General features: G+C 71.9%; 47 protein-coding genes and 1 tRNA gene. 31 read left to right on the forward strand and 17 right to left on the reverse strand.

The genetic code is table 11. From position 1 onward, the window contains the following. The first annotated feature begins 180 nt into the window (after positions 1-180). The 3 genes from hrpA (at position 181) to ABD205_RS16070 (ending at position 6,360) form a co-directional block, all read left to right on the forward strand. Positions 181-4,083, forward strand: a complete 3,903-nt coding sequence (gene hrpA, locus ABD205_RS16060; RefSeq protein ID WP_344046458.1) for an ATP-dependent RNA helicase HrpA — start codon at positions 181-183, stop codon at positions 4,081-4,083. A 141-nt stretch (positions 4,084-4,224) separates the two neighbouring features. Then, a complete protein-coding gene (locus ABD205_RS16065) occupies positions 4,225-4,815 on the forward strand; it encodes a hypothetical protein (RefSeq protein WP_344046460.1) in 591 nt (196 codons plus the stop codon). Positions 4,816-4,992: 177 nt separating this feature from the next. After that, positions 4,993-6,360, forward strand: coding sequence for an extracellular solute-binding protein (locus tag ABD205_RS16070; protein ID WP_344046462.1), 1,368 nt, complete (start codon positions 4,993-4,995; stop codon positions 6,358-6,360). Positions 6,361-6,511: 151 nt separating this feature from the next. On the opposite strand, the gene ABD205_RS16075 is transcribed toward ABD205_RS16070, so the two are convergent. Then, the gene (locus ABD205_RS16075) at positions 6,512-7,810 is read right to left on the reverse strand and encodes a ribonuclease D (protein WP_344046464.1); all 1,299 of its coding nucleotides are present in this window, start codon (positions 7,808-7,810) and stop codon (positions 6,512-6,514) included. After that, positions 7,807-8,442 carry a DUF3000 domain-containing protein gene (locus tag ABD205_RS16080; protein ID WP_344046466.1) on the reverse strand — a complete coding sequence of 212 codons (636 nt, stop codon included), beginning with the start codon at positions 8,440-8,442 and terminating at the stop codon, positions 7,807-7,809. The genes ABD205_RS16075 and ABD205_RS16080 overlap by 4 nt, the downstream gene beginning before the upstream one ends. A gap of 70 nt (positions 8,443-8,512) precedes the next feature. Here ABD205_RS16080 and hemE point away from each other — a divergent pair, with 70 nt between their 5' ends. Next, positions 8,513-9,571 (forward strand): uroporphyrinogen decarboxylase, encoded by a 1,059-nt coding sequence (gene hemE / locus ABD205_RS16085; protein WP_344046468.1) that lies wholly within the window; start codon positions 8,513-8,515, stop codon positions 9,569-9,571. Between the two features lie 19 nt (positions 9,572-9,590). Here hemE and ABD205_RS16090 read toward each other — a convergent pair whose 3' ends face one another. Beyond that, the gene (locus ABD205_RS16090; RefSeq protein WP_344046470.1) at positions 9,591-10,526 is read right to left on the reverse strand and encodes a DUF4349 domain-containing protein; all 936 of its coding nucleotides are present in this window, start codon (positions 10,524-10,526) and stop codon (positions 9,591-9,593) included. 89 nt (positions 10,527-10,615) lie between these two features. On the opposite strand from ABD205_RS16090, the gene ABD205_RS16095 reads away from it, so the two are divergent. The 8 genes from ABD205_RS16095 (at position 10,616) to hemQ (ending at position 18,534) form a co-directional block, all read left to right on the forward strand. Further along, positions 10,616-11,755 carry an LLM class flavin-dependent oxidoreductase gene (locus ABD205_RS16095; RefSeq protein WP_344046472.1) on the forward strand — a complete coding sequence of 380 codons (1,140 nt, stop codon included), beginning with the start codon at positions 10,616-10,618 and terminating at the stop codon, positions 11,753-11,755. After that, positions 11,752-12,258, forward strand: coding sequence for an NADPH-dependent FMN reductase (locus ABD205_RS16100; RefSeq protein ID WP_344046475.1), 507 nt, complete (start codon positions 11,752-11,754; stop codon positions 12,256-12,258). Before ABD205_RS16095 ends, ABD205_RS16100 begins: the two co-directional genes overlap by 4 nt. Further along, entirely contained in the window at positions 12,255-12,755 is a 501-nt protein-coding gene (locus ABD205_RS16105; protein WP_344046477.1) for a flavin reductase family protein, read from the forward strand. Before ABD205_RS16100 ends, ABD205_RS16105 begins: the two co-directional genes overlap by 4 nt. A gap of 79 nt (positions 12,756-12,834) precedes the next feature. Then, positions 12,835-14,181 carry a protoporphyrinogen oxidase gene (gene hemG, locus ABD205_RS16110; protein WP_344046479.1) on the forward strand — a complete coding sequence of 449 codons (1,347 nt, stop codon included), beginning with the start codon at positions 12,835-12,837 and terminating at the stop codon, positions 14,179-14,181. 117 nt (positions 14,182-14,298) lie between these two features. Continuing rightward, positions 14,299-15,012, forward strand: coding sequence for a hypothetical protein (locus ABD205_RS16115; RefSeq protein ID WP_344046481.1), 714 nt, complete (start codon positions 14,299-14,301; stop codon positions 15,010-15,012). 59 nt (positions 15,013-15,071) lie between these two features. Then, positions 15,072-17,138: a sensor histidine kinase gene (locus ABD205_RS16120; RefSeq protein WP_344046483.1), complete on the forward strand. Its 2,067-nt coding sequence runs from the start codon at positions 15,072-15,074 to the stop codon at positions 17,136-17,138. After that, entirely contained in the window at positions 17,135-17,785 is a 651-nt protein-coding gene (locus tag ABD205_RS16125) for a response regulator transcription factor (RefSeq protein ID WP_344046485.1), read from the forward strand. The genes ABD205_RS16120 and ABD205_RS16125 overlap by 4 nt, the downstream gene beginning before the upstream one ends. Positions 17,786-17,805: 20 nt before the next feature. Beyond that, positions 17,806-18,534, forward strand: a complete 729-nt coding sequence (hemQ, locus tag ABD205_RS16130; protein WP_344046487.1) for a hydrogen peroxide-dependent heme synthase — start codon at positions 17,806-17,808, stop codon at positions 18,532-18,534. A 131-nt stretch (positions 18,535-18,665) separates the two neighbouring features. On the opposite strand, the gene msrB is transcribed toward hemQ, so the two are convergent. Continuing rightward, positions 18,666-19,070 carry a peptide-methionine (R)-S-oxide reductase MsrB gene (gene msrB, locus ABD205_RS16135; protein ID WP_344046489.1) on the reverse strand — a complete coding sequence of 135 codons (405 nt, stop codon included), beginning with the start codon at positions 19,068-19,070 and terminating at the stop codon, positions 18,666-18,668. 81 nt (positions 19,071-19,151) lie between these two features. On the opposite strand from msrB, the gene ABD205_RS16140 reads away from it, so the two are divergent. After that, a complete protein-coding gene (locus ABD205_RS16140) occupies positions 19,152-20,225 on the forward strand; it encodes a DNA polymerase domain-containing protein (protein WP_344046491.1) in 1,074 nt (357 codons plus the stop codon). A 343-nt stretch (positions 20,226-20,568) separates the two neighbouring features. Here the strand turns inward: ABD205_RS16140 and ABD205_RS16145 are convergent, their stop codons facing one another. After that, a complete protein-coding gene (locus ABD205_RS16145; protein WP_344046493.1) occupies positions 20,569-21,102 on the reverse strand; it encodes a hypothetical protein in 534 nt (177 codons plus the stop codon). 42 nt (positions 21,103-21,144) lie between these two features. Next, complete coding sequence (locus ABD205_RS16150) at positions 21,145-22,224, reverse strand: ATP-dependent DNA ligase (RefSeq protein WP_344046495.1); 1,080 nt, start codon at positions 22,222-22,224, stop codon at positions 21,145-21,147. A 106-nt stretch (positions 22,225-22,330) separates the two neighbouring features. On the opposite strand from ABD205_RS16150, the gene ABD205_RS16155 reads away from it, so the two are divergent. The 7 genes from ABD205_RS16155 to ABD205_RS16185 all read left to right on the forward strand — a co-directional run bounded on the left by ABD205_RS16155 (position 22,331) and on the right by ABD205_RS16185 (position 28,176). After that, positions 22,331-22,762, forward strand: a complete 432-nt coding sequence (locus tag ABD205_RS16155; protein WP_344046497.1) for an FAD synthase family protein — start codon at positions 22,331-22,333, stop codon at positions 22,760-22,762. Positions 22,763-22,769: 7 nt separating this feature from the next. Further along, a complete protein-coding gene (locus ABD205_RS16160; protein WP_344046499.1) occupies positions 22,770-24,407 on the forward strand; it encodes a class I SAM-dependent methyltransferase in 1,638 nt (545 codons plus the stop codon). After that, positions 24,407-24,661: a DUF6752 domain-containing protein gene (locus ABD205_RS16165; protein ID WP_344046501.1), complete on the forward strand. Its 255-nt coding sequence runs from the start codon at positions 24,407-24,409 to the stop codon at positions 24,659-24,661. Before ABD205_RS16160 ends, ABD205_RS16165 begins: the two co-directional genes overlap by 1 nt. A gap of 14 nt (positions 24,662-24,675) precedes the next feature. Continuing rightward, the gene (locus ABD205_RS16170; protein ID WP_344046503.1) at positions 24,676-26,226 is read left to right on the forward strand and encodes a class I SAM-dependent methyltransferase; all 1,551 of its coding nucleotides are present in this window, start codon (positions 24,676-24,678) and stop codon (positions 26,224-26,226) included. After that, positions 26,226-26,411 (forward strand): DUF6752 domain-containing protein, encoded by a 186-nt coding sequence (locus ABD205_RS16175; protein ID WP_344046505.1) that lies wholly within the window; start codon positions 26,226-26,228, stop codon positions 26,409-26,411. Before ABD205_RS16170 ends, ABD205_RS16175 begins: the two co-directional genes overlap by 1 nt. After that, complete coding sequence (locus tag ABD205_RS16180; RefSeq protein ID WP_344046507.1) at positions 26,398-27,951, forward strand: class I SAM-dependent methyltransferase; 1,554 nt, start codon at positions 26,398-26,400, stop codon at positions 27,949-27,951. Before ABD205_RS16175 ends, ABD205_RS16180 begins: the two co-directional genes overlap by 14 nt. A gap of 146 nt (positions 27,952-28,097) precedes the next feature. Further along, positions 28,098-28,176, forward strand: a tRNA-Gln gene (locus ABD205_RS16185). Between the two features lie 65 nt (positions 28,177-28,241). On the opposite strand, the gene ABD205_RS16190 is transcribed toward ABD205_RS16185, so the two are convergent. Next, on the reverse strand, positions 28,242-28,526 hold the full coding sequence (locus tag ABD205_RS16190; RefSeq protein WP_344046509.1) for a GlsB/YeaQ/YmgE family stress response membrane protein: 285 nt from the start codon (positions 28,524-28,526) through the stop codon (positions 28,242-28,244). A 179-nt stretch (positions 28,527-28,705) separates the two neighbouring features. Between ABD205_RS16190 and ABD205_RS16195 the strand changes: the two genes are divergently transcribed. Both ABD205_RS16195 and ABD205_RS16200 read left to right on the forward strand, forming a co-directional pair. Continuing rightward, the gene (locus ABD205_RS16195; RefSeq protein WP_344046511.1) at positions 28,706-29,116 is read left to right on the forward strand and encodes a YkvA family protein; all 411 of its coding nucleotides are present in this window, start codon (positions 28,706-28,708) and stop codon (positions 29,114-29,116) included. Between the two features lie 33 nt (positions 29,117-29,149). After that, positions 29,150-29,941, forward strand: coding sequence for an LLM class flavin-dependent oxidoreductase (locus ABD205_RS16200; RefSeq protein ID WP_344046513.1), 792 nt, complete (start codon positions 29,150-29,152; stop codon positions 29,939-29,941). Between the two features lie 8 nt (positions 29,942-29,949). Here the strand turns inward: ABD205_RS16200 and ABD205_RS16205 are convergent, their stop codons facing one another. Beyond that, positions 29,950-30,102: a hypothetical protein gene (locus ABD205_RS16205; protein WP_344046515.1), complete on the reverse strand. Its 153-nt coding sequence runs from the start codon at positions 30,100-30,102 to the stop codon at positions 29,950-29,952. 127 nt (positions 30,103-30,229) lie between these two features. Between ABD205_RS16205 and ABD205_RS16210 the strand changes: the two genes are divergently transcribed. The 5 genes from ABD205_RS16210 to pth all read left to right on the forward strand — a co-directional run bounded on the left by ABD205_RS16210 (position 30,230) and on the right by pth (position 34,866). Beyond that, the gene (locus ABD205_RS16210; RefSeq protein ID WP_344046517.1) at positions 30,230-30,619 is read left to right on the forward strand and encodes a DUF2237 family protein; all 390 of its coding nucleotides are present in this window, start codon (positions 30,230-30,232) and stop codon (positions 30,617-30,619) included. Positions 30,620-30,636: 17 nt separating this feature from the next. Next, on the forward strand, positions 30,637-32,142 hold the full coding sequence (gene glmU / locus ABD205_RS16215) for a bifunctional UDP-N-acetylglucosamine diphosphorylase/glucosamine-1-phosphate N-acetyltransferase GlmU (RefSeq protein WP_344046518.1): 1,506 nt from the start codon (positions 30,637-30,639) through the stop codon (positions 32,140-32,142). A 48-nt stretch (positions 32,143-32,190) separates the two neighbouring features. Next, entirely contained in the window at positions 32,191-33,162 is a 972-nt protein-coding gene (locus ABD205_RS16220; RefSeq protein WP_344047533.1) for a ribose-phosphate diphosphokinase, read from the forward strand. A 437-nt stretch (positions 33,163-33,599) separates the two neighbouring features. Continuing rightward, positions 33,600-34,274 carry a 50S ribosomal protein L25/general stress protein Ctc gene (locus tag ABD205_RS16225; RefSeq protein ID WP_344046519.1) on the forward strand — a complete coding sequence of 225 codons (675 nt, stop codon included), beginning with the start codon at positions 33,600-33,602 and terminating at the stop codon, positions 34,272-34,274. Positions 34,275-34,281: 7 nt separating this feature from the next. Next, on the forward strand, positions 34,282-34,866 hold the full coding sequence (gene pth / locus ABD205_RS16230) for an aminoacyl-tRNA hydrolase (protein WP_344046520.1): 585 nt from the start codon (positions 34,282-34,284) through the stop codon (positions 34,864-34,866). A 21-nt stretch (positions 34,867-34,887) separates the two neighbouring features. Here the strand turns inward: pth and ABD205_RS16235 are convergent, their stop codons facing one another. The 3 genes from ABD205_RS16235 to ABD205_RS16245 all read right to left on the reverse strand — a co-directional run bounded on the left by ABD205_RS16235 (position 34,888) and on the right by ABD205_RS16245 (position 38,491). Next, positions 34,888-36,246 carry an exopolysaccharide biosynthesis polyprenyl glycosylphosphotransferase gene (locus ABD205_RS16235; protein WP_344046522.1) on the reverse strand — a complete coding sequence of 453 codons (1,359 nt, stop codon included), beginning with the start codon at positions 36,244-36,246 and terminating at the stop codon, positions 34,888-34,890. Positions 36,247-36,345: 99 nt separating this feature from the next. Beyond that, positions 36,346-37,062 (reverse strand): response regulator, encoded by a 717-nt coding sequence (locus ABD205_RS16240; RefSeq protein WP_344046524.1) that lies wholly within the window; start codon positions 37,060-37,062, stop codon positions 36,346-36,348. Next, positions 37,013-38,491, reverse strand: a complete 1,479-nt coding sequence (locus tag ABD205_RS16245) for a sensor histidine kinase (protein ID WP_344046526.1) — start codon at positions 38,489-38,491, stop codon at positions 37,013-37,015. The genes ABD205_RS16240 and ABD205_RS16245 overlap by 50 nt, the downstream gene beginning before the upstream one ends. A gap of 553 nt (positions 38,492-39,044) precedes the next feature. On the opposite strand from ABD205_RS16245, the gene ABD205_RS16250 reads away from it, so the two are divergent. Further along, on the forward strand, positions 39,045-39,857 hold the full coding sequence (locus ABD205_RS16250; RefSeq protein WP_344046528.1) for a helix-turn-helix transcriptional regulator: 813 nt from the start codon (positions 39,045-39,047) through the stop codon (positions 39,855-39,857). Positions 39,858-39,896: 39 nt separating this feature from the next. Here the strand turns inward: ABD205_RS16250 and ABD205_RS16255 are convergent, their stop codons facing one another. Then, positions 39,897-40,607, reverse strand: coding sequence for a response regulator (locus ABD205_RS16255; RefSeq protein WP_344046530.1), 711 nt, complete (start codon positions 40,605-40,607; stop codon positions 39,897-39,899). A 379-nt stretch (positions 40,608-40,986) separates the two neighbouring features. Here ABD205_RS16255 and ABD205_RS16260 point away from each other — a divergent pair, with 379 nt between their 5' ends. Then, complete coding sequence (locus ABD205_RS16260; protein ID WP_344046532.1) at positions 40,987-41,724, forward strand: helix-turn-helix transcriptional regulator; 738 nt, start codon at positions 40,987-40,989, stop codon at positions 41,722-41,724. Positions 41,725-41,775: 51 nt separating this feature from the next. On the opposite strand, the gene ABD205_RS16265 is transcribed toward ABD205_RS16260, so the two are convergent. The 5 genes from ABD205_RS16265 to ABD205_RS16285 all read right to left on the reverse strand — a co-directional run bounded on the left by ABD205_RS16265 (position 41,776) and on the right by ABD205_RS16285 (position 46,619). Then, positions 41,776-42,312 (reverse strand): acyltransferase, encoded by a 537-nt coding sequence (locus tag ABD205_RS16265; RefSeq protein WP_344046534.1) that lies wholly within the window; start codon positions 42,310-42,312, stop codon positions 41,776-41,778. Between the two features lie 16 nt (positions 42,313-42,328). Next, positions 42,329-43,345, reverse strand: a complete 1,017-nt coding sequence (locus ABD205_RS16270; protein ID WP_344046536.1) for a TolB-like translocation protein — start codon at positions 43,343-43,345, stop codon at positions 42,329-42,331. Continuing rightward, the gene (locus ABD205_RS16275; protein WP_344046538.1) at positions 43,342-44,583 is read right to left on the reverse strand and encodes an MFS transporter; all 1,242 of its coding nucleotides are present in this window, start codon (positions 44,581-44,583) and stop codon (positions 43,342-43,344) included. Before ABD205_RS16275 ends, ABD205_RS16270 begins: the two co-directional genes overlap by 4 nt. Next, the gene (locus tag ABD205_RS16280; RefSeq protein ID WP_344046540.1) at positions 44,583-45,293 is read right to left on the reverse strand and encodes a hypothetical protein; all 711 of its coding nucleotides are present in this window, start codon (positions 45,291-45,293) and stop codon (positions 44,583-44,585) included. The genes ABD205_RS16275 and ABD205_RS16280 overlap by 1 nt, the downstream gene beginning before the upstream one ends. Before the next feature lie 129 nt (positions 45,294-45,422). Next, positions 45,423-46,619, reverse strand: coding sequence for an LCP family protein (locus ABD205_RS16285; RefSeq protein ID WP_344046542.1), 1,197 nt, complete (start codon positions 46,617-46,619; stop codon positions 45,423-45,425). 120 nt (positions 46,620-46,739) lie between these two features. Here ABD205_RS16285 and ABD205_RS16290 point away from each other — a divergent pair, with 120 nt between their 5' ends. Then, positions 46,740-47,591, forward strand: a complete 852-nt coding sequence (locus ABD205_RS16290) for a glycosyltransferase family 2 protein (protein ID WP_344046544.1) — start codon at positions 46,740-46,742, stop codon at positions 47,589-47,591. 20 nt (positions 47,592-47,611) lie between these two features. Further along, positions 47,612-48,479 (forward strand): N,N-dimethylformamidase beta subunit family domain-containing protein (locus tag ABD205_RS16295; RefSeq protein WP_344046546.1); only part of this gene is annotated, 868 nt, incomplete at its 3' end.

The raw sequence follows: 48,479 nt of genomic DNA on the forward strand, positions 1-48,479 counted from the left end.
GCGCTCGCGTGCGAGGATCCGCCGACTCGGCCTTGCTCGCGTGCGAGGTTGCGCCGACTCGGCCTTGCTGGCGTGCGAGGTTGCGCCGACTCGGCCCTGCTCGCGTGCGAGGTTGCGCCGACTCGGCCCTGCTGGCGTGCGAGGACGCGCCGACTCGGCGTAGGGGAGAATGACCGGGTTATGCCTCACTCCCTGATCCCGCAGCTGGCCATCACCTACCCGGAGCAGCTGCCGGTCACCCAGCGGCGCGAGGACATCGCCGCGGCGATCCGCGACCACCAGGTCGTGATCGTGGCCGGCGAGACCGGGTCCGGGAAGACCACGCAGCTGCCCAAGATCTGCCTCGAGCTCGGGCGGCAGATGATCGGCCACACGCAGCCGCGCCGGATCGCCGCGCGCTCGGTCGCCGAGCGGATCGCCGAGGAGCTGGGGACCGAGCTCGGTGACCTGGTCGGCTACCAGGTGCGGTTCACGGACCGGACCTCGAAGGCCAGCCGCATCAAGCTGATGACCGACGGCATCCTGCTGGCCGAGCTGCAGCGGGACCGCGACCTACGGCGCTACGACACGATCATCATCGACGAGGCCCACGAGCGGTCGCTCAACATCGACTTCCTGCTCGGCTACCTGCGCCGGCTGCTGCCGCGCCGCCCCGACCTCAAGGTCATCATCACCAGCGCCACGATCGACCCGGAGCGGTTCGCGGAGCACTTCGCGCTTCGTGAGGACGGGCAGAGCGCGTCCGCCGACGGCGAGCCCGCTCCCATCATCGAGGTCAGCGGGCGGACCTACCCCGTCGAGATCCGCTACCGGCCGCTCATGGAGCTCGCCGGGGGCACGTCGGAGGCGGACGACGAGGGCGAGCCCGTCGTACGCGACCAGACCGAGGCCGTCGTCGACGCCGTCAAGGAGCTCTCCGCCGAGGGGCCCGGCGACATCCTCGTCTTCCTGCCCGGCGAGCGCGAGATCCGCGACACCGCCGACGCGCTCAACTCGGCGCTCGGCCTCGACCGCGGAAGGAGCACCGGTCTCGTCGAGATCGTCCCGCTCTACTCGCGCCTCTCCGCCGCCGAGCAGCACCGCGTCTTCTCCTCGCACACCGGCCGCCGCATCGTGCTGGCGACCAACGTCGCCGAGACGTCGCTGACCGTGCCCGGCATCAGGTACGTCGTCGACACCGGCGTCGCCCGCATCAGCCGCTACTCCGCCCGGACCAAGGTGCAGCGGCTGCCGATCGAGCCGATCAGCCAGGCGAGCGCCAGCCAGCGCTCCGGCCGCTGCGGCCGCGTCGAGGCCGGCATCGCCGTCCGGCTCTACTCCGAGGAGGACTTCGAGGGCCGCCCCGAGTTCACCGACCCGGAGATCCTGCGCACCAACCTGGCCAGCGTCATCCTGCAGATGGCCTCGCTCGGGCTCGGCGACATCGAGCGGTTCCCGTTCGTCGAGGCGCCCGACCGACGCAACATCGCGGCGGGCGTCCAGCTCCTCGAGGAGCTCGGCGCGATCTCCGTCGGTCGGGTGGCGAGCGCCGGCGAGCGTATCGAGACCACCGGACGGGGCCTCGATACGCCCACTCGACCGACGAGTGGTCCGCAGCTGACCAAGCTCGGCCGCCGGCTGGCCCGGCTCCCCGTCGACCCGAGGCTGGCGCGGATGGTGCTCGAGGCGGACCGGCTGGGCGTCGTACGCGAGGTGATCGTCATCGCCGCGGCACTCAGCCTGCAGGACCCGCGCGAGCGCCCCGGCCCGGACCGTCCGAAGGAGCAGGCGCACGCCGACCAGCTGCACGCCCGCTTCAAGCACGAGTCCAGCGACTTCCTCACCTGGCTCAACCTGTGGCGCTACCTGCGCGAGCAGCAGCGCGAGCTGTCGTCGAGCGCGTTCCGGCGGATGTGCGTGCGTGAGCACCTGCACTACCTGCGCGTGCGCGAGTGGCAGGAGTTCGAGTCGCAGCTGCGCCAGGTCTGCAAGGAGATGGGCGTGGGCGCGGGCCAGCCAGCAGACACACCGGACGAGGACGGCATCCACCGGGCGCTGCTGTCCGGTCTGCTCTCGCAGATCGGCCTGCTCGAGGAGCGCGACAAGCGCGAGAAGCAGCGCGGTCCGCGCGAGTATCTCGGCGCCCGCAACACGCGGTTCGCGATCTTCCCCGGCAGCGTGCTGAGCCGGAAGAACCCGGCGTTCGTCATGGCCGGCGAGCTCGTCGAGACCGGCCGGCTGTGGGCCCGCCAGGTCGCGGCGGTCAAGCCGGAGTGGGCCGAGCAGCTGGCCGGTGACCTGGTCAAGCGCAGCTACTCCGAGCCGCACTGGAGCCGGCGGCGCGCCTCGGTGATGGCGCACGAGAAGGTCACCCTGTACGGCGTACCGCTGGTCGCCGACCGCCTCGTCCCCTACGGCCGGGTCGATCGCGAGGTCGCCCGCGAGCTCTTCATCCGGCACGCGCTCGTGCAGGGGGAGTGGTCCACCAACCACCGCTTCCTGCGTGACAACGCCCGGCTGCTGGAGGAGGCGCGGGAGATCGAGCACAAGGCGCGCCGGCGCGACATCGTCGTCGACGAGCACAGCCTGTTCGACTTCTACGACGGCCGCATCGCTCCCCAGGTCGTCAGCGGAGCGCACTTCGACCGCTGGTGGAAGGACAAGCGCCGGGAGGACCCGGGCTTCCTCACCTTCGACCCGGAGATGCTGGCGCGCGAGGTCGACGTCTCGGACTACCCGGAGGAGTGGCTGGCCGGCGACGCGACCAGCCCGCTGACGTTCAAGGTGAGCTACCACTTCGAGCCCGGAGCGGCCGACGACGGCCTCACCATCGACGTCCCGGTCGGCACGCTCAACCGGGTCGACGGCGAGGACTTCTCCTGGAACGTCCCCGGCCTGCGCGAGGAGCTCGTCACCTCCCTCATCCGCAGCCTGCCCAAGCAGCTGCGGGTGCACTTCGTGCCGGCGCCCGACAAGGCGCGCGACTTCCTCGCCACGGTGCCGCCGGGCGAGGAGGGGCTGCTCGACGCCCTCGAGCGGTGGGCGCGGAGCACGGCCGGCGTGGTCGTGGCGCGCGAGGACTGGGACTGGGCGAAGGTGCCGGAGCACCTGCGGCCGACCTACCGCGTCGTCGACGAGCGCGGGCGCGAGCAGGCGCGCGGCAAGGACCTGGAGGCGCTCAAGGCTCCGCTCGCGGGCGAGTTCGAGAGGGCGATCGCCGAGGTCGCCGGTGACGCGGGACTCACCGCGACGGGGCAGCGGACGTGGACCTTCGGCACACTGCGTCGCACCGTCACCGAGAAGCGTGCCGGCCACGAGGTCACCGTGCACCCCTGCCTGGTCGACGAGGGGTCGAGCGTGGGGCTCACGGTCGTCGGCACGGAGGAGGAGGCCGAGGCGCGCCACCGGCTGGGCGTCGTACGGCTGCTCCTGATCGGCACGCCGTCGCCCACCAAGCGCATCCTCGACTCGCTCACGACGACCGAGAAGCTCGGGTTGGTGGCGGCGCCGTATCCCTCCGCCGGCGATGTGATCGAGGACTGCCGCGCCGCCGTCGTGCGCGCGTTGGTCGACGCGCGACCACCCGCCCGCAGCGAGGAGGAGTACGCCGCACTGCTCACCGCCGTCGGCCCGCCGGCCGAGCACGAGGCGGCCGTGCGTGCGGTCCTCGCCGATGCCCTCCGCGCGCTGGCGGCGCACCGCGAGGCCGACAAGGCGCTCTCGGGGCGGGTGGACATGTTCCAGCTGCCCGCCGTCACGGACATGAGGGCGCAGCTCGACCGACTCACCCCGGCCGGGTTCGTGGCCGAGGCCGGCCCGACGTGGCTGCGGCGCTACCCGACGTACTTCCAGGCGATGGTGATCCGCCGGCGGCGGCTCGACGAGAGCCTGCGCGCCGACGCCGACCTGATGGCGCGGTTCAGCGACCTGCAGGGGCTCTACCTCCACCAGCTCGCTGCGTTGGCCGACGGGCGCCCGCCGGGGGAGCGACTGCGGGAGGTGCGGTGGCTGCTGGAGGAGTACCGCGTGTCCCTCTGGGCCCAGCAGCTCGGCACCGCGGTGAGCGTGAGCGACGCGCGCATCCGCAAGCTCCTCGGCACCTGACCCCGCGGGTCGGGTCCGTCGGGTTTCGCCCGGAGCGACATCGGGCACCATCCCTGCTGGATCGGCCCGAGCGACGGAGGCGTACGGGGGTCTCCGTCGATCCCGGGGCCCCGCCCGGCTTCTCGACGTAGGGTCGTGGCCATGCGCCAGCACCATCGTCCGATGCAGCCGGGGGACCGCTTCTTCGACGCGATCGAGAGCGGCGCCGACCCGGCGCGCGTGCGTGAGGCGGCGGATCAGGCGGCGACGCTGCTGGTCCGCGGGGCTCGCGACGCCGACGATCCCGAGGTGGCCGACCGGCTGTTGCACCTCGCGGACAGCGAGGGCATCGAGACGATCGCCGAGGTCTGGTCGGGGGCTCCCGCCGACACGCTCTCGGGCTGCCTGTGGCGGCTGTTCCTGCTGCGCTCGTGGGTCCACGCCGCGCCGGTCGCCGTGGCGCGCGAGTTCGAGGCAGGTCGTGCCTCGGCCTCCGTGGCGCGGGTGGTCGCCGGGGTCGCCGACCCGCCGGGGCCCGAGCAGCTGCGCGCGATGGTCGACGAGGTGCTGCGGGGCATCGCCGGGAGTGACTTCGCCGACGTGCTCTTCCGCGCGGCGGCGTTCGCCAGGGTCGTCGCCGCCGGCCGGGCGGTCCTCCACGACGCACCCGACGAGGACGTACGCCGGATGCTGGCGCTCTCGGAGCAACTCGAGGAGGCCGGTCACACGGAACTGGAACAAGGACTGGTCTGACACGGTTACAGTGGTCGTGCACGCCGGGCCGCGGCAGCCCCGGGTCCCAATATCAGCCGCTACGAGCGGCCACGCGCCGTGAGGCGCTCCCGGTCCGGCGTGCACCTGGTCCTCGGCGCGTTTGCCGACTCGGTAGGGTGGGCGGGTTGCCCGAACCCCTGAGGAGGACCTGCGTCGATGACACTGCGCACCGCCGTCACCCGCGCAGCCATCCTCGTCGCCGCGCTGTCGCTGGGCCTGTCGGCCTGCAGCGGCGACGCACAGCCGACGACCACGCCCACGGCGTCGCCGCCGACGACGACCACGCCCGTCAACAACCCGGCGAAGCTGACGTTCGGCGTGTGGGGCAGCCCCACGGAGGTCGAGGCCTACCAACAGGTCGTCAGTGACTACAACAGCAGCACCGACCTGGCCGACGTCACCCTGAAGTCGTGGCGCGACGACGCCTCGATGATGCAGTCGATCTCGTCGGGCCAGCCCGTGCCCGACGTCTTCCTCGTCTCGCGCGGCGACCTGCAGCAGGTGGAGGACGGCAAGCAGATCGAGCCGGTCGACTCCTACCTCGACGCCCGCGCCGTCGACATCGGCGACGAATACTCCCGCGACGCGCTCGAGGCCTTCTCCGCGAACCACCACCTGCAGTGCATGCCGTACGCCGTCTCGCCGCGGGTCATCTACTACAACACCGACCTCGTCGACTTCGCGCGGATGAAGGCGACCGGGATCCAGGTGCCCGGCTCGGAGAACAAGAGCTGGTCCCTGTCGGACTTCGAGACCGCGGCGACGTTCGCCACCACCGGCCGCAAGGGTGTGCGGGGCTTCGACATCGACCCGACCGTGTCCGGCCTGGCGCCGTTCATCTACTCCGGCGGCGGCAAGGTCGTCAACGACCAGCAGACCTCGCTCGCCTTCTCCGACAGCAGCACCAAGGCGGCGCTCCAGAAGGTCCTGGGGACGCTCAGCAACCCCCAGCTGACGCTCACGGACCAGCAGCGTGCCAGGCAGCCCGCGCTGAAGTGGTTCGAGCAGGGCCGCCTCGCCATGATCGCGGGCGACCGCAGCCTGGTGCCGCAGCTGCGCGGGGTCAAGGACCTGCACTGGGACGTGATGCCGATGCCCACGGTCGACCATGCCGCGACCGTCGGTGACTTCACGGGCCTGTGCCTGTCCAAGTCCTCCAAGCGGATCGAGGACGCGGCCGACCTGCTCGTCGCGCTCTCGTCCGAGGCGATGGTGAAGACCGTCGCCCAGACCGGCTACATGGTGCCGGTCAACCAGCAGGTCGCACTGTCGGAGGACTTCCGGCAGCCGCTGCTGCAGCCGCTGCACGCCGCGGTCTTTGTCAACAGCGTGCGCAACATGCAGATCCTGCCGCTCACCCAGCAGTGGGCGGCGATGGAGCAGGCGGTGTCCACGCCGGTGAAGGAGCTGCTCGAAGGCGGCCCGACCGTCGACCTCGACACCCTCACCGCGCAGATCGATTCGCTCTCCCAGCCGGTGCTGGCGCCGCTCTCCGCGTCGCCGACTGCGACGCCCTCGGACTGACCGCCGAGACGTCAATCCCCGCGGCGCGAGACGTCAATCCCCACGGCGCGAGACGTCAATCAATGCGCACCGGCAGTCACTGCGTGACCCGATTGACGTCTCGGACCGTATGGATTGACGTCTCGGACCGGACGGATTGACGTCTCGGGCCCTACGGATCGACCTCTCGGGCCGTGGGGATTGACGTCTCGGCGTCGAGGATCGCCGTGGTGAGCAGCGGAGCGGTCAACGCGATCTGCCAGCCGCGCGCGCCGTACGCCGACAGCTGGGCCGTGACGCTGTCGATGAGGTCGCCCGGATCGCGGGTCGACGGCGGCGTCCAGAGGGTGCGCCGCAGGAAGTCGGGGGTGAGCAGGTTCTCGACCGGCACGCTCAGCCGCTCGCTGAGCTCGGCCATCGCGTCCTTGGCCAGCGCGAGACGGCGCGCGGCGACGGGGTCGCGGTCGGCCCAGGCGCGTGGAGTCGGGGGACCGTCGCCACGGGGCGCCCGGGCCGGGAGCTCGTCCTCGGGCAGCTCGGCGGCGCGGTTGAGGGCGGCGAGCCAGCGGCTGGCGTACCGCTCCGCGCCGCGGCCGTGGAAGCCCTTCGTCGCCAGGAGCGAGCTGCGGTCGGTGGGCAGCTCGGTCGCGGCCGCCACCAGGGCGGAGTCGGGCAGGATCCGTCCGGGCGTGACATCGCGCTGTTGCGCGATCGCGTCGCGCGCCTCCCACAGCTCGCGCACGGCCGCCAGCCCGCGACGACCGCGGACCTTGTGCGTCCCGGACGTCCGGCGCCATGCCTCGACCCTGGCCGTCGGCTCGAACGAGCGCAGGAACTCGAACTCCTGGCGTGCCCACTCGGCCTTGCCCGCGGCCTCGAGCTCGCCCGCGAGCGCGTCACGCAGCTCGACGAGGACCTCGACGTCGAGGGCGGCGTACTCGAGCCAGGACTCCGGCAGCGGCCGTGTCGACCAGTCCGCGGCGGAGTGCTCCTTGAGCATCGAGTAGCCGAGGACGGTCTCGACCAGGGTGGCGAGGCCGACACGCGGGTAGCCCAGCAGTCGGCCGGCGAGCTCGGTGTCGAAGAGCGCGGCCGTGGGGCGCAGCCCGATGTCAGCGAGGCAGGGCAGGTCCTGGGTGGCGGCGTGCAGGATCCAGTCGTTGCCGTCGAGGGCCTGCTGGAGCGGCACGAGCGTCGTCAGCCCGATGGGGTCGATGAGCCACGTGCCGGAGCCCTCGCGGCGCAGCTGGATGAGGTAGGCGCGGTTGGAGTAGCGGTAGCCGGAGGCGCGCTCGGCGTCGATGCCGATCGGTCCGGTGCCGGCCGCGATGGCCGCGCACGCCGAACGGAGGCCCTCGTCGGTGTCGGTCACCCGCGGCAGTCCGTCACGCAGCGTCAGCAACGGCGCCGGAGGTGCCTCGGGCTCGACCGCGACGTCGGCGGGCTCGTCGGGAGCGTCGTCGGAGCTCATCGGCCGCGCTGGCCACGACGGCTCGGCATGACGGCCACGCCATCGGGGACCGGAGGCAGGCCGACGGCGGTGCAGAGCAGCTCGCCCCAGGCCTCGACGTGCGCACCGACATCGAGTACGCCGTCCTCGCCCGCGTCCGGCGTCCACGACGCTCGGATCTCGAGCTGGGCGGTGCCGCCCTCGTCCGCCATGCCGCCGAAGCTCTCCGTCGCGACCCGCGTGACGGTGCCGGAGGCGGCGATGTAGGAGGCGTCATGGGCGGCCAGCGCCTCGAGCAGCCAGGACCAGCCGACCTCGCCGAGCATCTGGTCGGTGATGAGCTCGACGTCGATCTCGGCACGGGCGTAGGCCACGCACCGGAACGTGCCGCCGCCCCACGCGTCGTTGCCCGCGGGGTCGTGCAGCAGGATCAGCCGGCCCGTGCCCATCTCGGTGTCGTCGACGGTCACGTCGGCGCTCAGCGCCGACGCGTACGGCGCGATCCGCTGCGGCGCCGGCATCTCCTCGCAGAAGATCTCCGGGCGCAGCGTCGCCGACTGCATGGCGAGGACGGCCGCCCGGAACTCCGACGGCACCTCGCTGCTCCCTGAGGACGCACCCGTGCCCGGGGGCGTCTCCTGACGCACCACCATGCCCCCACCCTAGGTCGGCATGACTCGTACGGATGTGCGAACACGCCGGAGCGAGTGCGACGATCGCACCGTGACAGCAGCACAGGGCCTCGCCGACTCCGCTTTCCTCAAGGCCGCGCGCGGTGAGGCTGTGCCGCACACGCCCGTCTGGTTCATGCGACAGGCGGGGCGCTCGCTGCCCGAGTACCTCAAGGTGCGCGAGGGGGTCGGCATGCTCGAGTCCTGCCTCGACGCCGACCTGACCACGGAGATCACGCTGCAGCCGGTCCGGCGGTACGGCGTGGACGCGGCCATCTTCTTCTCCGACATCGTGCTGCCGCTCAAGGCCGTCGGTGTCGACCTGGACATCAAGCCCGGCGTCGGGCCCGTCGTCGCCCGTCCCGTGCGCACGCTCGCCGACGTCGAGGCGATCCCCGACCTGACGCCCGACGCCGTCCCGACGATCACCCGGGCGGTCCGGCAGCTGGTCGCCGAGCTCGCCGGCATCAACGGGGGCACCCCGTTGATCGGCTTCGCAGGGGCGCCGTTCACCGTGGCGTCGTACCTCGTCGAGGGCGGGCCGTCCAAGGAGCACGCGCTCACCAAGGCGATGATGTTCGGCGCGCCCGACGTGTGGGACGCGCTGATGCGCAAGATCGCCGGCATCTCGGCGGCCTTCCTCGAGGTGCAGGTCGCGGCCGGGGCGTCGGCCGTCCAGCTGTTCGACTCCTGGGCCGGCGCGCTCACGCCCGGCGACTACGCCACCCACGTGATGCCGCACTCGGCCGACGTGCTCGCGCGCGTGGGCACGCTCGGCGTGCCGCGGATCCACTTCGGGGTCGGCACCACCAACCTGCTGACGCTCATGGGCGAGGCGGGCGCGGACGTCGTCGGCATCGACTGGCGCACGCCTCTCGCCGACGGCATCGCCCGCGTCGGCGGTCCCGAGGGCCACTGCGTCCAGGGCAACCTCGACCCCACGCTCGTCTTCGCGCCGACCGAGGTGATGCTCGCCCGTGCCGGCGAGATCATCGAGGCCGGCCGCTCCGCGCGGGGCCACATCTTCAACCTCGGCCACGGCGTCATCCCCTCGACCGACCCCGACCAGCTCAAGCGCCTCACCGAGTTCGTCCAGGCCTACCCCGTCTAGCCGCGACGGGTCCCGCGGGTCAGGCGGGCTCGGCAGGAGGCGACGTACGCCGGCTCCGGCGGACGGCCAGCCAGATCGGGATGCCGATCAGGAGGGCGACCGGCACCCAGGGGAGGACCGCGCCGGCGACGGTCGCGACGCCGATCGCGAAGCCGCTCAGGGCGTGCCACCCGGCGCTGAGCCCGGCGACGAAGCCCGCCTTGTCGGCCGTCTTCGCGGTGTGGTGGACGACGGTCGGGCGGTCGATGGTGACCGAGATCGTCGACAGCGCCGTCTGGTCGGCGAGGTGAGCCTGCTGGCGCAGGAGCGAGTTGAGGTCGGCCTCGCGCTGGGACAGCTGCGCCTCGATCGCCATGATGTCGCCGATCTTCTCGGCACGGCTGAGCAGCGTGGTGATCCGGTCGATGCTCGCCCGAGCGGACTTGACCCGCTCGTCGACGTCGATGACCTGGGTCGACACGTCCTCGCTGGTGGTGTTGGAGTCGACCAGCTCGGCGACCTGCTCGAGGTCGGCCATCGCGTCGTCGAACGACCGGGCCGGGATGCGCAGCACCAGCCTCGCGTAGCCCATCTTCTTGTCGTCCGCGGTCGTCGTCTCCTGGTCGGTGACCTGGCCGCCGTACTTGTCGGCCACGTGCTGCGCGTCCGCGCGGGCCTTGGCGACGTCCTTCGCGTGCAGGGAGACGCTGCCGGTGGAGATGATCGAGGGCTGCTCGACCGTGGGCGCGGCCTCCGCGCCTGATGCGCCGGCGGCGGCCCCCGGAGCAGCGGCAGGTCCGGCCGCCATGTCGGCCGCCTGGCGGCCGGCTGACGACGCGGTGCTGTGCGACGCGGAGCCGGAGGAGCTCGAGGACTCGGAGGTGCCGCCGGAGGAGCCCGACGAGCACCCGGCGACGAGGAGGAGCGGGACGGCGAGCGCGGCCGTGGCGCGGGCGACTGTGGTCAGCATGTCCATGGGACGAGCGTGCGCGGGATCCGGTTCCAGGACTGCTACGCTCCATTAAGTCAAGAAAGATAATCGACAATGGGGTGAAGGAGAGTGGCGTGAAGTTCCACTGGTTCCTCCCGACCAACGGCGGCGACGGCCGGGCCGTCGTGGGCGGTGGCCACGGTGCCACGGTGGTGGGCGGAGGCCGGCCGGCCTCGGTGCCCTACCTGGGTCAGATCGCGCGCAGCGCCGAGCAGCTCGGCTTCGAGGCGGCGCTCACGCCGACGGGCGCCTGGTGCGAGGACGCGTGGATCACGACCGCGATGATCAGCAGCCTCTCGGAGCGGCTGAAGTTCCTCGTCGCATTCCGGCCGGGCGCCGTGTCGCCGTACCTCGCCGCGCAGATGGCCGCCTCGTTCCAGAACCTCTCCGGCGGCCGGCTGCTGCTCAACGTCGTCACCGGCGGCGAGGACGCCGAGCAGCGGATGTTCGGCGACTTCCTCGACAAGGACGCCCGCTACGAGCGTTGCGGGGAGTTCCTCCACATCGTCCGCTCCCTGTGGGCCGGCGACCGCGTCACGTTCCGCGGCGAGCACCTCGCGGTCGAGGACGCCGTGCTCCAGCTCATCCCCGACCCGTTGCCCGAGATCTACTTCGGCGGCTCGTCACCGGCGGCGATCGAGGTCGCGGCGAAGCACGCCGACGTCTACCTCACCTGGGGCGAGCCGCCCGCCGCCGTCGCGGAGAAGATCGGGCGGGTCCGCGCACGCGCCGCCGCACACGGTCGCGAGATCAGGTTCGGGATCCGGCTGCACACGATCGCCCGCGACACCTCCGCGGAAGCCTGGGCCGAGGCCGAGCGGCTGCTGAGCCAGTTCTCCGAGGAGCAGATCCGCCTCGTCCAGGACAACCTGCGACGCAGCCAGTCCGAAGGGCAGCGCCGCATGCTCGAGCTCAACGGCGGCACCTTGGACGGCCTCGAGATCCACCCCCACCTGTGGGCCGGCATCGGCCTCGTGCGCGGGGGAGCCGGGACCGCGATGGTCGGCAGCCACGCCGAGATCGCCGACCTGATCGAGCAGTACGCCGCCATCGGGATCGAGGAGTTCGTGCTCTCCGGCTACCCGCACCTGGAGGAGGCGTACCGGTTCGGCGAGGGCGTCCTGCCCGAGCTCGTCCGCCGCGGCCTGTGGGAGGGCCCGGTCGCCCGGCACACCGCGACCGTCCCGTTCGCGGGGAAGGCGGCAGCATCGTGAGCGCCCCGGTCACGGCCGTCGTCGTCGGCAACCCGAAGCCGGCCAGCCGCACGCTCGCCGCCGCGACGTACGTCGCCCGCTCGCTCGCGTCGGCCGAGCCCGACCTCGTCGTCGACCTGGCCACCCTCGGTCCCGCGATCCTCGACTGGTCCGACGACACCGTCGCCGGGCTGGTGAAGGAGGTGGGCGCGGCCGACCTCGTCGTCGTCGCGAGCCCGACCTACAAGGGCGCCTACACGGGGCTGCTCAAGCTGTTCCTCGACCGCTTCGCCGGTGGCACCGGCCTCGGCGGCCTGGCCGTCCCGCTCATGCTCGGCGGCAGCCCCGCCCACGCGCTCGCCCCCGAGCTCACCCTGCGGCCCGTGCTCACCGAGATCGGCGGGACCGTCCCCGGTCGCGGCCTGTACGTCGTCGACTCCCAGCACGACGACCCCGCGGCGTACGCCGACTGGCTGGCCGCGACCTCGCCTGTCGTCACCGCGTTCCTAGGAGCCCCCGCATGAGCCTGCAGACCAACCAGGACCTCGACCCCAGCCGGCTGCGGCGCGCGTTCGGGATCTTCCCGAGCGGCGTCGTCGCGGTGGCCGCCGAGGTCGACGGCCGGCTGCTCGGGCTGGCCGCGAGCTCGTTCACCTCGGTGAGCCTCGAGCCGCCGCTCGTCTCCTTCTCCGTCGCCAACACCTCCAAGACGTGGCCCGACCTGCGGCGCACCGCCCATCTCGGCGTCACGATCCTCGCCGACCACCACGGCGAGGTGTGCCGGCAGCTCGCCGGGCCGGTCGACGAGCGGTTCGACGGGATCGCCGTCAGCGCCACCGACGACGGTGCGGTCACGCTCGACGAGGGGCTGGCCCGGTTCGACTGCACGATCTACGACGAGGTCGAGGCCGGCGACCACCTCATCGTGCTGCTCCGGCTGCACGCCGTGGAGCACCCGGAGACCGGCAGCCCGCTGATCTTCCACCGCTCGGGCTTCGGCCGGCTGGCCGAGTCCGCGTGACCCCCTGACCCCTCGCGCGGCGGCGGCGACTGCACCCCGTCGCTGCCGCGCGAGGCTCCCTTCTGGGACACTGACGCACGTGGTGGTCGTCGTCGTGGGTGCTGGCATCGCCGGGCTGGCGGCCGGGCGCTTCCTGGCGGACGGCGGCCACGAGGTCGTCGTACTCGAAGCAGGGGAGCAGGTCGGCGGCAAGCTCCGGCGTGCCTCCGTCGCGGACGTGACGGTCGACGTCGGGGCCGAGGCGATGCTCGCCCGGCGTGCCGAGGGCACGGACCTCGCACGTGACCTCGGACTGCCGGTCGTGCACCCGACGAAGGCGACCTCGAAGCTCTGGGTCGACGGCGCCCTGCGCCCGCTGCCTCCGACGCTCATGGGCGCTCCCATGGACCTCGACGCGCTCGAGGCGTCGGGCGTGCTCAGCCCCGACGGGATGGCGCGAGCCCGTGCGGAGGCCGACCTCGGACCGGCCGACCCGCTCGGCGACGGCGACACGAGCGTCGGCTCGATCATCGACGCACGGTTCGGGCGCGAGGTCACCGACCGCCTGGTCGAGCCGCTGCTCGGGGGCGTGTACGCCGGCCGTGCCCGCGAGATCTCCGTCAAGGCCGCCGTCCCGAAGCTCGCGGCGCTCCATGACCGCGGACCGCTCACCCCTCAGCTCGCCGTGCTGTATCGACCAGGGGGACAACGAGGGAGCGACCTGCCGGTCTTCGCCGGCATCGACGGCGGCATGGGACTGCTGCCCGAGGCACTCGCCGCCGGGCTGGAGGTCCGCACCGGCCGACCGGTCCGCAGGATCGTGCGCACGGCGGGCCGACTCACCGTCGAGACGCTCGACGGCTCCGAGGCCGCGGACGCGGTGGTGCTCGCCACGCCCGCGCACGCGACCGCCCACCTGCTCGACGGGGCGGCGGCCGACCTCGCGCTCGTCGACCATGCGTCGGTGGCCGTCATCACGCACGCGTTCCGGATCGAGGACTGGCCGCTCGGCCACGACACCAGCGGCTTCCTCGTCCCGCCCGACCAGCGCCGGCGGATCAAGGCCTCGACGTTCTCGTTCGCCAAGTGGGACTGGGTCCGTCGGGCCGGCGAGGCCCGCGGTGTCCTGCACGTCCGGACGAGCATCGGCCGCGCCCGCGAGGCGCACACGCTCGACCACACCGACAACGAGCTGGTCGCGCAGTCGCTGGCCGACCTCGCCGAGGCGACCGGGCTGCGGGCGGCGCCGGTCGACACCCACGTCCAGCGCTGGCCGCTCGGCCTCCCGCAGTACGCCGTGTCCCACACGGCCAGGGTCGCCGCGATGCGCCGCGCGGTGTCGGACGTGCCCGGCCTGGCGATCGCCGGGGCGGCGTACGACGGTGTCGGCATCCCCGCCGTCATCGCCTCGGCCCGCCGCGCGGCGGACGAGATCATGTCCCGCTGACGCGGCGGCAGAGGCGGGCGAACCTTGCCCCGTTGTCCCTGGGCCCCGGGACAACCGGCCCGCGAGGGTCTTCTCAGATCGGCAACGACGCCGAGCACGACATCTGAGGAGAGCACCATGAGCACCCACGTCACCACCCGACACCCGGCCCGCGACGACGTCACGTTCGGTGGCGGGACCGTACGCCCGACCCGGTCGCGGCGCTGGTCGATCGCCGGCATCGGCGCCGGCCTGAGCGGTCTCGGCATCCTGGCCACGACCACGATGGTCAACGGCGTCTACGACCAGGACCTGGCCGGACATCCCCAGGCGATCGCGGACAAGATCGCGGGCCAGACCGGCGCGATGTTCGCCTTCCACTCGATCGCGGTCGTCGGCGCGCTTCTGCTGGTCGTCTTCGGCGTCGGGCTCTTCCACCGTCTGCGGGCCGTGGCCGCCGACTCGGCCGCCCCGCTGATCGCGCTCGCCGGTCTGCTCGGCACGGCCGTCGTGGTCGTCCTCGGCTCGGGCCTGGACACCGAGTTCATGATGAGCCTGAGCTTCGACGACAGCTCCGTCGACGTCTACAACACCGCGCTCTACAACCACTGGATCGGCACGATCCCGTGGGTGTGGGTCCTGTCGGGTCTCGCCGGCCTGGCCACCTTCTCGGTCTCCCGCCTGGGCGGCGTGCCGCGCTGGATCGGTCGCGTCGGCCTCGTCCTGGGCGGGCTGACGTTGCTCCTCGGCATCTCGCCGCTGGAGTACATGGCCGGCCTCACCGGCGCGCTCATGGTTCTGGTGACCGCGGTCGGCTTCACGTTCGGCGACAAGCAGTTCCGCCACCAGTGAGCCCGACCGAATCCGCCGGTCCGGCCCCGGCGGGGCCGGACCGGCATCACAATGGCCCAGTGCACCCGTCCGGCGCCCGACGCCCGGTCGCCCTGTGGGCGGCCGGGTCGGTCGTGCTGGTCACGCTGGCGGCGTTCGTCGCCACGGTGCTGCTCGACCTGCACACCGACACGGCCGGACCGGGCGCGCAGCTGGTCCAGGGCTGGGGCTGGAGCTACGCCCTGCTCGGCCTGCTGCTCGCGGTCCTCGCTGCGCTCGTCCTCGTCAGGTCACCGGGCCAGGGAATCGGGTGGGGACTGGCGCTGGCCGGGCTCTTCTGGTCCGTCGACGCTCTGAGCCAGTCCTACGCGCGTTTCGCCGTCCGGGCCGACGACGCGCTGCCGCTGGCCAACCTGGCGCTCTGGTCCTTCAACCGTCTCGGCGCCTTCCTGCCGCTCGCCGGTGCGCTCCTCCTGCTGCTCTTCCCGACAGGGCGGTTCCTCCCGGGCCGCTGGCGCATCGCCGGCTGGGTGACCACCATCGCGATGGGCCTCGCCGCGCTGCTCGTCGTCCTCGCCCCGGCCGAGGGCGTGCTGCCCGACGTGGCGCTGCCCCCCGAGGTCGACGTCGACTGGGGCGCGCTCCCGCTGCCGACCGGCCTCTCGCACGGCGCCGTCTCGGCCAGCATCGCGGTCCAGGTCGCCGGCCTGCTCTCGGCGATGCTCGCCGTCGTCGTCCGCTACCGACGCGCTCGCGGCCTGGACCGGGACCGGATGCGGTGGCTGCTGTGGAGCGTCGTCGCGATCGCCCTCGTCCTGGTGGTCTCGGTGGGCCTGGAGGTCCGCGGGCTGGGCGACGCCGCGATCTTCGTCATCATGCTGCTGCCGGCCGTCGCCATGACGATCGGCGTCGTCGACCCGCAGCTGGTGGCGATCGACGACCTCCTGGCGCGCACGCTCGTGTATGCCGCGCTGGCCGCCGCCATCCTGCTCGCCGACCTGGTCGTCCTCACCGCACTGACGGCGGTGCTCGACGACTCGCTGACCGAGCGTCAGCTGGTCCTCGTCGTGCTGTTCGTCTCGGTGCTCCTCTACGCGCCGCTGCGCAGCCGGCTGGCGCGGTGGGTCCAGACGCTCCTGCTCGGCAAGCGCTCCGACCCCTACGACGTCGTCGCGAGCCTGGCGTCCACGCTCGAGTCGGTCGACGAGGGCCCCCAGCAGCTCGCCGCGGTCGCGCGTGCGGTGGCGACCGCGTTCCGGGTGAGGTACGTCGCCGTCGAGGTCGACCGCGGCGACGGGGAGCGACTGGTCGCCACCCACGGCGCCCGCCCGACGCAGGTGCGCAGCACGCCCATCCTCTTCCGAGGCGACGAGGTCGGCCGGCTGGTGCTGCCGGCCCGCGGCCCGCGCAGCCGCCTCTCGCGCCGCGACGAGCAGCTGCTCCGCGACCTCGTGCGCCAGGCGGCGACGGCGGCCCGCACCAGCGGCCTCGCCGAGGAGGTGCAGCGCAGCCGCGAGCGACTCGTCAGCGCCCGCGAGGAGGAGCGCCGCCGGATCCGCCGGGACCTCCACGACGGTCTCGGGCCGGTCTTGAGCGGGGTCGTCTTCCAGCTGGAGAGTGCCCGGCTCCTGGTCGAGAAGGACCCCGCCACCGCGGGCGTCCGCCTGCGGGAGGCCAGCCGGACGGTGCAGGAGGTCGTGGCCGACGTACGGCGCCTGGTGCACGACCTGCGCCCGCCCGCGCTCGACGACCTCGGCCTCGTGGGCGCCCTCCGGCAGCTCGCCGGCCAGCTCGAGCGCGGCGGCCCCGAGATCGCCGTGAGCGATGGCGGCATCGGGCCGCTGCCGGCCGCGGTGGAGGTGGCGGCGTACCGGATCGTCGCCGAGGCGCTGACCAACACCGTCCGGCACGCCCGGGCGGAGCGGGCCGACGTACGCCTGTGTGCGACCGACGGCGCCCTGCGGCTCGAGGTCGCCGACGACGGCAGCGGCCTCGGCGCTGACGTGCAGGCAGGCGTCGGGCTGCGGTCGATGCGCGAGCGCGCCCTCGAGCTCGGCGGGCGCGTGGAGGTCGCCTGCCCGCCGTCCGGGGGCACGGTCGTGACGGCGACGCTCCCGATCGCAGGAACCGCAGGAGGAGAGAGATGACCGACATCCGCGTGCTCGTCGCCGACGACCACCAGATCGTGCGCGACGGGCTGAACGCCCTGCTCGGTGCCCTCGACGGCGTCGAGGTCGTCGGCCTGGCCGCCGACGGCGTGGACGCGCTGCACCTCGTGGACGAGACGACTCCCGACGTCGTCGTCATGGACATCCAGATGCCGCGCCTCGACGGGCTCGAGGCGACCCGCCGGATCACCGCACGCCACCCGGGGGTGAGGGTGGTGATGCTGACGATGAACGAGGACGACGAGACCGTGCTCGCGGCCATCCGCAACGGCGCGAGCGGCTACCTGCTCAAGGGCTCCGGCGCGGACGAGGTCCAGCACGCGATCCGCGCCGCGGCCGCGGGTGGGATGGTCTTCGGCGCGTCACTGGCGGCCAAGGTGGCGTCGTACTTCTCCGGCGCTGTCCGGGCCGAGGCGTCCGAGCCCTTCCCCGACCTGACCGAGCGCGAGCGGCAGGTGCTGCGGCTGCTCGCCGCGGGGCGCTCCAACGACCAGATCGCGGGGGAGCTGTACGTCTCCTCGAAGACGGTGCGCAACGCCGTCTCGGGCATCTACGCCAAGCTGCACGCGGCCGGGCGGGCCGAGGCGATCGTCAAGGCACGGGAGGCCGGCTACGGGCGCGACTGAGCGCGTCGAATAATGGTGGCATGACCGAGACCGACCCCCAGGCACACATCCAGTCGAACGCCGCGCGGATCAACGAGCTGAACGAGACGCTCCGCTACACGATGTGGTCGGTCTTCCGTCTCGAGGACCGCTTCGGCGAGGACGCCGACCGCAAGCGGGAGACGGTGGAGGTCGAGGAGCTGCTCGCCGAGCTGGCCGCCGAGGACGTCGTGGTGCGAGGGGTGTACGACGTCGCCGGCCTGCGTGCGGACGCCGACGTGATGGTCTGGTGGCACGCGAGCTCGTCCGACCAGCTGCAGGCGGCGTACCACCGGCTGCGTCGCACCCGCTTCGGCACGCGCCTGGTGCCGGTCTGGTCGCAGATGGCGCTGCACCGCCCGGCCGAGTTCAACCGCAGCCACCTCCCGGCGTTCCTCGCCGAGGAGCGCGCGCACTCCTACGTCGCGGTCTACCCGTTCATCCGGTCCTACGAGTGGTATCTCCTCGAGGACACCGAGCGTCGCCGGCTGCTCGCCGAGCACGGCCAGATGGCCCGCGACTACCCGGACGTGCGCGCCAACACGGTGCCGTCGTTCGCGCTCGGCGACTACGAGTGGATCCTCGCGTTCGAGGCCGACGACCTCTCGCGCATCGTCGACCTGATGCGGCACCTGCGCGGCTCCGAGACGCGCCGCCACGTGCGCGAGGAGGTGCCCTTCTACACCGGCCGCCGCGTCGACGTCGCGGAGCTGCTCGACCAGCTCCCCTGACTGAAGACGCCGAGAGGTCAATCCAAACGGCTCGAGACGTCAATCCGTAGGGAAGACCGCCGGTACTCCCGGCGGTCTTCCCTACGGATTGACGTCTCGAGCCGTTTGGATTGACCTCTCGGCGGGTGGGGTCAGGCGTTGTCGGCGGGCTCGAGCGAGATGCTGATCGAGTTGATGCAGTAGCGGTCGCCGGTCGGGGTGCCGTACCCGTCGGGGAAGACGTGGCCGAGGTGTGATCCGCAGTTGGCGCAGCGCACCTCCACCCGCTTCATGCCGTGGGAGTCGTCCTCGAGGTACTCGACCGTGTCGGTCAGCGGCTGGTAGAACGACGGCCACCCGCAGCCGGAGTGGAACTTGGTGTCGGACTCGAAGAGCTTCGCCTGGCACGCCTTGCAGCGGTAGACGCCCTTCGTCTCGGTGTCGGTGTACTCACCCGTGAACGCCCGTTCGGTGCCTGCTTCTCGCAGCACCTGGAACTCCTCGGGGCTGAGCTGCTCACGCCACTCGGCGTCACTCTTGTCGACGTTGTAGGCCACGGCTCGAGTCTACGCGGAGCGTCATACGCCCCGGCTGCTGACACTGCCACCTCGTACGACGTCCCCGATAGGTTGAGGGCCATGGCGAAGACACCCTCCGCGGAGGTGCAGGCGGGCGGCCGCGCGGTGCGCATCTCGAGCCCCGACCGGGTGGTCTACGAGGCCACCGACCGGACGCCGGAGGTCACCAAGCTGATGGTCGCGCAGTTCTTCGCGGACGTGGGCGACCGGCTGATGCGCGCGATCGGGGAGCGGCCGGTCGCGCTCGAGCGCTGGCCCGATGGGTGGCGGGAGGGGATGCGGCTCGCCACCGGTCCGACCGACCGCGAAGGCGACGGCTTCTACCAGAAGCGCGCCCCGAAGGGCGCCCCCGACTACCTCGAGACGGTCCAGGTCGCCTTCCCGAGCGGTCGCAGGGCCGACGAGATCTGCCCGACGGAGCCCGCCGTGCCGGTGTGGTGCGCCCAGATGGGCGCCCTCACCTTCCACCCCTGGCCGGTACGACGTCCCGACGTCGACCACCCCGACGAGCTGCGCATCGACCTCGACCCGCAGCCGGGCACCACGTTCGCCGACGCCGTCCGCGTCGCAGGCGTCGCGAAGGAGCTGCTCGACGAGCTCGGCATCGCCGGCTACCCGAAGACCAGCGGCAACCGCGGTGTCCACATCTACGTCCGGATCAAGCCGGAGCGGCCGTTCGAGGACGTCCGGCACGCCGCGATCGGCTTCGGCCAGGAGCTCGCACGGCGCGACGAGGGGGTCACGGTCAACTGGTGGAAGGAGGAGCGTGGCGAGAGGATCTTCGTCGACTTCAACCAGAACAACCGCGACCGCACGATCGCGTCCGCGTACTCCCTGCGACCGCGCCCGGGCGCGCCCGTCTCCACCCCGCTCACGTGGGCGGAGCTGGCCGAGCTGAAGGACCCGCGCGAGCTCAACCTCTTCACCGTGCCGGACCGGATGACGGACGCGGACCCGTGGGCGGGCATCGACGACCGGGCGCACGACCTCGACCCGCTGATCGCCCTGTGGGACGGCGTCGAGCAGAGCTTCCCGCCGGACTACCCCAAGATGCCGGGGGAGCCGCCGCGGGTGCAGCCGAGCAAGAAGGTCGCGGCCCACTGGGACGAGGACGGCAACCGCGTCGAGGGCTGAGGTCCAGGGCTGAGGTCGAGGGCTGAAATAGTCGAGAGCCCGCCGGCCATCCCCCGATTGCCAGCGGGCCCTCCACGAGGCACCGCGCCGTCCGCGCCCCTGACGCGGTTGCCGCTTCAGGAGCGGACCCCCTGGTGCTTCGACGGCTCTGCCGCGCATCCTCCGTGGAGGCGACGGCGACTCGGCCGTGTCGGGCAGTCCCCCCGGACACTCCCGACACGCCAAGAGTAAAGAGCGGCCTGCCAAGTCAGGTCCACGCAGCCGCCAGCGATCGGTAACAGATCGACAACCGCGGCTCGACGACCTGGGCGACGACCTGGGCGATGACCTGCGCGTACGCCGCTCAGAGGCCGGTGATGCCTTCGCCCTCGCCGGCCTGCTCGTCGAAGGTCTCGTGCTCCAGCAGGTGCAGCACGGGGACGCCGATCTTGCGCCGCGCCTGCGACGACCAGTCGACGTGGAAGAACTCCGCGACGACGTGCGGGCGGGTGAGGATGATCGCCTCGCGGCCGTCGACCTCCGCGACCTTGGCCTTGAGCGCCTCGATGGGGGAGGCGTCCACGACCTGGCCCTCGGCGGTCGCCCCGGCGGTGCGCAGCGCGCCGAGCGTGTCGGAGAGCTCCGCGGTGGCACGGTCGAGGCAGTCCTTGCGTACGGCGTCGAGATCGACCTCGTTGACGAGCAGCGACGGCGTCCCCAGGATCTCCCCGCCGTTCAGCGTGCCGAGCGAGGCCTCGATCCTCGCGGCTGCGTCCTCCATCGGGAGGATCACGTGATAGGCCACGGGCTCGTCGAGACCCTCGTGCAGCGACCGCACCTGAACGGCGTCCGCTGAGGAGAGCGCCTGCTCGACGAGAAGCACGACGTCGTAACTCATGTCTGCAAGGCTAGCCGTTCCCGCGGTCGCGGAGACCACTGACTAGCCGTTCAGCACTTCTCCGAGGTCGTAGGACACGGGCTCCTCGAGCTGGTCGTAGCCGCACGACTCCGGGTCGCGGTCGGGGCGCCAGCGCTTGAACTGGGCGGTGTGCCGCAGCCGCCGTCCCTCCATGTGGTCGTAGCCGACCTCGAGGACGCGCTCGGGCCGCAGCGGGACGAAGGAGAGGTCCTTGCCCTGGGACCAGCGCGACTGGGTGCCGGGCACCCGGTCGGGGTTCGCGGTCAGGAACTCGGCCCACCGCCCCCACGGATGCTCCTCCAGCGGCACCTCGAGGGGTCGCAGCTCCTCGACGAGCTCGGCGCGCCGCTTCGCGGTGAAGGAGGCCGAGACCCCGATGTGCTGGAGCTGCCCGTCCTGGTAGAGCCCGAGCAGCAGGCTGCCGAGCAGCGGCTGGTCGTCGGTGGAGTTCTTGTGCAGCCGGTAGCCGGCGACGACCACGTCGGCGGTACGCGCGTGCTTGATCTTGAGCATGGTGCGCTGGTTCGGCGCGTACGCCGCGGCCAGCGGCTTGGCGACCACCCCGTCGAGCCCGGCACCCTCGAACTGGCGGAACCACTGCTCCGCCTCCGCGGGATCGGTCGTGGTCCGGGTCAGGTGGCACGGTCCGGCGGCCGGGAGGTCCGCCAGCGCCGCCTCGAGGGCTGCGCGCCGCTCGCTGAACGGGCGGTCGACGTACGACTCGTCGCCGAGCGCGAGCAGGTCGAAGGCGACGTACGACGCGGGCGTGCTCTCGGCGAGCAGCTTGATGCGCGAGGCGGCCGGGTGGATGCGCTCCTGGAGCACCTCGAACTCGAGCCGGTCGCCCGACGCCACGAACAGCTCGCCGTCGAGGACGCACCGCTCGGGCAGCTGCTCCTTGACGGCGGCGACGACCTCGGGGAAGTAGCGCGTCAGCGGCTTGGTGTTGCGCGACGCGAGCTCGACCTCGTCCCCGTCGCGGAAGACCAGGCACCTGAAGCCGTCCCACTTCGGCTCGAAGCTGTGTCCGCCGGTCGTCGGGACCGACGCGACCGACTTGGCTAGCATCGGCAGGACCGGGGGCATGACCGGAAGATCCACGGCCCGAGCCTAGTTGAGCGGCGCGCGCGACGGCGGCGGGTGATTCGGCCGCCGCAGGTGACCTCACCTAGGCTGGCAGGCAAACGCAGGAAGACAGGAACGTTGCATGAGCGAGATCGTCGGGTACGTCCCGGGCGTCTTCGACCTCTTCCACGTCGGGCACCTCAACATGCTCCGGCAGGCTCGCAGCAGGTGTGACGTGCTCGTCGCCGGCGTCGTCTCCGACGAGATGTGCGAGCTCGGCAAGGGCATCCGGCCGACCGTCCCGCTCGAGGAGCGTGTCGCCATCGTCGACGCGATCGGCATCGTCGACGCGACGTACGTCGAGGTGACCCTGGACAAGCGCGACTCCTGGCGCGACGTCGGCTTCCACCGCCTGTTCAAGGGCGACGACTGGAAGGGCATGCCGAAGGGCGACCGCCTCGAGAAGCAGATGGCCGAGGTCGGCGTCGAGGTCGTGTACTTCCCGTACTCCATCCAGACCTCCAGCACCGCGCTGCGCAAGCACCTCGCCCGCGGCGGGGAAGCCGCGTCGTGACGGCGGCATGAGCGGGCCGGCTGTGCCGACGCGCGCGACGGTCGGCCGGGTGGCCATCAACGACGCCGGGCTCTTCGTCAAGGGCTTGGGCGCCGACAGCCCCGCCGTCCTGGTCCACTTCGACGACCAGCACATCTGGTCGTTCACACCGGGCGCCGACGGGGTGCAGCGCAACGGCGGCACCTCGATCGCCTGGCCGGACGTCCTGCGGCCCTTCCTCGACGGCTCGACGCGGGTGCGTCTGGCCAACCTCGACGGCTCCGAGGTGTACGGCGACGAGGAGCACCGGTTCGGGTCCGGGCAGGAGCGGGTCCGCTTCGTCGACCGGGCCGGCCACCCGTACGCCGTCGACAAGATGGGCCACCTCACCCGCTCCTTCGAGTCGACCTCCGACGAGGTCAAGCGGGAGATCCTCGAGGGCACGCAGGTCGTCATCCGCGAGCTGGCCGAACGCTGCGGCGTCGAGGCCTACCTGGGGTACGGCGCCCTGCTCGGCGCCGTTCGCGAGGGCGGCATGATCGCGCACGACTCCGACACCGACGTCTGCTACTTCAGCCGCCACACCGTCCCGGCCGACATCATCCTCGAGACCTTCCGCATCGAGCGCGAGCTGAAGGGGCTGGGCTGGGACGTCCTGCGGATGTCCGGGGGCGACCTCAAGGTCATCTGGCCGCTGAGCGACGGCCGCCGCGTCCACATCGACATCTTCTCGTCGTTCGTCGTCGACGACGTCTTCTACGTGCTGGGCAACCGCAGCGGGCGCCTCGACCTCGACGCCCTCCTGCCGCTCGGGAGCGTGACGCTCGACGGCTACGACTTCCCGGCGCCGCGCGACCCTGAGGCGCTCCTCGTCTACTGGTACGGCGAGACCTGGCGCGTCCCCGACCCGGCCTTCAACCCGGTCGAGGACCGCCACGCGATGGTCCGGCTCGACGGCTGGCTGCGCGGCTTCCGCCAGGGCATGAGCGGCTGGACGCCGCTGCTGCGCGGCTCGGCGAAGGCCACCTCGAAGGTGCCCACCGACGGCTCCGACTTCGCGGCGTGGGTGCACGAGCGGATCGGCCCCGACGAGGCGGTCCTCGACCTGGGCGCCGGCAACGGGCGCGACAGCGTCTGGCTCGCCGCCCAGGGGCACCCCGTCCGCTCCTCCGACTACTCGCGCCGGTCAGCGGTCGAGGTGCAGGCCCTCATGAAGCGCCTGGGCGTGACGAACGTGTCGCCGCGCCAGGTCATCCTCAACGAGACCCGGCACGTCTTCCACCTCATCGCGCTGCTCTCCCGCGAGCCGCACCACATCTACGCGCGGCAGCTGGTGGGGTGCCTCGACGACGCCGCGCGGGAGAACCTCTTCCGCGTCGGCGCCTCCGTGCTGCGCGGCGGCCGGTCGATGTGGCTGGAGTTCGCCGTGCCGCACCCCGGAGCGTCCGACCCGCAGCCACGCGGGCTGGTCCGCCGGGTCGACCCGGGCGTACTCACGGCGGAGATCGAGCGCAGCGGTGGGCGTGTCGCACACCTCGAGGTCGCCCCGGGCGTCGACATGTTCGATAATCCAGACCCGGCCGTGGCCCGGATGCGCGTCACCTGGCCCGCCGGGCCCCGCGCGGACAAGGCCGACACGTCGGCCGACGAGAAGGAGAGTGTCTGATGGCGAGCGCCAAGGGCGAGAAGGCCAAGGACGTCGCACGCAAGGTGCGCGACCGCGTGCGCGCGTCGGGCGTGTTCGACCGCAGCCTCCGCGGCCGCGTGCAGCGCCTCGAGCAGGAGCTCGAGGCCGACCGCCAGCTGCACCGCAAGATCGCCGAGCTCTCCGACGTCGTCGCCGAGCTGCTCGTGCCGATCCAGGACCGTGACGAGGAGCGGGTCGCCGAGGTGCTCTCCCAGTACCGGAAGACGATCTGACCGAGGATCCGTCGGTGACATCGACAGAGATCACGGCCGAGATCACGGCGGAGGGCATCTGGCTCGCCGAGCCGCCGTCCGAGCCGGTGATGGTCCACTTCGACGGCCGCTACCTGTGGTCGTTCACGCCCGCGCGCGACGGGCAGCCCCGGGCGGACGGCAGCTTCGTGCCGTGGCCGGGCAACCTCGTGCGCTTCCTCGACGGCGTCGTGCGGATCCGCCTGCAGGACGTCGACGGCGAGCACGTCTGGTGGGACGCCGAGCATCAGTTCGGCACGTCGACCGAGCGCGTCGCCGTCGTCGACAAGGAGGGCGTCCCGCTGTCGGTCGACAAGGTCGGCCACCTCGGCCGCTCCTTCCTGGAGACGCCGGAGGAGGTCAAGCAGGAGCTGCTCCAGGCGACCCTGGAGGTGCTGACCGTGCTGCGCGAGCAGTGCGACGCCGACGCCTACCTCTGCTACGGCGCCCTGCTCGGCGCCGTGCGGAACGGCAAGATGATCGGGCACGACTCCGACGTCGACGTCTGCTACTACAGCCACCGGACGACGCCGGTCGACATCATCCTCGAGAGCTACCGCATCGAGCGGATCGTCCGGGCCCAGGGCTGGACCGTGACGCGGATGTCCGGCGCCGACATCAAGGTCGTCCGGAAGCTCTCCAACGGCGCCAAGTGCCACATCGACATCTTCGGCGCCTTCACGATCGGCGGCACGTTCTACCAGCTCGGCAACCGCAGCGGCGACTTCGACGCCGCGGCCCACCTCCTGCCGCTCGGCACGGTCATGTTGGAAGGCGTCGAGTTCCCGGCGCCGAAGCACCCCGAGGCGATGCTGTCCTTCGTCTACGGGCCGCACTGGCGCGTGCCCGACCCGTCGTTCGTGCACCGCGACAACCCGTTCGGCGTCATCCGGCTCAACGGGTGGCTGCGCGGGTTCCGCGACGACCTGCCGCTCTGGAACGACGTCTACGACCAACGCGCCGGTCAGGTCCAGCGGGAGCCTTCGGACTTCGCCCGGTGGGTGGGGGAGCAGCTCGCCCCCGGCGACAAGGTCGCCGACCTGGGCGCCGGCACCGGCCGTGACACGCGCTGGTTCGCCGAGCAGGGACACGACGTACGGGCCGTCGACTTCTCGCGTCGCTCCTTCGCGCGCACCCGCCGGATCGACGGCGTCCGCTCCGACCAGACCATGTTCAACGAGCTGCGCCGCGTGCTGATCCTCGGCACGCGGCTCGCCCGGGACCCGCACCACCTGTACGCGCGCGAGCTGCTCGGCTGCCTCGACGAGGCCGCCCGCGCCAACCTGTTCAAGCTCGGGTCGATGTCGCTGCGCCGGGGCGGTTCGATGTTCCTGGAGTTCTCGGCGACGCTCGCCGGAGCGCTGCCGCCGGACCCCGGCCACCTCGTCGCCCGGCTCGACCCTGACAGGGTGGCCGCGGAGGTCGCCGCCAGCGGCGGCAGGATCGACTACCGTGAGACCGCCGAGGGCGTCGACATGTTCGACGCACCCGACCCGGCCGTGTGTCGTATGCGGATCACCTGGCCACACCCGAAGGAGAACCACTGATGGCCGGCATCGAGACCCTGGGCGAGCGCGTGGCGCGGCTGGAGCAGGAGGTCGCCGCCAACCGCATCCTCCGGCGGAGGGTCGAGGAGCTCACCGAGCAGCTGGCGCAGGTCCTGGTCGCGGTCCAGGACAAGGACCACGCCAGGGTCGAGGAGCTCCTGGCGGCGTTGCGTGGCTCGATCTGAGATCAGCGAGCAGGGGCTCGTCCTCGTCGAGGCGCCGGCCGTCCCCCTGCTGGTCCACTTCGACACCCAGTACGTCTGGTCCTTCACGCCCGGACGCGACGGCACGACCGACGGCGACGTCTTCCGCATCCCGTGGCCGCACGCGATGCGGCCGTTCCTGTCCGGGACGACGCGCGTGCGGGTCGCGACGTACGACGACGACCTGGTCCTCCACGACGACGAGGTCACCTTCGGCGCCGGTGGGGGACGCGTCGCGTTCGTCGACGAGCAGGGTGCGCCGTACTCGATCGACAAGGTCGGCCACCTGACCCATGCCTTCGAGGAGACCGCTGACGACGTCAAGCGTGAGCTGCTCGAGGCGACGCACACCGTGCTGCGCGAGCTGCGGGAGCGGTGCGGACTCGACGCCTACCTCTGCTACGGCGCGCTGCTCGGGGCCGTCCGCCAGGGCACGATGCTCGGGCACGACTCCGACATCGACCTCTGCTACTACACCGGCCACACCGCGCCGGCGGACATCATCGCCGAGAGCTACCGGATCCAGCGGGCGCTGCGCTCGCTCGACTGGCGCGTGCTGCGGATGTCGGGCGGCGACATCAAGGTCTTCTGGCCGCTCTCGGACGGGCGTGAGGCCCACATCGACATCTTCTCGGCGTTCACGATCGACGGCACTTTCTACCAGTTCGGCAACCGCAACGGGCGCTTCGACGCCGGCGAGCACCTCCTGCCTCTCGGGACGGTCACGCTCGAGGGCGAGGAGTTCCCCGCGCCGAAGCATCCCGAGGAGATGCTCTCGTTCATCTACGGCCCCAACTGGCGCGTGCCGGACCCGGGCTTCCGCTACCAGGACGACCCGCGCGGCACCCGTCGGCTCGACGGCTGGTTCCGCGGCTTCCGGACCGAGGTGCCGGCCTGGTCGAACGTCTTCAAGGCGCCGATGCTCGACCGCGTGCCGACCGGGCCGTCCTCGTTCGCGCGGTGGGTCGAGCCGCAGCTCGGCGAGGGCGCGAAGGTGGTCGACGTCGGCGCCGGCACCGGTCGCGACGCGTTCTGGCTCGCCGCCCAGGGGCACCCCGTGCTGGCGACCGACTTCTCGCTGACCGCGCTCAGCCACATCCGCCAGCTCCGCGACGCGAGGGACGAGGGTCGGGTCAGCATCGAGATGCTCGTCCTCAACGAGACGCGCCGGGTGATGTCACTCGTCGCGCCGCTGGCCCGGGACCCGCACCACCTCTACGCGCGTGGGCTGGTCGGCTCCCTGGACGAGCAGGCGCGGGACAACCTGCTGCGTTTGGCCGGTGCGGTGCTGCGGCGCGGCCAGTCGCTGTTCCTGGAGTTCTCGGCGACGGTGCCGGGCATCGACCTGCCGCTGCCGGAGCCGACCGGCCTCACCCGCCGCTTCGACCCCGACTGGCTCCGCAAGGAGATCGAGCGGCACGGCGGTGTGGTCGAGTTTGTCGAGATCGGCCCGGGGACCGATATGTTCGACCAGCCGGACCCGGCCGTGGCACGCATGCGGGCGGTCTGGCCCCATCCGTGAGGGTGGGCGGCACGCCGCCGCCGCGCTTGTCACGATCCCCGGTTGGTCTGCCGGACTGTGAACCAGTCCCGCAGGCGGGCCGGTAAGCAATCCCCGGTTGGTCTGCCGGACTGTGAACCCAGTCCCGCAGGCGGGCCGGTAAGCAATCCCCGGTTGGTCTGCCGGCAGGGCCCGCCTGACTTTGAATCAGGACTAGCGACGTAGGTTCGACTCCTACCCGGGGAGCAGGTTGACGCAGCACCGGCGCCGCCCGTGGTGTACGGGCGACGCCGGTGCGGTGGAGCTGTGGGTCAGAGGCGTCGGCCGACCCGGCTGCCGGAGTTGCGACCGGTGACGGTGGAGGCGATGACCACGAGCACCGCGGCGCAGATGATGGCCACGATCCAGCGGGTCCAGTCGATGCCCGCGCTGCCGTTGCCGCCGAAGGCGCTGTAGATGAACCAGCCGATGATCACGCCGCCGATGCCGCACAGGATCGTCAGCCAGAGCGGCGTGTTGTCCTTGTCTCCCGGTGCGACGAACTTGCCGAGCAGGCCGATGATGATGCCCGCGATGATGACGCCGATGATTTCCATGAGACCTCACTTCTGTCCAAGACATTGCTGTCCAGGCTGACATCAGGTCGTCAGCCCTCCCTGGACACGAGGTACCCAACCGCACCACTGTTCGATCATCGCGCGACGACGAGCCCTCCGATCACGGCCCCGGTCGCTGCCATCGGGGTCGTCTCGGACCGGGCTGGCACGATGGCAGGGTGAACCCCTGGTTGCAGGTCGCGGTCACCGTGCTCGCCGGTCTGCTGTGCGTGTGGCTCGCCCTGGTCGCGGTGCTGTACGTCGCCGGGCGCCGGTACGACGACCCGCCGCGGGTGCGCGAGATCCTCCGGCTCATCCCCGACGTGGTCCGGCTGCTGCACCGGCTGGTCAAGGACCGCAGCCTTCCCCGGGGCGTGCGACTGCGCGTGTTCGCGCTGATCGGCTACCTCGCGATGCCGATCGACCTCGTGCCCGACTTCATCCCGGTCGTCGGCTACGCGGACGACGTCGTCATCGTGGCGCTGACTCTCCGCTCGATCAGCCGGGTCGCCGGCGTCGACGCGCTCGACCGGCACTGGCCCGGCACCCCCGAGGGGCTCACCGCCCTGAAGCGGCTCGCCGGACTCTGACGCGCGCGGGGTCTGTCTGCGACGATGGGTCGCATGGAGCCGACGATCGGTCTCACCTTCCGGCCGCAGCTGCCGCCGGAGGAGCTGCAGGCAGTCGTGGGAGCCGCCGACGCGGCTGCTGTCGACGAGCTCTGGCTGTGGGAGGACTGCTTCCTCGAGGGCGGGCTGACCTCCGCGGTCGCTGCGCTGGCCTGGTCGACCAGGCTGAGGGTCGCCGTCGGCGTGCTGCCGGTCCCGTTGCGCAACCCGGCGCTCGCCGCCATGGAGGCGGCGACGCTGGCCCGGCTCTTCCCCGGGCGGTTCGTGCTCGGGCTCGGTCACGGCGTGCAGGACTGGATGCGCCAGGTCGGCGCCGGTGTCGACTCGCCGATGACGCTGCTGCGCGAGCACGCGACCGCGGTCCGTGACCTGCTCGCCGGGCGGACGGTCGACGTCGACGGTCGCTACGTCCGGCTCGCCGGGGTCACGCTCGACTGGCCGCCGCCCGAGCAGCCGGAGCTGCTGCTCGCCGGCCGGGGACCGAAGACGGTGCGGTTGGCCGGCGAGATCGCCGACGGGGTGATCCTGGACGGCGAGGGGACGCTGGACGACGTACGCCGCGCGCGCGACCTCGTCGACGAGGCCCGCGCGGCGGCTGGCCGTCCCGGCCGCGCCCGCGTGGTCGCGTACACGCCGGTCGACACGCGCCCGAGTGACCTCGCGAACCGGATCGCCGAGCTCGTCGCGGTGGTCGCCGCGGCAGGGGCCGACACGGTCGTGCTCGAGGCGCCCGAGGACGCGCCCGACCCGGGCCCGATCATCGAGGCGCTGGGCGACCTGCGCTGAATCGGGTGTCAGGCCGCGAGCGAGGCGCCGCCCGGAAGGCTCGTCGGCTCGCAGGCGCAGGTGTCGCTGCAGGCGAGGTAGGTGTGCACGGCGTGGCCGCAGCGCGGGCACGGCAGGTCGTGCGACAGGTGCGTCTCGTTGGTCTGGACGGTGTCCCACATGGCGGTGCCTCCTGTTCGGTGCTGCTCGGTTACACGCCCGCGTTCTCTCATTGAGGACCACGAACAGGGCCCTCTGGATACGACATCGCACCGACCGGAACGAGAAACTTTCTGACAGGCTGGAGCCATGTCCGACCTCAACGTGCTCGGCGGGCCGCTCGAGCCGTGCGGCACCGATCCGATGACCGGCTTCCACCGCGACGGCGACTGCTCGTGCGGGCCCGAGGACGTCGGGCTGCACGCCGTCTGCGCGGTGATGACGCGGGAGTTCCTGGACCACCAGGCGGCGGTGGGCAACGACCTGTCGACGCCCCGACCCGAGTTCTCCTTCCCGGGTCTGCGACCCGGGGACCGGTGGTGCGTGGTGGCGGCGCGGTGGCTCCAGGCGTACGCCGACGGGGTCGTCGCCCCCGTCGTCCTCGCCTCGACGAACCAGCGGGCGCTGGAGGTGGTCCCGCGCGAGGCGCTCGGCGCGGCGGGGGTCGACGTCCCCGACGACCCCGGCTCCCTTGTGTGAGTCCTAGGCTCGGCACCGTGACAGAGCTGACTGTTGTCGTCCTCGCCGCCGGCGGCGGCACCCGGATGAAGTCGAAGACGCCCAAGGTCCTCCACGAGGTCGCGGGCCGGAGCATGGTCGGGCACGTCCTGGCCGCCGTGCGCGCTCTCGGCCCGACACGCGTCGTCACCGTCGTCGGCCACCAGCGCGAGCTGGTCGAGCCGCACGTCAGCGGGCTGCTGCCCGACGGACTGCTCGCCGTGCAGGCGGAGCAGCTCGGCACGGCGCACGCCGTACGGATGGCGGTGGAGGCCGTCGGCGAGGTGACCGGCACGGTCCTGGTGGCGTACGGCGACACGCCGCTGCTGCGCGCGGAGAGCCTGCGCGCCCTGCTGGACGACCACGCGGCCGCGGGCAACGCCGTCACCATCCTGAGCGGCGTCGTGTCCGACCCGTTCGGCTACGGCCGGATCGTCCGTGGCGGCGACGGGGGAGTGGAGGCCATCGTCGAGGAGAAGGACGCCACCGACGAGCAGCGGTCGATCACCGAGATCAACTCGGGGATCCTCGCCTTCGACGCGACCTTCCTCGCCGACGCCCTCGGCAGGATCGGCAACGACAACGCCAAGGGCGAGTTCTACCTGACCGACGCGATCGCCCTGGCACGCGCGGGCGGCCGGCACGTCGGCGCCCGCCCGGTCGAGGACCCGTTCGAGATCGAGGGCGCCAACGACCGCGCCCAGCTCGCGGCGCTCGGCAAGGAGCTCAACCGACGCATCGTGACGGGCTGGATGCGCGACGGCGTCACCGTCGTAGATCCCGCGACCACGTGGATCGACGCCGACGCCGAGCTCGCCGCCGACGTGACGCTGCTGCCGGGCGTGCAGCTGCTGGGCGCGACGAAGGTCGACGAGGACGCGGTGGTGGGTCCCGACTCGACGCTGAAGGACTGCGAGGTGGGCGCCGGCGCCCACGTCGTACGCACCCACGCCGAGCTGGCCGTCATCGGCGCCGGCGCCGAGGTCGGCCCGTTCTCCTACCTGCGGCCGGGGACGGTCCTCGGCGCCGGAGGCAAGATCGGCGGCTTCGTCGAGACCAAGAACGCGCGGATCGGCGACGGGGCGAAGGTGCCGCACCTGTCCTACGTCGGCGACGCCGAGATCGGCGAGGGCACCAACATCGGGGCGGGGACGATCTTTGCCAACTACGACGGGGTCGCCAAGCACCGCACGCGGGTCGGCAAGCACGCGAAGACCGGCTCCAACAACACGTTCGTCGCGCCCGTGACGATCGGCGACGGCGCCTCGACGGGCGGTGGCACCGTCGTACGCGGGGACGTCCCGCCGGGCGCGCTCGCCGTCAGCGCCGGTCCGCTCCGCCTCATCGAGGGGTGGGCCCAGCGGCGGCGAGCCGGCACGAAGCAGGCGGCGGCCGCGGAGGCGGCGAGCGGTGCTGTCGGCGCGAGAACGCCGGGTGAACATGAGGCGTCTCACAACGACTCCCCGGAAGTTGGGGAGTCGGCTGCCGGTGCGTCAGAATCCTGAAGGATGCCCGATATCGGCGCCTCGAGGTAGGAGCGGCTTGTGACCGGAATGAAGAAGACCACCGAGAAGCACCTGATGGTCTTCAGCGGTCGGGCCCATCCCGCGCTCGCGGCGGAGGTCTCCGACCTGCTCGGGACCGACCTCGTCCCGACCAGCGCCTACGAGTTCGCGAACTCCGAGATCTACGTGCGCTACGAGGAGTCGGTGCGCGGCTCGGACGCCTTCGTGATCCAGAGCCACACCGCTCCGATCAACGAGTGGATCATGGAGCACCTGATCATGGTCGATGCGCTCAAGCGCGCCTCGGCCAAGCGGATCACCGTCGTGATGCCGTTCTGGGGCTACAGCCGCCAGGACAAGAAGCACCGCGGCCGCGAGCCGATCTCGGCCCGCCTCGTCGCCGATCTCTTCAAGACCGCCGGCGCCGACCGGATCATCAGCGTCGACCTGCACGCCGACCAGCTGCAGGGCTACTTCGACGGTCCGGTCGACCACCTGATGGCGCTGCCGATCCTCGCCGACTACATCAAGGACAAGTACGGCGACCAGGAGCTCGCCGTCGTCTCGCCCGACGCCGGCCGGATCAAGGTCGCCGAGCGCTGGTCGGCCCGGCTGGGCGGCGTACCGCTGGCGTTCATCCACAAGACGCGGGACATCAACCGGCCCAACGAGACCGTCGCCAACCGCGTCGTCGGTGACGTCAGCGGCAAGATCTGCGTGCTGACCGACGACATCATCGACACCGGCGGCACGATCGTGAAGGCCGCCGAGGCGATCATGTCCCACGGCGCCGCGGGCGTCATCCTCGCCGCGACCCACGCGATCCTCTCCGACCCGGCCGTCGACCGGCTCAAGAACAGCCCTGCCGTCGAGGTGATCGTCACCAACACGCTGCCGGTGGGCCAGGAGAAGCAGTTCGACAAGCTGACCACGCTGTCGATCGCCCCGATGCTGGCCCGTGCGATCCGCGAGGTCTTCGAGGACGGCTCCGTCACCAGCATGTTCGACGGGCACGCCTGATCCTCACGCCGAGTCGGCGCCTGACGGTGGGGCCGTCTTCGGGCCGGCGATCCAAACTGTTACGGTGATAGTTGGGGCCGGGCGACCAAACTGTCACGGTGATAGTTGGGGCGTTCGGTGATAGTTGCTAGGTGTCACCGCTGCCTCGAAGTGTCACGGTGATAGTTCGGGCCGCCGACCCAACTGTCACGGTGATAGTTGGGGCGGGCAAGGGGCAGCCAGCGCCGACTCGGCGTGAGGATTTCGGTGCGGGCCGGGGCCGGTCCTAGACTCGTCCAGTTGCCTCGGCGAGGGAGCCCCACTGACACAGGGACTCCGTGATCGACAGGGCTGGCTCACGCCGCGTGCCCTGACGGGTCGCGGCGTTCTGTGTTTGTCGGAGTCTCTCGGCCGGGTGTGGCCGACCTGAACATGTTCGATCAACTGAGGAGCACACCATGACCAGCGAGAAGATCACCGCCGAGACCCGCACCGAGTTCGGCAAGGGCGCCGCCCGTCGCATCCGTCGCGAGAGCAAGATCCCCGCCGTCATCTACGGCCACGGCTCCGACGCGACCCACGTGACCCTGCCGGGCCACGAGACCATGATGGCGCTCAAGCACCACGGCCAGAACGCCCTCCTCGAGCTCACCATCGACGGCAAGACCCAGCTCGCCCTGACCAAGCAGGTCCAGGTCGACCACATCCACCGCGTCATCGAGCACATCGACTTCGTGGCCGTGAAGGTCGGCGAGAAGGTCACCGTCGACGTCCCGGTCGTCACCGTGGGCGACGCCGCCCCCGACACGCTCGTGACCCTCGAGAACTCGGACCTGACGGTCGAGGCCGAGGCCACCCACGTGCCCGAGTCGATCGAGGTCTCGGTCGAGGGCGTCGAGGCCGGCACGATCATCACCGCCGGCGAGATCACCCTCCCGGAGGGCGTCACCCTGGTCGCCGACCCGGAGTCGCAGGTCGTCAACGTGGCCGCCGCGCAGACCGCCGCCCAGCTCGAGGCCGAGCTCGAGGCCGCCGAGGCCGAGGCCGGCATCGTCCACGAGGAGTCCGACGCGGCGATCGCCGAGGCCGCTGAGGAGGCCGCGGCCGAGGCCGAGGCCACCGAGGCCGAGTGAACCAGTAGTGACATCTGACGAGGTCTGGCTGGTCGTCGGCCTGGGCAACCCCGGGCCGGCGTACGCCGGGCACCGTCACAACATCGGGTACCTCGTCAACGACGAGCTCGCCCGGCGGCTGGGTGGGACCTGGAAGTCCCACAAGACCGGCCGCGCCGACGTCGTCGAGGGCCGCCTGCGGATGGGCGGCCCTCGGCTCGTCCTCGGCCGCCCGCGGACGTACATGAACGAGACCGGCGGCCCGGTCAAGGCGCTCGCGACCTTCTACAAGGTGCAGCCCGACCACATCGTCGTCATCCACGACGAGCTCGACATCCCCTTCGACACGATGCGGGTGAAGCTCGGGGGAGGCGACAACGGCCACAACGGCCTGAAGTCGCTGCGCGCGAGCTTCGGCACCGGCGACTTCTACCGGGTCAGGGTCGGCATCGGCCGCCCACCGGGGCGGCAGGACGTCGCCGACTTCGTGCTGACCAACTACACCGCCGCCGAGCGCAAGGTGCTGCAGTTCGGCGTCGACGCCGCTGCCGACGCCGTCGAGTCGCTGGTCGAGGACGGTCTCGAGAAGACCCAGCAGCGCTTCAACAGCTGAGCGCGGCGCCCGTCGCAGGGGTCAGTACGCCCCGCGGTGCCCCAGCACGGCCTGCAGCGTGCGCCCGACGATCGAGAGGTCGCGCGGCAGGGACCAGTTGTCGACGTAGTCGAGGTCGAGCCGGACCGACTCCCTCCAGGACAGGTCGGAGCGGCCGGAGACCTGCCACAGCCCCGTCAGGCCGGGGCGGACGGCGAGTCGGCGCAGCGGGTCGTGCTCGTACGCCGCCACCTCGGCCGGCAGCGCCGGGCGGGGGCCGACCAGCGACATGTCGCCGCGCACGACGTTGAGCAGCTGCGGCAGCTCGTCGAGCGAGTAGCGCCGCAGCAGGCGGCCGATCCGGGTCACCCGCGGGTCCTGACGCACCTTGAAGAGCACCTGGTCGACCTCGGAGGCGAGCTCGTCGCGCACCGCCTCCGCGTCGGTCCGCATCGTGCGCAGCTTGAGCATCGTGAAGTGCCGGCCGTCGCGCCCGACCCGGGTCTGCCGGAAGAGCGCGGGCCCCGGCGAGTCGAGCCTGATCAGCATCGCCAGACCCATCAGCAGCGGGGCGAGGAACGCGAGCGCGAACGCCGCCGCCGCGCGCTCCCACACGATCTTCGCCGCCCCGGACGGGCCGGTCTGCCGCGCCGTCACCACCTGGGTGACACCGAGGCCGCCGAGGTTCAGCGTCTTCGCGCGGCGGGTGGAGACGTCCTCCAGGCCGCTCATCAGCAGCAGCGGCAGCTCGCGGCCGTCGGGACCGCGCTCGAGCTGCCAGGCCAGCCGCTGCAGCGCCCGGCCGGACAGCTGGGTGCTCGGGATGGCGACGACGACCTCAGGCCGGACCTGGTCGACGGTCATGGCCAGCTCGTCCGGCGTGCATCCGCCGATGACGTCGACCTCGCGCCCCGCGGTGACTGCCACGTGCGACATCACGACCCGCAGGTCGGGGAGGTCGCCGACGACCAGGGCCCGGGGGCGTACGCCGGCCCGTCGCCCCGCCATCTCCGTGAGCGCGGTGCCGACGAGCGTGATGGCGGCGAGCGCCGCGACGGTGACCAGGAGGGCGGTCGCGTCGACCTCGACCCACGGTCCCGTCACCCAGTGGGCGACCGCGACGACGACGAACGCGCGGGTCAGCGCGTGCCGGTGGTGACGTCCGAGAGGCCCGGCCGCCGGCGCCTTCCCGGTCAAGGTCACGAGCAGGAGCGGCCAGGCGACGATCGCGCCGAGGACCGTCCCGGTCAGCCAGCCGAGGCTGAGGGCCAGGACCGCGATCCCGGCCGCGGCGGTCGCGCCGGCCAGGGGGAGCAGAGCCGCCGCGTGCCGCGTCCGCGCGATCCGCCGCGGTCGCGCGACGGATCGGGTCGACGACAAAGCGGTCGGAACGGTGACCACTGGAACCCCCTCCGCGGCCGGTCGGTGGATCGGCCATGACCAACCTAAGAACAGGCTGAGGGGGCGGGCATGCCGCAAATGCGGGAAGAACCTGACACGTCACAGGGACGGGGAGCGCCAGCCGATCTGGTGCGCCAGCCCGACCGCGGCCAGCTGGGAGGAGACGTGCAGCTTGGCGAGGATCGCCTTGACCTGGGTGCGGACCGTGGCCTCCGAGACCACGCTCGCCACGGCGATGTCGTGGACCGTGTGTCCGAGCATCAGGTGGCCGAGCACCTGTGCCTCGCGTGAGGTGAGCTGCGTGAACCGCTCCTGGATGCCCTGGGTCTCCTTGCGCTGCTCGTGCCAGACCTTGAGCAGCTCCTCGCGCTGCTCGTGGGTCATCACGGGCAGGCCGGCGTTGATCCGGCGGACCGTCGCCAGGATGTCGTTGAGCGGCTGCGACTTGGACAGCGTCGCGCGGGCGCCGTGGCGCAGCGCCTCGCCCCAGCGACCGCGGTCGGCCGAGGCGGTCACGACGACCACGTTGGCGCCGGCCTTGGCCAGCGGCGCGATGAGGCGGGCGCCGTCGCCGAAGCCGCCCAGGTCCAGGTCGAGCAGCACGATCCGCGGCCGCAACCGCAGCAGCGTGGTCAGCAGGGCGCCGGTCGACGCGCCGTCGTCGGGCACGTCGACCCGGCGGACGTCGTACCCCTCGACCGAGAGCGCCAGGTCCAGCGACTCCGCGAAGAGGACGTGGTCCTCGACGATCAGGATGCGGACCTGGCTACGTGAGGTCGGTTGCGAGTGCTGGTGGTTCATCGTCGTCGTCGCCATCTTGTGGCTCCTGGTCGTTGTCGCGGCCGATGGGAAGGCCCATCACGAAGGTGGCCCCGCCGTCCCCGCCGTCGCGGATCTCGAGGTAGCCACCCTGCCGGGTCATCAGCTCGTGGGCGATGTGCAGGCCGATTCCCTGCCCGTTGGAGCGTGGGCCGCGCGTACCCCAGTCGAAGAGCCGCCGCCGCAGCGACTCCTCGACCCCCGGCCCGTCGTCGTGCACGGAGATCTCGGCCGTGTCGCCGATCTGCGTCACCGTCACCTCGGCCGCCGAGCGGCCGTGCTTGGCCGCGTTGTCGAGAAGGATGTTGACGACCTCGGCCACGGCGTCCGGCTGGGCGTTGACCTTCAGCCCGGACGGCTCCCAGCGGACCCGGTTGCCGCGTGCCTCCTGCGAGACGACCAGCGTGCCGATCGCCTCGTCCAGGTCCATCAGCCGAGGTGCGGACGCGTCGGCAGGCCGGGCCATCAGCCGCTCGAGGCGGCTGAGCTCGGCGAAGATCATGTCCTCCAGGAGGACGCGACGCTGCTCGCTGATACCTCGGGCGGAGCGGAGCAGCCGGCTCGCCGACGTGATGCCCGCGATCGTCGAGTTGATCTCGTGGAACTGGGCGCGGTGCACCCGGATCCCGCGCTGCGCGCGCTCGAGCTCGTCGTTGAGGTGGCTGCGGTTGCGCTCGTCGACCTCCACCTCGATGAAGAACAGCGAGAGCGAGGTGGTCACCAGGGCGGTCGCGCCGAGCGTCTCGCCGACGATGGCGGACAGCTGTGCGGCCGGGCTCTCACTGAGGTAGAGCGCCAGGTGCGCGCCGCCGATCAGCAGGATGGTCAGCGCCATCCGCTGCCGCGCCCACGCCGGCATCGACGTGACCCGCAACAGGAACGCTGCCGCGGTGAGGAACGCGGCGACGGAGACGGTCGCCACCAGCGCCTCGGGGAGGTCGTGGCCGAGCTGAGGGCTGTCCCTGAGCCAGAGCAGGCGCAGCACGGCGATGACCGAGCCCAGCGCGAAGCCGGCGGCCGCAGGGTCGGGACGGAAGTTCACCAGGTGCCCGACGGTGACCGAGAACAGCACGACCAGGGCGATGGTGAGGTCGGCGGCGAGCACCCACAGGCCCTCCACGGGCCGGGGGAAGCGGATGAGCTGCACGGCCGCGAGCGTGAGCCCCTGGCAGCCGAGCAGCGTGACCGCGAAGGCTGTCCACGCCAGCCCGGGGCGGGGGTTGACCCGCCACGCGGCGTAGCAGGCGATCGCCGAGACGAGCGCCGCCGGCGAGACGATCACCCCGTCGAAGCGGGCCGTCCCGGCGAGCCGGTCGCCCTCAGACGTGAACAGGCTGAGCGCGAGCACCGGCATCAGGACGACGCCCAGGACCAAGCACGTACGGCGCCAGGTCCAGCTCCCCCCTGGTATGCGTGCTGACGTCATGCAGAGCCCCCAGCCCCCTGTGGGGGGAAGACCGACGACTCGCTCCCCATCGAGTCGTCAGCTCGCGGCCGAGACCGCTGAACCCCCAGGTCAGTCAATCCTCCAGAAATCCGCTCGAAGGTATTGCGGCCCCAAGAATCCCGCCCTCCTGGTCCAGGACGCTATACCACAATTTGGGGAGCGGGCCCGTGAATGGCGAAGGTGAGGAGTTTCCGGGACCCCAGTGGGTCCGCACGGAGATTCACCAGCCGCCCGGTGGTTGCCGGCGTCGCCGTGGGGGAGATGACGCTGATGCGAGACCCGTTCGACTTCCCGTTGGGGGACGAAAGTGGAAAGCCGCTGCAACAAGCCTCTCGCACGCTTGGCTCCCTCCCGAGCGGCTGGTGGCGTGACCAGCATCCCTCCGGTCGGCCGGACGGGCATCCCCAAATCTAGGGGACAGACTCGGTGGCCGGCGCGATGTGGTTGCGCTCCCGCCACCATGGCCAAGGACGGAGGGGGCCGTCGCAAGGCGGGCCGCGCGGCCCGCTCACAGACGATGCGGGGAGAGCCCATGGCAACGCCGCCGGCACCGGAACGCCTGCGGGTCCTGGTCGCCTCAGACCAGGCCCTGATCGCAGACGCGGTCCGCGCCGCGCTCGCCAGCCGCGGACACGAGGCGCTCGTCGTCCGCTGGCCCGGCGACACCCGCGTGCAGGGCGTGCGGCGCAAGTCTCCGCAGGTGCCGTTGACGGAGGTCGGACTGCTGCTCAGCGACCTCGACCGGTGGTCACGCATCCGGGCCGCGACGCTCGTGGTGGAGCAGATCCGTGTGCCCTGGGTGGCTCTCACCACCTCGCCGCGCGGTCCGGCCTGGGGCGGCGTGCTCTCCGCCGGCGCGCGGGTCGTCCTGCCCGGCACGACCCGGCTGGACAACATCAGCGAGCTGCTGCTGTCGGTGGTCCAGAACCAGATCAGCACCCCCGCCGACGAGCGGGCGGAGCTCGAGGCCGCCTGGAGCGAGATGCGGGCTCGGCACGACGAGGTGGCGGAGCGCGTCGCCCGGCTCACGCCGCGTGAGCGCGAGGTGCTGCGGCTCATGTACGGCGGCTCGTCCGTCGCCACCATCGCAGAGATGCTCGAGGTCGCACCCGCGACGGTGCGCAGCCAGGTCAAGTCGGTCCTGCGCAAGCTCGACGTCAACAACCAGCTGGCCGCGGTGGCCGCGTTCGACGACGTCCTGGACGTCTTCGAGCGGCGGCCCGTCTACCGGCTGCCCAAGCCCCGGGCCCCGGAGCAGGGGGACCCTGCTCGAGACCCTTCTCGGGATGCTGCGCGAGGCGCCGCCCGGGACTCCGGCCAGGGCGCCCCCCGGGGCAGGCGCTGAGAGCAACACCCTCGCGCGCGCCCCAGGACCCGGCGGCCCTCAGAGGGCCGGCGGGTGCCAGCCGACCTGGTGGGCCAGCCCCACGGCCGCCAGCTGCGAGGAGACCTCGAGCTTGGCCAGGATGGACTTCACCTGCGTGCGGACGGTCGCCTCGGAGACGACGCTCAGCACGGCGATGTCGTGCACGGTGCGGCCCTGCATGAGGCGGCCGAGCACCTGGGACTCACGTGCCGTCAGCAGCGAGAGCCGGGTCAGCAGCTCCTGCAGCTCCGAGCGCTGCTGGTGCCAGGTGCGGAGCAGGTCCTCCCGCTCCTCGTGGGTCAGCACCGGAAGCCCCTCGTTGATCCGGCGGACCGTCGCGAGGATGTTGCTGAGCGGCTGCGCCTTGGAGAGCACGGTGCGGGCGCCGTACCTGATCGCCTCGCCCCAGCGACCCCGGTCGGACGACGCCGTCACGACGACGACGTTGATGCCGGCCTTGGCCAGCGGTGCGATCAGGCGCACGCCGTCACCGAAGCGGCCCAGGTCGAGGTCGAGCAGCACGATCCGCGGGCGGAGCCGGACCAGGGACGAGAGCATCGTGCCTGGCGAGCCGGAGTTGTCCGGGAGTGCGATCCGCCGGACGTCGTACCCCTCGACGGAGAGGACGAGCTCCAGCGACTCCGCGAAGAGCATGTGGTCCTCGACGATCAGGATGCGCAGCTGGCCCCGAGCGCTGGGCTGTTGTGTGACTGGCATCGTCATGGTCATGCCCGCCGCTCCTCACTGAAGAGCGGTCGGTCTGGGCACAGTCGGGCATTGCTGCTCGCGGCGCTGAACGCGTACATGTCTGTCGGCCCCCTCGTGGCTGATCGTCGGGTCGGTCCGGATTGTTCGGTCCGGCACCGGTCGTGCCCCCGAGGGCGCCTCCCCATGTGAACGATGTCCCGCTGACGAACGTAGCGATCTGAGCCCGGCGTACCGCATGAGGCGGATGCGTTACCTCAATTTGAGGATCAGCGGGGAGACCACGCCGTCCCCAAAACTGGGGGATGCCCCCGGCGGCGGTGGGGACCCGCTTCGAGCGACCCGACGATGGTGACAGGGCTCACACAGGGGCCACCAGGCCGTCGAGGATTGCGGGTGATGCATGTCTGGGTCGGAGCCGGCGCGGCGACTGTGTGTCGCCGTCGCCTCGGAGCAGGCGCTGGTCGCGGACGCTGTCCGGGCCAGTCTCGGGAGCCGTGACTTCCAGGCGGCGACGGTGCGATGGCCGGGCGAGCAGCTCGTGTCACCGCGGCGCGCGGCCACTCACGACGGGTACGACGTCGGGCTGTTGATCAGCGACCTCGATCGCTGGGCACGGCTGCGCGCGGCCTCTCTCCTCATCTCGCAGGTGCGGCTGCCCTGGGTCGTCCTGACCGCGGCCCCGCACGGCCCGATGTGGGGCGCGGCGCTCGAGGCGGGCGCGAAGATCGTGCTGCCCAGCAGCACGAGCTTCGACGAGGTCTGCGAGGTCGTCCTCGGGGTCGCCCGCGGCTGCGTGACGACGGCGCCCCCCGAACGTGAGCGGTTGATCGGGCAGTGGAACGAGCTGCTCGAGCGGCGCGAGCTCGTCGGCCAGCGCGTGCAGTCGCTGACGCCGCGCGAGCACGAGGTGCTCACGATGCTGTACGCCGGCGACCCGGTCGCCCGGATCGCGCAGCTGCTGGAGGTCTCCCCGGCGACCGTGCGCAGCCAGGTGAAGGCCGTGCTGCGCAAGCTGCACGTCAACACCCAGCTCGGCGCCGTCGCCGCGCTCGGGGACCTGCTCGCGCTGGAGGCGATGGACTCGCTGGGGTCGCTCGACTCTCTGGACTCGCTCGAGTCGATGGAGCTGCGCGCGTAGCAGACGGTCGAGTGCTCGAGGGTCTCGACCACCCCGAGGTGGCCGAGGCGCTCACGCCTGAGTCGTGTCCGCCGGCCGTTCGGCCACCCGCTGCCCCGAGCGGTCCACCCAGCCGATCTGCCGGGCCGGCACGCCGACGACGAGGGCGTACGCCGGCACGTCGCGCGTCACGACCGAGCCGGCCGCCACCATCGCCCACGCGCCGACGTGCACCGGCGCGACGCACACCGCGCGGGCGCCGATGCTGGCACCCTCCCCGACGGTGACGCCGACGCACTCCCAGTCGTCGGCACCCTTGAGGCGGCCGGCGGGCGTCACGGCCCGCGGGTTGAGATCGTTGGTGAAGACGACCGCGGGGCCGATGAAGGCGCCGTCCGCGACCACGGCCGGCTCGTAGACGAGCGCGTGGTTCTGGATCTTGCAGCGGTCGCCGACGACGACGCCGGGACCGAGGTAGGCGCCGCGACCGATGACGCAGTCGGTCCCGACCCGGACGCCCTCACGCAGCTGGGCGAGGTGCCACACGAGGGTGCCCTCGCCCACCTCGGCGGACGGGTCGACGTCGGCGGACGCGTGGATGCGGGTCATGGGTTCTTCCTCCGGATCATCGGATGACAGCGGGCGACCAGGCCTGCTCGACGTAGAGCTGTGGCTTGGCCGCCACCTTGGCATCGAGCGACCAGACGTCGGTGACGCCGGCCTCGTCGGCGCGAGCGAGACCGTAGAGGAGCGTGTCGTCGTCGAGCCAGGCGATCTGGTCGTCGACGTTGCGCGTCTCGCCGGTGAGCACGGTGCGCGACATGGTCGCGAGGTCGAGGACGGCCGGTGTCCACCAGGTGCCGTTGGCGTGGTCGACCTTCTCCTTGAAGGCGATCCTCGTGCCGTCGGGGGACAGCGAGGGGCACTCGACCTTGTCGGCGATCGTGGTCAGGGTGCGCTTCGCGAGGTCGCCTCGGGCGAGGTACGTGGCGCCGCCGGTCGCGACCGTCACGTAGAACGTGTCGTCGTCGGGGGCGAAGGTGACGCCCCAGATGTTGCGGTCGCTCGGCGTCGACCGCTTGCCGTGGAGGTAGAGCGCGAAGCCCTCGAGGTTGCCGTAGCTCCGCCCGCCGCCGACCTGGTGGATCTCGGTCGCCGTGGAGAAGCCGGCCGTCATGTAGGAGTGGCCCGCGACGAAGGACGTGCTGGCGGCCAGGGTGCCGTCCGCCGAGAGCCGGGTGCGGCTCGGGATGCCGGGCAGACCCTCCTGACCGACCTGCTTCCAGTCCGCGTCGAGGTCGAGCTGCTGGAAGGTGGTCACGACGCCCCGCTTCGTCCGCAGGCAGGAGGCCGCCGTGGCCGTCGCGTCGACACGGTCGCAGGAGAGTCCGGTGAACGTCCGCGCACCACCCGGATCGGAGAGGGGCACCTCGGCCACGACGCCGTACTCCTGGTCGAGGCCGGTGTGGCGGAACACCAGCCGCGGGCCCGTCAGCGCCGACTGCGTCGCCGTCGGGACGCTCGGTGGCCGGCTGCTCAGGTCGCGGGATCGGCGCAGCTCGGCGAGCGCGTACGCCGTGCTGCCGGTCGCGACGACGAGGATGACGACCAGCAGGACCAGGAGGCGCTGACGCGTCGTCACGTGGCGTCCTGCTGACGCGAGGGGCCGATCCGCAGCACGACCGCGCCTGCGCCGACCGCCAGCGCGAGCCCGCCGGCGACCAGGACGAGGGCCTGCTGCGGGCCGATCGCGAACCACAGCACGCCGAAGCCGATGCTCGCGCCCATCCGCGCCAGCGCCACGACCGTCTGGGCGCACGCGATGCCGCTGGTGCGCAGCTCGTCGGGCACGGTGCGCGCGGCCACGGCGGCGAGCACCCCGTCGGTGCAGGCGTAGAACGTGCCGAGCAGGCCGAGCGCGGCCAGCGCGCCGGGCAGCCCGGTCGCCACGCACGCGGCCAGGTAGGCGCCGGCGAGGGGGAGGTGGCCGAGGACGAGGACGCGGGTGCGACCGACGCGGTCGGCCAGCCGCCCGAGCGGGACCGCCAGGGCGAGGTAGACGATGTTGGTGCCGACGTACAGGACGGGGAACCACTGGGCCGCGGCATCGGTGCTGTTCAGCAGCGCGAGGTAGACGAAGCCGTCGCCGACGGTCAGCAGCGCCAGGAAGCCGGCGACCAGGAGGAGCCGCAGCATCGGCCGGGTGAGGGCCTCGCGCCAGTGCAGCGGCTCGTGGCGTCGTACGCCGCCCGCGTCGCGAGGGACGAAGAGGCCCAGGACGACGACGCCGAGCACCGCGAAGCCGAGAGAGACGACGAGGACGGTGTGGTAGCCGTCGGGGATCCCCCACAGGATGAGGAACGCGAGCAGCGGGCCGATCGCGGCGCCGACAGTGTCGAGGGCGCGGTGCACGCCGAAGCTGCGGCCGAGATGGGCGGGGTCGCTCGCGGCTGTGATCATCGAGTCGCGGGGCGCCGTACGCAGGCCCTTGCCGATCCGATCGGCCGAGATCACGGTCGAGATGCTGGCGACGCCGCCGGCGAACAGGAGCGCGACGCGGGCGAGCATGCTCAGGCCGTAGCCGGCGAGGGCCACCTGCTGGGGCCGGCCGCTCTTGTCGGCGACCCAGCCGCCGGCGATGCGCACGAGCGCGCTGACGCCCTGGTAGAGGCCGTCGACGAAGCCGTACGCGACCGTGCTGAGCCCGACGACGCTGGTCAGGTAGAGCGGCAGGATGGCGCTCACCGACTCGCTCGAGATGTCGGTGAGCAGGCTGACGACGCCCAGGGTGACGACGAGTCGTGCGACCCGTGGTCGGGCGGTCCGACCGCGAGCGCGGTTCGCGGCCGAGGCCGGGCGATCGCTGAGGGAGAGGTACATCAGTCCGCGGCGCCCTTCGCCCGGAGGTGGGCGAGCAGGTTGGTCTTCCCGTCACCGGTGGTGACCGTGATGCTGTTTCTGCCCTTCTTGAACGCGGCCGCGGGGTTGTTCTCGACGCCCTGGACCTTCTTCTCGACGTAGCCGTGCGCGGTCAGCACCTCGCGGTAGTGGGCCACGATCGCCTCGGGATCGCCGCCCGTCGCGACGAGCGCCGCCTGCACCATGTCGCCGGCCACGGCGATGCTGCTCGACTCGACCTCCGTGCCCGGTGGTGGCGCGAGTGCGGTCGGGAAGCCCGCCACGAGCCGGCCATTCGCGGTCCCCGGCTGCAGCGAGCCGCTGACCACGGGCGAGGGCTCGGTCGTCGTGATCGGCGGCAGGCTGTACCCGGTCGCGGCGGGCTCGCCGGCCGGTGTCGGGAGGACCTCCAGCCCGCCACCCGTACCGGTCGGCGCGTCGCTGGAGCCCGGGGTCGTGGGGACCGGGGGGGAAGCCGTCGGGGTCCGGGATGCGTGCGGCGTCGGCGGCGGAGTCGTGCTACGGCCGGAGCTCGGGGCGCTCGTCGACGTGGTCGCGCCCGCCGACGACGAGCTCGTCGAGGCGGCCTTGCGATCCGCCTGCTCGGTGCCCACGTTGCTGCCGATGACGGCCGCAGCGATGACCGCGAGCAGACCGGTCGCGCTCAGCGCGACCGTGCGGGTGCTCGCCATGGATCCCCCTGGTGTCGACGGGCCCGGGCTGGCCGTTGCACGGGCGACCCGGGTCGTGAGGCCAGTGCACCCGCTCGCGCGTGCGGGCGCGCTCGCTTCCGGGTCGCGATCACCTGATTTGGGGAGACGTCAGCGGACCGTCGCGCCGGTGAGCTCCTGCCAGTGGACCGCCGACCACTGGTCGATCCGGTCGCTCCGCAGCTCACGCCAGAGGTCCTTGTCCGCGGCGTCGTCGAGCCGTACGACGCTCTGGGTCCCGACCTGACCGGTCCCCAGCACCGGGGCGGTGAGGAAGCGCAGGTTGGCCGACCGGAAGTCGCGCATCGAGAAGACCAGCTTGGCCATGTCGGTCGTCGACCAGCCGGAGTCGACGCTGACGTTGCGTGCGAGCGTGTCGAGGAAGCCGTACAGCATCTTCGGGTCCTTGCGCATGGCCGTGTGCATGCTGGCCTCCATCACCGACTTCAGGAAAGCCTGCTGCCGCTTGACCCGGTCGAAGTCGCCGCCCGGCAGACCGTAGCGCTGCCGCACGTAGAGGAGCGCCTGCTCGCCGTCGAGGTGGTGGCGGCCGGCCGTCCAGGTGACGTGGTTGTGCGGGTCGACGACGGTGGCCGGCACGTCGATGTCGACGCCTCCGACGTGGTCGGTGAGCTCCTTGAAGCCCTCCCAGTCGACGATCGCGAGGTGGTCGATGCGCAGGCCGGTGAGCTGCTCGACCGTGGCGACGGTCAGCGACGGGCCGCCGAAGGAGTACGCCCAGTTGATCTTCCCGTAGCCGTGCCCGGGGATCGGCACCCAGGAGTCCCGGGGGATCGACACGACGGCGGCGACCTTCCGGCTGCCGTCGATGTGCAGCACCATCAGGGCGTCGGAGCGCTGCTCGCCCGCCACCCAGGCGGGCGACGCCGCGGCATCGCCTGTCGTGGCGACCTCGGAGACCCGGTCCGTGCCCATCAGCAGGATGTTCACCGCCCCGGCCCCCGGCGTGCCCGCCGCGGGCTTCTCCGGTCGCTGGGTCAGGCCCTGGAAGACGCCGTCGATGCGACCCATCTGGCTGGTGAGCCGGTGCTGGAGATACCACCCGACGCCGAGCGGGACGGCCGCGACGAGGACAAGGACGACAACGGTCGCGAGCAGGACCCGGCGGAGCCGACTCCTGCGACGCCGACGCCGGAGCGGGGCTCCGCCGGACTCGTCGCCGCACGCCTCACCGGGCCCGCGGGCACCCTCGGGCTCGACGTCGAGGTCGGCCAGCGACCACGTCCGCGTCCCGTGGGGGACCGGATCCCCACCTGCCGGCGGGGTCTCCGTCGTCGGTGCTGTCACGGCACGAGTCGACGGCTCGCAGGGCCACACGTGACCGACGCGTGGACAGACCTACTCAATATTGGGTGATGGGTCCGGCAGCGCCGACCGCCCTCGTGCTTCGCGCGGATGCTGCCGTTCATGAGCGAGTCGGTCCGACGTGCCTTGGCGAGCGTGGTGATCCCCGCTCACAACGAGGCACGCTGCTTGCGCGGCAACCTCGTCAAGCTGCTCGCAGGCCTGCCTGACGGAGCGCTCGACGTCCTCGTCGTATGCAACGGGTGCACCGACGACACCGCAAGTGTCGCCAGGTCGGTGCCGGGCGTGCGCGTGCTCGAGATCCCGGAGCCTTCGAAGGCCCGTGCGGTCGAGGTCGGCAACCTCGCGACGTCGATCTTCCCCCGGATCCACCTCGACGCCGACGTCACGCTCGGCGGCGCGGACGTGGTCCGCCTCATCGATGCACTCCGCGAGGACGGCGTCCACGCGGTCGCGCCGGAGCGCGTCGTGCCGACCGGGGAGTCGTCCTGGCCCGTGCGGGCGTTCTACCGCGTCTGGCAGGCGCTGCCCCAGGTGCGGGACGGACTCTTCGGACGTGGGGTCGTCGCCCTCTCGGAGGCCGGTCAGGCCCGCGTCGACGCGCTGCCCGCGATGATGAGCGACGACCTCGCCATGTCGGAGGCGTTCGCCGAGGCCGACCGGCGCATCGTCCCGCGGGCCGTCGTGGTCGTGCACCCGCCGCGCACGGTCGCCGACCTGGTCCGCCGGCGTATCCGCGTCGCCACCGGCAACGCCCAGTACGACGGCTCGGGCGCCAGCCGTACCTCGACCTCGATCTCCACCCTGGCCGTGATCGGCTTCCGCGACCCCCGCGTCGCGGTCTGTGTCCCTGTCTTCCTCGCCGTCGCGCTCCGGGCGCGGTGGGAGGCGCGTCATGCCGTTCGGGCGGCCGACTTCACCACCTGGCTGCGCGACGAGAGCTCGCGTGCATGAACAACCGAAGGAGAGCGACGATGTCGCTGCTAGGTCATCGCCACACGAGCAGGCAGGCGCTCATCCTCCTGCTCGGAGTCGTGCTCACCCTCGCGGGGCTCGTCGCCGTCGCGAACACGGCGCGGGCGGCCACCGACCCGTGCGCGGCGGGCGGCAACCCGATCGCGTGCGAGAACAGCAAGCCGGGGACCGATCCGTCGGAGTGGCAGATCAACGGCATGGGCGACCCCTCGATCCAGGGGTTCTCCACCGACATCAGCGTCAACGTCGGCTCGCGCATCGACTTCAAGATCGACACGAACGCGCGCGCCTATGACATCGACGTCTATCGGCTCGGCTACTACGGCGGCCTGGGCGCGCGGAAGATCACCGCCCTCACCCCGTCGGTCTCCCTGCCGCAGACGCAGCCGAACTGCATCAACGACGCGACCACCGGGCTCACGGACTGCGGGAACTGGGCCGTGTCCGCGTCCTGGAACGTCCCGTCGACGGCGGTCTCGGGCGTCTACATCGCGCGGCTCTACCGGCCCGACACCAACGGGGCCAGCGAGATCACGTTCATCGTCCGCGACGACTCCAGCCACTCCGCCGTCGTGTTCCAGACCTCCGACCCGACGTGGCAGGCCTACAACACCTACGGCGGCTCCGACTTCTACCAGGGCGCGGCGAACGGGCGTGCGTACAAGATCAGCTACAACCGCCCGATCTACACCCGCGACGGCGTGGGCGGACGCGACTTCTTCTTCTCCAACGAGTACCCGCTCGTCCGCTTCCTCGAGCGCAATGGGTATGACGTCAGCTACCTGGCCGGGGTCGACACCGACCGCTACGGCAGCGAGCTGCTCAACCACAAGGTCTTCCTCTCCGTCGGCCACGACGAGTACTGGA

It is taken from the genome of Nocardioides panacihumi, from assembly GCF_039530925.1.
Lineage (GTDB): Bacteria > Actinomycetota > Actinomycetes > Propionibacteriales > Nocardioidaceae > Nocardioides > Nocardioides panacihumi.

Bases quoted from the DNA above. Each gene is read 5' to 3' on its own strand.
- hrpA (WP_344046458.1), top strand. From the start codon at position 181: ATGCCTCACTCCCTGATCCCGCAGCTGGCCATCACCTACCCGGAGCAG.
- ABD205_RS16065 (WP_344046460.1), top strand. From the start codon at position 4,225: ATGCGCCAGCACCATCGTCCGATGCAGCCGGGGGACCGCTTCTTCGAC.
- ABD205_RS16070 (WP_344046462.1), top strand. From the start codon at position 4,993: ATGACACTGCGCACCGCCGTCACCCGCGCAGCCATCCTCGTCGCCGCG.
- ABD205_RS16075 (WP_344046464.1), bottom strand. From the start codon at position 7,810: ATGAGCTCCGACGACGCTCCCGACGAGCCCGCCGACGTCGCGGTCGAG.
- ABD205_RS16080 (WP_344046466.1), bottom strand. From the start codon at position 8,442: ATGGTGGTGCGTCAGGAGACGCCCCCGGGCACGGGTGCGTCCTCAGGG.
- ABD205_RS16090 (WP_344046470.1), bottom strand. From the start codon at position 10,526: ATGGACATGCTGACCACAGTCGCCCGCGCCACGGCCGCGCTCGCCGTC.
- ABD205_RS16105 (WP_344046477.1), top strand. From the start codon at position 12,255: ATGAGCCTGCAGACCAACCAGGACCTCGACCCCAGCCGGCTGCGGCGC.
- ABD205_RS16115 (WP_344046481.1), top strand. From the start codon at position 14,299: ATGAGCACCCACGTCACCACCCGACACCCGGCCCGCGACGACGTCACG.
- ABD205_RS16125 (WP_344046485.1), top strand. From the start codon at position 17,135: ATGACCGACATCCGCGTGCTCGTCGCCGACGACCACCAGATCGTGCGC.
- hemQ (WP_344046487.1), top strand. From the start codon at position 17,806: ATGACCGAGACCGACCCCCAGGCACACATCCAGTCGAACGCCGCGCGG.
- ABD205_RS16140 (WP_344046491.1), top strand. From the start codon at position 19,152: ATGGCGAAGACACCCTCCGCGGAGGTGCAGGCGGGCGGCCGCGCGGTG.
- ABD205_RS16145 (WP_344046493.1), bottom strand. From the start codon at position 21,102: ATGAGTTACGACGTCGTGCTTCTCGTCGAGCAGGCGCTCTCCTCAGCG.
- ABD205_RS16155 (WP_344046497.1), top strand. From the start codon at position 22,331: ATGAGCGAGATCGTCGGGTACGTCCCGGGCGTCTTCGACCTCTTCCAC.
- ABD205_RS16160 (WP_344046499.1), top strand. From the start codon at position 22,770: ATGAGCGGGCCGGCTGTGCCGACGCGCGCGACGGTCGGCCGGGTGGCC.
- ABD205_RS16165 (WP_344046501.1), top strand. From the start codon at position 24,407: ATGGCGAGCGCCAAGGGCGAGAAGGCCAAGGACGTCGCACGCAAGGTG.
- ABD205_RS16175 (WP_344046505.1), top strand. From the start codon at position 26,226: ATGGCCGGCATCGAGACCCTGGGCGAGCGCGTGGCGCGGCTGGAGCAG.
- ABD205_RS16190 (WP_344046509.1), bottom strand. From the start codon at position 28,526: ATGGAAATCATCGGCGTCATCATCGCGGGCATCATCATCGGCCTGCTC.
- ABD205_RS16200 (WP_344046513.1), top strand. From the start codon at position 29,150: ATGGAGCCGACGATCGGTCTCACCTTCCGGCCGCAGCTGCCGCCGGAG.
- ABD205_RS16205 (WP_344046515.1), bottom strand. From the start codon at position 30,102: ATGTGGGACACCGTCCAGACCAACGAGACGCACCTGTCGCACGACCTG.
- ABD205_RS16210 (WP_344046517.1), top strand. From the start codon at position 30,230: ATGTCCGACCTCAACGTGCTCGGCGGGCCGCTCGAGCCGTGCGGCACC.
- ABD205_RS16220 (WP_344047533.1), top strand. From the start codon at position 32,191: ATGAAGAAGACCACCGAGAAGCACCTGATGGTCTTCAGCGGTCGGGCC.
- ABD205_RS16225 (WP_344046519.1), top strand. From the start codon at position 33,600: ATGACCAGCGAGAAGATCACCGCCGAGACCCGCACCGAGTTCGGCAAG.
- ABD205_RS16240 (WP_344046524.1), bottom strand. From the start codon at position 37,062: ATGGCGACGACGACGATGAACCACCAGCACTCGCAACCGACCTCACGT.
- ABD205_RS16245 (WP_344046526.1), bottom strand. From the start codon at position 38,491: ATGACGTCAGCACGCATACCAGGGGGGAGCTGGACCTGGCGCCGTACG.
- ABD205_RS16250 (WP_344046528.1), top strand. From the start codon at position 39,045: ATGGCAACGCCGCCGGCACCGGAACGCCTGCGGGTCCTGGTCGCCTCA.
- ABD205_RS16255 (WP_344046530.1), bottom strand. From the start codon at position 40,607: ATGACCATGACGATGCCAGTCACACAACAGCCCAGCGCTCGGGGCCAG.
- ABD205_RS16260 (WP_344046532.1), top strand. From the start codon at position 40,987: ATGTCTGGGTCGGAGCCGGCGCGGCGACTGTGTGTCGCCGTCGCCTCG.
- ABD205_RS16265 (WP_344046534.1), bottom strand. From the start codon at position 42,312: ATGACCCGCATCCACGCGTCCGCCGACGTCGACCCGTCCGCCGAGGTG.
- ABD205_RS16275 (WP_344046538.1), bottom strand. From the start codon at position 44,583: ATGTACCTCTCCCTCAGCGATCGCCCGGCCTCGGCCGCGAACCGCGCT.
- ABD205_RS16280 (WP_344046540.1), bottom strand. From the start codon at position 45,293: ATGGCGAGCACCCGCACGGTCGCGCTGAGCGCGACCGGTCTGCTCGCG.
- ABD205_RS16290 (WP_344046544.1), top strand. From the start codon at position 46,740: ATGAGCGAGTCGGTCCGACGTGCCTTGGCGAGCGTGGTGATCCCCGCT.